The sequence below is a fragment of the Microcoleus sp. PH2017_05_CCC_O_A genome, from assembly GCF_020738785.1.
In the GTDB taxonomy this organism is placed as follows: Bacteria; Cyanobacteriota; Cyanobacteriia; order Cyanobacteriales; family Microcoleaceae; genus Microcoleus.
Map to the genome: position 1 here is coordinate 1 of NZ_JAEQCB010000007.1, position 53,706 is coordinate 53,706.

The following is a 53,706-nucleotide window of genomic DNA, read 5'->3' on the forward strand; positions in this document are numbered from 1 at the left end:
GTAAGGCTAACACTGCATAATTTCAGCCCAAAAGCGTTTGGCTTCCAAGTTTTCACAACTGATAAAAAAATCCGACCCACATCTGCGGAATGTGGGCTTATATGTCCACTTAAAAGGTTTGGCCATTGTTTGATTAAAGTAGTTAATAAAATTGAGGATACGATTTTTCAGATCGTACTGACTGGTGAAACTTGCTCTTTTTAGTAACTTCCGTACCAAAATGCTGAACCAAATCTCTATTTGATTAAGCCACGAAGAATGTTTTGGTGTGTAATGGAAAACAATTTGATGTGTTGGGTCACTTAAAAAAACTGTCCGAGATTTCATAGATTGAAGTATACCGCTTTTCCCCTTAATACCAAGGTCGATATCTAAGCCTTCTTTTTCGGCGACAAAACGCACCAGTGATTCAGATTGGTGAGTATTCAGACAATCCATAATTAGATGCCATTTTTTGGCATCATGGTCAGTTTCAATGATGTGACGAATATTCAGTAAAAAATCAGATTCTGTTCTCGAATATCCGCAAGTTGGCTCGATTATCTTACCATTTGCAATATTGAAATTAGCGCTCAATGTCTGCGTACCATGACGAATATATTCAAACTCTCTTCTTGCAACTTTCCCGGGTCGCATTGGTAAGTCTTTTTCGAGACGCTCAACAGCTTGAATCCCTGTCATTTCATCAACTGATATAGTGTGTTCTCCATTTTGACTGCGTTCAATCGCAGTCAGATATAAGTTTGTAATATCTTTAACTTTTGCATCAAATTCTTCATCCACAGGGGGGGGTTAACCAGTAGCGCGAGGCGTGTGGTTTAATTTCTGCTTCTTCTAATAATCTGCCAACATGACGAACTGATATACTTTCAATAATGCCTTGTTTCATGATTTCCTCCGCCAGCTCTCTAGCTGAGAGAGTGACTTATTGGTCGTCCATAATCGGACGGTGAGGAACAGGCGAGTGCAAATAACTCGGTTACTTGTTCCATGCTAAATTTTACTGGTGCGCCAACACGCTCTTGATCTTGTAATTTTTGCAAAATCGATAAGTCTTTTCCCTCGCTCTCCAACCATCGGTTTCGCCCCTTCACGAGCCATCTGCCGGTTAATCCCTAGGCTTCGGGCTATTTCACGATGGTTTTGACCATCAGATGCCATGAGAATGATTTTGGCTCGTAGCACGATCTGTTGCGGCGTGTTGTGTTTCTTGCTCAACTGGTGAAGTTGATGACGCTCGTCATCGCTTAATTTTAAGGTTTTAGGCATTAATAAGGCCATATATGACTCCTTTATCACCTACTGAAACTGGTCTAAACTAACTATGTTATTCTACCACAAATATAGTCTGTTTACTTACGCCGAGCTGTACTAGTGCTGCTACGAAGTTGTCACAACAGTAGGAGCAATGTTCGCGCAATCGGCACAGTTGGATATCGGGTAAAATTCAAATCCTTTGACACACTGGGCTAACATGGCATCGATGGCATTTATCAGAACAGTTGAATATCGGGTAAAATTCAAGCCTTTTGACACCCCCATCCCCCCTGTTTTTAGGTGTTTGTGGCGATAGCTAGTACAGCACTTCCTGGTGTTATGAGGTACAATTAAGAATAGATTTAAAAAAATACACCAATGAAAGCATATTCAGTAGATTTGCGAGCCAAAATAGTAGCAGCCCATCTAGATCAGAAGCTGTCGATCAGAAAAACAGCAGAAATATTTGCTTGCAGTAAAAGCTTAGTTCAAAAACTGGTCAAGCAACAAAAAATAGAGGGGAATTTACAGCCGAAACCTAGGGGGAAACCGAGATACAGTCATTTGAATAATTCCACAGCTTCTTTGAGAGAAATAGTGGCAGCACATTCAGATGCAACTTTACTAGAATTGTGTGAGTTATTTGCCGAGAAGACCGGAAATTGGGTGGGAAGAACAGCCATGTGTAATGCCTTACAAAAGTTAGGATTAAATCGTAAAAAAAAAACAGTGAGAAGTAGCCAAGCTGGCACTGAAAGAGTCATGAAATTAAGGTTAGAGTATTGGGAAAAAGTCAAGCATATCGACCCAAAAAATCTAGTATTTTTAGATGAGACTGGAGTATTATTGGGTTGAACCAGAACTCATGCACGTTCACAACGAGGAACGAGAGCCTATGCGGTCAAACCTTTTTATCGAGGTCAAAAAGTCACAGTAATTGGTGCAATTAGTCTCACGCAAGTAGTGGCATTAATGACCATAGACAACTCGATGGATAGCCAAGTATTTGAGGTATTCGCCCTTGAAATTTTTAGTGCCACAATTGTGGTCGGGAGCAGTAGTAGTCATGGATAACTTACGAGCGCATAAAGTAGATTTAATTAAGCCTATGGTTGAAGCTGTGGGTGCTTCTATCTTGTGTTTGTCCCCATACTCACCTGACTTTAATCCAATTGAATTATGGTGGTCGCAACTCAAATCTTTATTGCGACGGTTTTCACCAACCACCACTAAAATGGTTGACACGATAATTGCTGTCGCTCTTGACTTGATGAATCCGAAACATCTTAAAAACTGGTTTACTAATTGCTGCTACTGTACCTCATAACACCCGGAAGTGCTGTATTACTAGACCAGCCGACAGCATTGCGCTTTCAAAGAATTGTCTCGACCTTAAAAGGTGCAACTCGTGACTCGGCTACCGTTACTCGAATATCCGAATAAGCCTGCAATTCGCTATCACTGGCTCCCCATTAACTGTATCAATCCGAGTGCACCTTGACCAAACCAATGCAGGAAAATCGATATAACTGAGCAAAAAAAATTAGCTAAAAATTGGGAGGAAAAAAGAGGAAAAAACAGCACATTTTTTACTCATTACACCTCCTATTTCCTACTTTTAGCCTCATTTTAAGTATAAATGCTTATTAGTTTTTGTAAAGAATTGTTGCTTTTGGCGTGATTTTCTGTACTCCGACACCTCTTGAATCCTCCTCAATCCTCCTCATTAGCGCGCTAGTCGCGTAGCAAGCCATGTCAAAATGGCGTACAAGAGTCGAATTTGAGCACTTTTTGCCAATTTAGGGTTTTTGCAAGACTGCGATGAGAACAGTTGGAAGTTGAAGTTAGCTCACGCACACTCTGGGCAGCCAAGGCGAGAAAGTTTAATGGGCAGTTTGGACTTTGACGCTCGCTGTACACTCGCTCGCGTGAGTCGATATTGAAGCCAAGAGCGAGCCAGTTGGTGTACAGGACAGCCGCCTTTACGATGGAGCGTCGCCGGGTACGACGCATTCGAGTTGGTGCAGTTCGGCATTGGCGGCGGATGCCTGACGCGATCGCGCCGAGCTATTCTGTTTGCGATTTTGCAGCCAGTAAAGATGTCGATGCTCGCTGTGACGATCGTTCGTCCGACAGCGAGCATCGAGCTTGGACTTAACTCGCCATGAGAGCCGATCGCTTTTGCTTGTAGGTCGGGTTGATGCCAGCAAATCCAACATCGACCATAGCTTTATCAGTCACAAAGATAGCTAGGAGTCGAAAGTTGGATATTGGCAGTTTAGATTTCAACAGAGCACAAGCGTGAGCAAGTGACTCTAGGGTAAGAGCATCTCAATCAGGCTTGACACAAGCACTCTTTGAATCTGCATCATATAGTCATCATTCATCGCCGCTCGGTTCTTTTTTTGTCGCAAACTACGTCGGAGAGCCGTTTCTTGATTGATGGCATTAAGTGCCATTCGTCTTAGAAAAGCCAAATTTTGAGGACTGTTGAACGACCGAATGCGGCACTGGTCTTCATTAAAAGTAACATCTAACGTCCAATGCACTTGGTTTTCAATGCCCCAATGTTGACGAATAGCACGACCATTCCGCTTTAGCATCTACTGGTAAAGAACTTAGGTAAAACTGCACAGGAGTGAGTGGTTTTGTTCCACAGATGACGAACTCTTTCGACGAGCGCAATAGTGCACCTTACGCCACAGATAGTCTAAAAATTCCTCAGTTGCGTAAGTCGTATCAATTTTTAAAGCTGTAAAAGCTAATCCAGTTCGATGTCCTGGATGCGCTGTTTATACTGTTGGTTATTTTGTTTGTGAGTTTGCTGTTCTTGCTCAATTAATTGTATCCAGATATCATTCCAACTTGACTGTGGACTGACAAGTTCTGCATCCGGTAGCAGCGCGCTCGCATTTCGAGCAAGCTGAGAATTTTCGGCGATCGCTATAATAACGCTATCGAGTTCTTGTAAGAATTGTATAGGCAGTTGTGAAGCTCGTTCAAATCCTAGGTAAAGTGTCGCTGGTGCTGTTGTAGAGTTATCCTGTTCAATAAGCAAAATTGAAAGGGCTTCGATTGGGTTACATGCAATCACAGCTCGCTCGATTTCTCCAGTAGTAGCTACCCAGAAAGCAGCTTCAGATGACAGGGGATGGGTTGTAGTAAAGTTGCCCAATTCCTCTAGGACAAAAGCGAACCGGGCTTCCCCCTCAAGCGTCCGTCCTGTAAAGACAGCCTTTTCTGAGCCGGCATACAGCCAAGAATGAGAGTGCAATTTTTCAAGCAATTCTAAAGGTAAACTGTACTCGACAGCTAGATGCGAGCGCACTTTTTGCCACTGAGTTTCATTCCTTTCAGGCAGGATTGACAGTTGTAACTCTAACTCATTTGGTGTTGCACTCGTTGCAGGTGCGGTTGTTTCTAGCTCAGATTGTGACAGCTCTAACTCATTTGCTGTTGCACTCGTTGCAGGTGCGCCTGCTACTAACTCGAATTGTGACGACTCTAGCTCATTTTCCTCTGCCTCACTGGGGGCGATAGCTAAGTGTTGTGGCTGCATTAAAGCCTCAATTAGGGCGTTATCTCGCCCTTTGTCATAGCTAACGCCTCGATGCTTCTGCAATCCAAAAAAAGTGTAGGCTTTACCCAACTGAGTGCCACTTAAAGCGACTCCATCTAAATTGTAAGAAATGCCTTTACTGAAGCCAGTTCGAGTCAATCCGACTTGCACCTCTACGCCTTGTTGCTGCAATCGCTCAACAAATTCTGGCATACTTGGGTTGTTGTCTTGGGTAACTTCATCAATTAGGTCTTGCAATTGCGCCCTGACGCTCTTGTTTCCCTTGCTTTTTAATTGCCTGTGTTCTCCTGTAGTCTGAGCTCGCTTGTCTGTTTCCCAACTGGGTGTAACAGTTTCCAGGTTGTAGTTCCGTTCAAGCTGGCGAATAGTTTCTTGGCTTTTATAATAGTCCCAGCTATCGTCAACAACACCTCCATCTAGGCAAATGCGACTGGCGACGATGTGGATGTGGTCGTGTTCTGTATCGCTGTGCTTGACAACTGCGTACTGGTTGTTGTCAAATTCCATCGCTTTCATGTAGTTGGCTGCGATCGCCAGCCAGCGCTGGTCATTTTCTTCAAAATCTTCTAGTTTTTCGGTGCTTGCGACAGATAAAGTGGCGTGAAAAACTGCTACTTTCAGGTTAGGTCTTAGTTGTCGGGCGATGCCAAATTCAGCAGCGAGTTCTTCAGGAGTTTGTCCGCACATAGTACCGCCAATTAGAGCGGCATCTTTTTTGCCCAGCACGTAGTTCAGACAGCCCCGAAAGCCTGTACCTTTGATTTGTTTGCCAATCATAACCGAAAAACCGTCAGTTTCACAGAATCGATTGCTCAGGCGGTAAAGCCGAGCCTTGTTAATAATTAGCGTACTGTAGATTTGGCGAGGTTTGCAACTATTGATTTAATTGCATTTTGGTTTTCTCGAATGAGTTGCTGTACGCTTTCTAAGAGTCCTGTATTGACAACAACGGGTTCTCCCAATGCCACAGCACTATTGCAAGCTTTAGTAAGTTGATTGAGGTTGTTTCCTGCAATTCTCAATTGGGCATCAATCTTGCATAACACTTGATAGACTTTTAAGTCAAATGCAGCTAGAGGGCGCGGTATGGCTCTCCTCAAAGCTGCACGGCGCATGAAGTCGCTCATGCTCAAATTGACTAGCGAGGCTCTTGCTTTAATTTGATTGTAGTCAGAGTCAGTTAGGCGAATGTGAATATGGTTGGATAGCAGCTCTCTAGGTTTGACTTCCGATAAAGTTTTCATAGTTTTTAATCAGTAAAAACCTCTTGCCAAGATACAAGTTAACAACTGTAATTTAAAACCGCTAATCAGGTGATTTTATCCCCTCCAATTGGAGAGGGCTATTAGAGGGTTTATCAAAGTAGAGACTGACCCCTACCGAACTCTAACTTAATTTAATTTGTTGCTAGAAATTATAGCGAGTGAGACGATCGCATGGGAAGGACGATTAAACGTCTGACAGCGATGGCTGGTTAACAAGAGAGCGATGGCTGGTTAACAAGAGAGCGAGCAATGCGAGCGATCGCTACCCAAGTGCGATGGGAAAGTTGCGGCAATTGATGCTTGTGCTGCCACAAAAGCCGCTACAACAGCAGGAGCAATGTGAGCAATCGGCACAGTCCAAGAGCGGGTAAAAATCAAGCTACTTAACACCTATGATGCCCCATTCATAAGGGTGCATTATTTTTTGTCAGCACGCATTAGTCAGGGTTTGCGATCGCAAAACCATTGCTTGCTACCGAGAGAGAACAGCCATAACCAGCCTCAACAGGTCAAGACACGAACAGCACAAAAAAGCAGTAATTTGGCATAAAATTGCAGGCATTTGCAGGATATTTACAGGCATTTGCAGGTAAAGTGCAGCCCCTGCAAATACCTGTATCTCACTGATTTTATACTGCAAACGCCTGACTTTATACTGCAAATGCCTGATTTTAACGCTCCACAACAATTAGCTATTTTTTAGCGTTTTTAACAACAAGTGAATTGATTAAATAGTCAAGTTGTGGCTTGGTAAGTTGAATTAAAAATGGTTCTTCCTTACTTACTATGCTAAATAAATAGTCAAATTAGTAAATAAATATAAATAAATGTATAAAATAGTCAGTCAAGTCCCTACCAGACTTGACATCTAGGTTGGTTTAATTGTTAACTCTATCAGGGGTACCAATATTTTTTAGATAAAATCATAGTTATGGCTACAAAAAACAGAACTAAAGTTCTAACAGAAATCCTGAATATAGAAGGAATTAAAGTAATCTCGCAGAGTCAACAACCGGGAATTGGAATAATGTTACAGGTTGACTCAATATCCAAAGAAAGTCATTGCCATCGTTGCGGGACAAAAAGTCATAGATTACATCAAAACCATCGATATGTAGTGAAAGATTTATCATGGGGAGAAAAACCAGTATTTTTAGAAATCAACAGACGACAGTTTAAATGTAAAAAATGTGGAAAACCGTTTAGCGAAAAGTTAGATTTTGTCATAAATCGAAGAACTTATACAAAAAGACTGGCGGCTCAAACAATCCAAGAAGTTTTAAAAAGCGATATTCACAGTGTGGCAAAAAAAGGGGTAGTAACAACAGAAGAAATAGAAAGAATGTTAGAGGATGCATCATTACAATTATCCTCAAAACCATCGGCACTCAAAAAACTAGGAATTGATGAAATAGCCTTAATTAAAGGTCAAGGAAATTACTGTGCTGTATTAATAGATTTAGAGACATCTAAATTAATCACAATTATTCCCGGAAGAACGCAAGTAGACATCAAGAAAGTCCTTATTTCATGGGGTACAGAGGTCTTAGAACAGATAGAAGAAGTTAGTATAGATTTGTGGATTGGTTACAAAACCCTCGTCATGGATCTCATGCCAAATGTTCAGGTAGTAGCCGACAGATTTCATGTGAGAGTACAAGTAAACAAGGAGTTAGATACACAGAAAAAACGCGAAAAAAGACAGGCAAGAAATTTAGAAAAAACCACCAAGTTACGCTCAAAAAAAGCAGAATGTCAACAATTTCTAGAGGGATTAAACAAAAGCAAATATTGCTTATTGAAAAATGAACAAGACTTAACTGAACAGCAAAAAATTAAGCTAATGCAAGTGAAAAATGTATGCCCTACCCTCAAAATAATGCATGAATTAAAAGAAGATTTTAGACAAATTTTTGAGGAAACAACAAATTGGTTAAAGGCATTATTTGAACTTGGACAATGGCACCAAAGAGCCAAAAAATATTTTCCCTATAGCGGGAACACTATTATCCATTGGCTTGATGAAATTATTGCTTACTTTGATAATAGGACAACAAGTGGTGTTGTTGAGGGTATCAACAACAAGCTCAAGTTAATAAAACGTTCTGCGTATGGCTTTAGGAATTTCGATAATTACAAAAATAGATGCTTGCTTAGTTGGCATTTTAATTGTTAGTTTAGCATAATAAGTAAGGAAGAGCCTTAAAAATCAAATTTCAGAAGTGCGAAAAAATTGGCAGCGTAGCCGCCGTTATGTCAGCCTTGACAGTCGCATAAATTGCTGTTGCGGACTCGCGCTTTGCAATCGGCTAAACTGTTGTTGTCTGATAAAGCTTGACAGTCGGCTAAAGATTTATTCCCTGACTTGGTTTACAGCAGTCGGTCGGTTTACAGTAGTCGCTCGACTCCCACCTATTAATGGCGGTTATAATTCACCTCCTGATTAATACAAGCAGCAATCTCTAGGCGTAAAGAGCGATCGCTAATACATTCCCACAAAAAAATAGTTTGCCGTCCCTGTCCCATACCTTACCGCTCTTATTGAGGCATTTGGGCTTCAGTAGCCACTCGCGAGTCGTTCCTTATTCCATATCAATAAGGTTTGAACTGCGGGTAAGCAATATGCTCAATATTGATGGGGGGTGGATATTTTTTGTCTGCACGCATTAGTCACGGTTTGTGATCACAAAACCATTGCTTGCTACTAACAAAGAACAGCCATAATCGACCTCAACAAACCAATGCACGCTCGACCCAAAAAAGCAGCAATTTGACGGAAAAATTCAGGTGTTTGCCGGACATTTTCGGGTAAAAACAGGTAGAGTGCAGCCCCTGCAAATACCTGAATCTCACTGATTTTGTACAGCTTTCCGCCTGATTTTATACGGCACTTGCCTGACTTTAGGGCGCACAAAAATTAGCTAATTTTTTTGGTGGTGGCTTCGCTCGACGGTGCGAGTCGCGAACAGATAAGTCTGCTGGCGGGCGATCGAGCTTTCACATCAACCCGATCGCCTGGTTGATTCCGTGTCAGTACGAAGAAATCAAAAAACGGGGCAACGAGCGGCACTCCGCTTGAACCGGGCAAGTTCTGCCTCGCCGACAACTGCCACAACATCGGCTGTTGTGACTTTTCCGGCGTCGATCCCCTCCACAAAAACCGCCACAACAACAGGAGCAATGTGAGCAATCGGCACAGCCGAATATCGGGTAAAAATCAAGCGCCTTGATACCTAAGATTCCCCATTCATAAGGGTGCATCGTTTTTGTTTGTGTACGTAAAAGTCTGGTTTGTGATCACAAAAACATTGCTTGCTACTGAGAGAGAACAACTATAAGCAGTCCCAACAAGCAAACGCACGAACAGCACAAAAAAGCAGCAGTTTGACCGACAAATTCAGGCATTTGCAGGATATTTTCAGGTAAATACAGGTAGAGTGCAGTCCCTGCAAATACCTGCAAATACCTGATTTTGTACTGCTTTCCGCCTGACTTTATACTGCAAATGCCTGACTTTAGGACACACAAAAATTAGCTATTTTTTAGCCTTTTTAACAACAAGTGAATTGATTAAATAGTCAAGTTACAGTATCTAAATTGAATGAAAAATCAAGTTTACGAAGTCTGAGAAAAGTGGCAGGCAGCTAAAATTTTAGAAGCGATTTTGTAGCATAGCAGCCGTTATGCAAGCAATAAAGTTGAGGCTGGCATGTCTGGCTTTTGGGCTCCGTTGAGGCTGAAAACGAGTGTGAGGCTGACCTCGGTAATAAGGCAAAATGTTGTTGTCTGGCTAACCCGACAATCAATCGACTAAAATGTTGTTGTCTCGCAGAGCTTGACAAGCGATGATAAATAAACTTAGTTGGTACTTCCGATGTGCGGCCCAACCCCTCCTACCATAGCTTGACGAGCCTGACTGACAGCATTAGAAAGAATCTGAGCAGCTTGCTCAATCTCTAAAGATGTTGTAAATTTACCAACACCTATACGCAACGCTCCTTCTATCGCCGACTCTGGCAAACACATAGCTTGCAGGACATGAGAGGGAGCCTCGACGCCCGATGAGCAGGCTGCGCCAGTGGAGATAGCTAATTGAGAACGGACTCTGGCAATGATCGCAGTATTCGGAACGTCAGGGATAGAAATGTGGAGATTGCCAGCTAAACGACCAGAGATATTTCCATTAACAACTAAACCGGGAATTTTTTCCAGCAGCAAATTCTGCAATTTGTCCCTCAGAGCAGCGATTGCCCTCTCATCCTCGAACATTTCCAACTGACGTAGGCGGCAAGCTTCCCCTAATCCAACAATACCAGGAACATTAAGAGTTCCTGACCTCAACCCCTTTTTATGCCAGCCACCCAAAAAATTTGACTCTAGGTGATATCCTTTCCTGACTATTAATGCTCCAGAACCTTTAGGTCCATAGAGTTTATGCGCCGATATCGCCAAGTAAGTAATTCCCCACTCTTCAAAATTAATTGGTATTTTTCCCACAGCTTGGGAAGCATCGCACAGAAAAGGAATACCGTATTTTTGAGCAACTTTTCCCACTTCTCGGAGCGGATAAATATTACCAATTTCGTTGTTAGCTGCCATAACGCACAGCAGGGACACCCCCGACGCACAAACCTGTTCAAGATGCTCTAGGCAAAGCCTGCCTTTTGAGTCAACGCGGAGCACTAAAACTTCAGCTAATCCTTTTTTCTCTAAGGCATAACATGGATCTAAAACAGCTTTGTGTTCAACAGGCAATATAGCAACCCGAAATTGTGTTTGAGAACTGTTTTCAGCAGTTATGCTGCCTTGAATTGCCAGGTTGATGCTTTGAGTAGCTCCCGAAGTGAAAATTACTTCTTTAGGTGAAGCTCCAACTAATTTAGCAATATGCCTTGCAGCCTGGGACACAGCTCTTTCCGCGTCATCACCATAAGTATGGTCAATACTGCTGGGATTACCGAATGCTGTTGTCATGTAATGCAACATCAAATTGGCAACCCGATTATCCACGGGAGTTGTTGAATGATAATCGAGATATATGGAATAAGTTTGAGTTTGTATATCTTTCACGCTTCTAGTTTTCTAATATTTTCACGTTTGAGTAAGGGTTATAAGAAAATTAAAGGGTACAATGATGCTTCTTAAAAATCCTAATCTGTTCTCCTAAGTTTTAGGTGATAATAAAAATAAAATTTTCTGTGCCCCGCGCCGGGAAGCTTGCGTGAGCGAGACGCTCACACTACCGCTCCCACCACAAATCTAGGAGAGCCCCCTAATCTTAGACCCGTTTTTAGTGCAGAGTCTTTTTGGCACACCCGACTACTTGCTGCCCTCAGTTTTTAGGAGAGTAAGTTAGCAGAGTAAGGATGTTGCAAAGTTGGCATCTGATCGCTGGGCAGCTATTTGGGTGGCAAAGTTTGCTTGGGGCATCTTTCGTTAAGGCTACTAAGTACCCACTATCTTTTAAAATAAAGCATTAAGTGCGTGGATGTAACCCTTGGCCAAGACAATAGGTTTTTACCAAAACTTCAACCTCGATCTGAAACGTCTCAGCACGGCTTTACAGTGCGTGCAGGCTCAGTCTGAACAGGGCCATGATGCCTTAGCTCAGTGTATGGGTGTTAATCGCCCCGTTGCCGAGGGTTTTTCGGCATGGCTACGTCATACGGGTTTGGCAACCCTTCACTCTGGCGAACAGCGACAGCGGACACTAACCTACGAACTAACATCCTTTGGTCAATTGGCTAGTAAATACGATCCAACTCTGACCGACTTGGGGACGCAGTGGGTACTGCATTATTACCTGTCCACCAAACACACTGAGTGTTCTGAGGCATGGCGCATTCTCATTAATGAATTCCTCTCACCCGGTTTGACCTTCACTCCTGAGCAATTTAGTTCCTATTTTGCCAGCGTCATGGGTGAAGTTAATAATCGTTCCGCTCTCAGCAAAGATCCTTCTTGTGCTCTCAGTACCTACATTCGTCCCCAAGGATTGAGCAAATTGGGGATTTTAATCAAGCAAAAAACCACCCTGAGCGTAGGTTCTCCCAATTGGCCGCACATCCTAGTAGTGGGTTATCTCTTGTGTGACTGGTGGCATCGCCACTACAATCATACGAATACCCTGCGTTTCGTGCAGTTGTGCAAAGAGGAAGGTAGTCTTGGGCATCTGTGTCAAACGGATGACCGACAGATCCGGCAGTTCGTGGGTGAACTGGCGGGCCTTGGCTATTTAAGCTTTTCTGAAACGCAACACGAGCCAGTTAACCGACTCTATCTCGATTCACCGCAAACCTTGCTAGAACGTTACTACAAACAACAATGAACTTTGAAGAGCTCGTTCTGGCCCTTGAAGAGCGCATTCGCTTTGTCTGTCGAGAACAAGCTCGATATCGAGTTTTGTGGGTTGTCGGGAAGCCTCATTCTGGCAAGACGTTGCTCAGCCGTACCGTCTGTCAGCGCACTAGCTGGAGATACATAGATTTCACCCTCGAACCTGGTTTTTTAGACAGTTTGACTGGACGCGAAGAAAGTTATCACCCCGAAAATTTTTTGGAAACTATAAAAAAGTTGATAGATAACAAAGTAGCACCTGAAATAGTCGCCATTGACGAGATCGAATCCTTGTTAAGTTTGTGGAATTGGGAACAGCAAGAGGTATTTTTTAAGCAGGTAGGGCGTGCTACTCGTTTGCCGACAGGTGTCGTCTTAGTGACTCGAAAACGCACAGCTCAACAATTATTAAAAATCTTACCTGGAATGAATTACCACATATTTGAAATGCCTGAAGAGGTGCAGCTATGACACGAAAAATGCGGGAGTTAGTCGAGGTTCAAGGTGGATTTAAACCCTCTGTACAACTGCCTGCTGATTTTTTTGACGAGCAACTTAACCGGCACTTCGTTGAAAGCTACATTCCCACTCAAGAGATTCTTGATATCTTTATGAGTCTTCGAGATAGTCTGCAACCCAATTCGGAGAAACGCGCCCGCTCGTTCGTTGGTACTTACGGCACCGGGAAATCTGACCTGATGCTGATGATTGCTAATTATGTGACTCGTGGGCCGGAGGAACCACTTTTAGCTCCTTTTTTTGAACGGTTGCACCATCTCAATCACGCCAAAGCTGAAGCTATATACAACGCTCGTCTGGGAAAACCGCCGTTTTTGCTGGTGCTGCTGCAAGCTGACACTGCTGTTACTTTCAGCAGTTTTGTATTGACTGGCTTAGCTGATTCTCTTAAGGCTCAAAGTTTAGAAGATTTGTTGGCAAATACTTATTATCAAGCCGCTTTGAAGCAGATTGAAGAATGGGAAGTGGGTTATCCTGAAACAATTAAGCGGTTGTCAGAAGTTTTGGGAAAGGATTATGGTCGCACCTTAAATCAACTAAAGTCTGGCTTGAAAAGTTTGCGAGGTGACTCAGCTTTGGATGTGTTTCGTCCTGCTGCACAGATAGCTTCCGGTACGCCATTTCAGCCTACTGCTGTTATCCAAAGACCATCGGAAGCTTTTGCTGAGGTGGCAAAAAAGATTGTAGCAAACGGTAAGTATAGTGGCATTTTTGTGATTGCGGACGAGTTTACTCATTTGCTTCAGAAACTAGGAGAGTCATCAACGGCAGCCGATAGCAAGGGCATCGATAATTTAGCAGAAGCAGCCGTCCGTTCGAGAGAAAATCAACTTCATTTTTATGTGGTTAGCTTGCAAAGTTTTGCTAGCGCTCAGGGCAGTACCCAGGTGGCACAAGCGGCATTAGAACGCAGTGGAGGACGTTTTAGCCAACATGAACTGCGCTCTCTAAACACGGAAGAATTGATTAGTGCGTCTATTGCTAAACTCATATCTCCAGATCGTCTGTTCGACAATGCGGAAAAACAACGAGATGACTTACTCACACTAGCTATGAATTTATGGGGCAGTCGTGCTACTGGAAAAACCGACCGTGAATGGGTGCAAAAGACGATAGTTCAAGGGTGTTTTCCATTGCATCCTCTAGCCACTTATTGCTTGTCGCGATTGAATGCAGTCCTGGCACAAAACGAACGGACAATGTTTAGTTTTATCTGGGATGCAGAGGGCGGGTTAAAGCATTTCATCCAAGAAGCAAATGGTGATGCTTCCAATGGTTGGATATCGTTATTATCGCTCGATAAGTTATTTGGATATTTTGAGAGCAACTTGACAGAAAAGCGTCCTGATTTACTAAAAGCGTATCAAGATGCCAGCCAAACTCTTTCAGCGCAACAAATAGAAAGGGGTATAGAAGGGCGTTTACTGCGTGCATTGGTGATGTTGGATGTGGCTAGCGGCGATGCTAATTTGCGTGCCGATCGCGAATTACTACGCCACGCCCTCAGTTTATCTACTTCAAAAATGTCAGAAGTAGCTGCTGCACTTAGTCAACTAGAACAAGTTGGGATTGCTTATCCTTCGCAAAGCGGACATTACCAATTAGTTAAACCTGGGCGTGCAAATCCGCTACAATTGCGGAGTCAGATTGACCGTAAGGCTCAAGGAGATAATAGGCAATCGCCTATTATCTTACTCAATAGTCTTCACAAGCCTACTGATGTTGAGGCGCAAGATTACAACAAAGAGCGTAAAAGCGCTCGCCATCTCATTACCCGATTTGTTAGCCCTGCGGAACTCTCAAGTTCAGCAGGGCTAACCCAATCTCTAGAAGAAAATGATGGCTTATTGTGGTATGTGGTTGCTGCCTCGGAGTTAGAGTTAGAGCAGGCACGTTCCACAGCTTTGCAATTAACCCGTCAGTATGACCAGTTGGTTGTAGCTGTACCCCGCAATCCTACTGATTTAATTATACGATTCCAGCGCAAACGAGCTTTGGAAGAATTGCGAGAAAGTGAAAACTATAAAACTTCCGACTATCAGGAACTTCTCATCGATTCTGGGTTAATAGGAAAAGACTATCTTACAGCGTTTCAGCAGGCCTTGCAATTGTTTGAGCAACCTTCAAAGTTTGAGTGGTTTCGGGGCGCACGCACTGTAACAGTCAATACGCCCGGTCATCTCAACTTGCTGGCAACAGCAGTTATGAACGATGTCTTCTCGAAGACACCAATGCACAGACAGAGCCAGCACCTCAAATCCAATGGTAAGTCGAAATTTTTAGAAAATGCCCTTGATAAAATTTTACAAGCTCAATGCCAACTTCCTGATAAAAGAGGATCTAAAAGAACAGCAGAAGAGGTGATTCTTATAGATGGTGCTTGTGAATTAGGACTTCTTCATCATGTCAAGAAAGAAGGTGGATATGATACCTATGAAGTCTGCGTACCAACTCGTCTGAAAAAAAATAGCAATGAGATCTGGCTTTTGTTAGAGGAGCGATTGCGTCAAAATACTCCTTGGTCAGAGATAGTTGCTACGCTAGCCCGTCGCCCTTACGGGTTATATCCCTCAGTTTTACAACTGTTTATCGCAGCTTTCTATCGTTACAATCGAGACTATTTAGAAATTTACACTACAACAGCATCGGGCAGTAGCGGTAGTGCATTGGCACAACAACCTATTGATGCGATCGGTAAAACAATTGTAGAGATGGTCGAGTCACCCGCAAAGTTTGTGGTGCGTTACCAGCCTTTGACGGAGACTCAGCGTCTGTTTCTCCGGGGATTAGCGGAACGCGCTTTATATCCAGATCGGGGTCAGGTTCGTAACCAACCTGGGGAAACCGCTTCTTTCCGCAACCAAATTGCAGCACTACTCCGAAAATGGACAAACGACATTTGCCCTGTAGCCCGACAAGCTTCTGAGGTTGAACTAGCCAGCATCCTAAAAGATATTACCTCAGAGACTATTTCTGCATCCGTAGCACTAATGAAAGTAGCCTCTCTGCCTACCATTTCAGAAACGGCAGAGGCTTTACTCAATAGTCTGCCGATTGATTTAGGACTTCATTCTGATAGTTCGCAATGGACTGAGACAGAACTCGATGAAACTTTGACAATGCTAGAAAATACTTGCCAGCAATTGAGCAAAGTTGGGAAAAAATTTAAGGCTTACATGGCCTGGCAAATTAGTCAGGTTTTTGGGGTGACTGAGTGGCGAAATGATTGGAATGATACATTGACAGCAGCACAGAAATGGCGGGCTGAATTAGTGGGTGGATTAAGGCCTACCGATTTAGCAGGGAATCCAGCAGCCCGTGACCTTTTGTATGTCCTTGATGACCCCTATAGTTTTGAACAGGCTTTTTTAAATGCACTGGCATCTCGATGGGGACTGCTACCTTTTGACGGGTGGCCGGCAATTAGTACCAGAGATGAATATCTGCAACGTCTGTCTGAAGCAAAAGCTACTGCGGAAGCAAAAGCAGAAGAGTTGAGAGGGTCATTACCAATAACTCCTACACCCTCTACAATTGCTACAAACTCGCCAGTTCACCCAACAAAAAGCCCTGCGAATTTAAAAAGCTCAAAAACTGCTACAAGTAGCCCTGCTTCTACAAAATCGGGCAGCCTAGCCAAAAGCTCTGCAACTGGCCCAACCACCACAGCTAGGGGTACAACCAACTATTCCACTACCACCAAAAAAACTCTAACTAGAGCATCTGAGTCTTCATCTATAGGTGATGCAAGTGTTGTCAAAGAACTCAATAATGGTGCTGATACTAATGGTGCGGTAGATCGAGCATTTACCCAAATCCAGACAATTTTTGAAAGTATTTCTCCGCAAGAACAGGATGCTTTGTGGCAGCGATTGAAGGAGAAGTACGATCCGCAATGATTACTATTTACTGTGATTTTTACTGCACGCAGCCGATTGAAACAGATAACTACACTTGGGTTGTCAACAAAATTCAAGATTATATTCCTTTAAGACAGCGTTTGCGTCGCGCCCTAGACGCTCAAGATCGGGATTACACTGTTTATGTACAGTCTCGCATTCTAGCTCAGTGGCTAGAGGATATGCGTGACTATGATTTGCAGGTTGTGCGTTGGGAAGAGATCGATTTGCGAGATCGCTTTCGACAAAAGTTTGACTTTTCATTCCCTGCTGAACTAGACGAAGCTGCTATTCAAGATTTGCAGCTACTCAATCTACCAAAGCCTGATTTTGCAGCGGCAACTGACCCCTCTGGCTGGATTATAGATCAACTCATCGATCCGATTTGGAGAACCACGAATTTATATCAAGGTCATTTAGCCGATTTATCAGTATGGGCTGTACAGAAAGGGCAAATTCCAGTGTCATTAATGACACTGGCAAAAGCCAGATTAAATGAATGGATAGAGGCTGATAATCGCTATAATATTTTTATTGAATGTATGGGGCAAGATAGCTGGCAACAGGCTGGGGAGGCAGTTCTTCTGCGTTGGGCTTTAAAAGCTTATCCGAGCAGTTTTACTCTTCGTCAGAAATTTGAATGTGCCTCAATAGAAGACTGCGATCGCCATCTTAACTTATGCCGGGATTTGTTGAGGAAATATGAAGCAGATTTAAAGTGCTTCTGGAGTTCGTGGCTGGCCAAAAACCCAACTTCAGAAGAGATGATAGTAGCTGTTAAAGGGATGTCTGGACTAGCTGATGTTGAACTAAGTATTGTCGAGCAATGGGCACAACAAAATATAAGCCTGCTAACTCTTCCAATTATTGACCTCATTAGGCATCAATTTTCTCTCTTTTCAGAAGCTAGGAATGTGTTAAGACGACTGGAATCCCTTGTTTGTCCGTCTTTGCCTCAGATACCGGATGAGAGTTGGTCTACCGAGGAATGGCTTAATTGGGCGACGGTTGAATATATGCCATACTTTAGTTGGGTAATTCGCAACCGTCAACCCCGTGACCCTCAAATTGATTTAGCTAATCGTTTTGCGGATTGGCTGGTCGGGAAATATCCTGAATTACCATTTAATCCCAATGCTTCAATTGTCACGAATCAGCTAAGCAGAATTCAAGGATTAATTGACTCCAAGCAAGCAGATGTTGTATTGTGGTTTATTGTTGATGGTTTGACTTGGTGGCAAGGCAAGAGACTTTCGGCTATTTGTGCGGAGAATGGTATGGGAGTCACAGAAATACGTCCAACCTTGTCAGGATTGCCTTCAGTGACATCTATTTCTAAGCGAGCTATCGTGCAGGGATATTTTGACAAAACGAACACAAACAAGCCGATTTCACAGCTTTTGAAAACTAGGCTTGGTTGTGAAAAAGTGAGTGTTTTTGTGTACACCCAACCATCAGATATGGAAAGGGCATTCGTAGCAGATGCCAAACCAGGTATCTATGCTTTACTTTACAATGCCCTCGATGAGCAAAACCACCACAGCAGCAGTTTCACTGATGATGAGAGTGTTGACGGTCATCTAAACCTGATAGCACGTTTAGCTAATCAAAGTTTTCAGCAATGTCTCAAGCAAGGTTTCAAAGCAGTAGGTTTTGTGATTAGCGATCACGGTAGTACGCTTTTACCACCTCAATGCTCTGTCAAAAAAGTTCCTAAATTTGCTTTTGAATTTAATGATGATAACACCCATGAAAACACTACGCAAAGCATTTATCAAGGAACACGATGTTGTGCTATTGATAAAACCCTATCAGCCGATGATCTGCGCTATCTTGAGCAGGATTGGTATTATCTCTCAAAAGACGCATACAATCTGCCTTACGATTTTCTCATTCCAAAAAGTTACGTCGCAGTAGAACGCAGACCCGGCGGCTGGACGCACGGTGGCGCAACTCCTGAAGAGACAGTTGTTGCTTGCATTGAATTACAGCCGACACCCATTCAGGTCGTAAAACCTATTATCGAGGTGGAGGGATACTTGACAGCAACTCGGGCGAGTATCCTGCGGGTGACGCTGGTAAATCCTAACTCAGTTCCCTTGAAAACAGTTAGACTAACATTGGCAGGCACTCAAGCAACCTGGAATACAATACCAGCAGATTCAGATTCTTCTATTGCAGAACTCAAGATTTCCGCAGTAAATAGTAAAGGTCGTTCTGAACTCCTAGAGTGGTTACTTAATTGCGAGCTCGGGGGGCAAAGTTTGCAATTCAGCGGTCAAATGGAAGTGCCTATTAAGCGTTTCCAAGTTAGCCAAGTAGATGAGTTATTCGACAATATTTGATAATAGTTTATAAAATAAATTATTTGCTTATATTTATTAGTTTTTTTTTGGAGTAACAATGACACTGACATTTGAAGATATCGGACTCCACTACTACAGCGAAGTTTGTGTAAATAAAGGCTTGGTACGCAAGGCTGGGCTGGGCTTACGCAGTATTCCTGCCTATGTCAGTGAGTGGATTGTATCCCGCCATGTTTCAGACGGTAATCTAGATGACTCAGCGCGTCAGCAGATGCAGGATTTTATTAACAAACATCTGCCATCCAAAGACCAAAAGGAGCGCCTAAAAGCCAATTTACAGCAAGGCAATTCACTTTTAATTCTGGATGAGTACAGTGTCGAAGTTAACTTGCAAACTAACGATTTAATTTTAAAAATACCTTGCTTAGATGAAAAAAAAGCAGGGGTTAAATCTCACATTATTGAAACCTATCCGCTGTTGTTGGGAAGCGGTGTTTGGGGTGTAGGAAAACTAGAATATGAACCGCCTGATGAAGTTATGCGCCTGCCGGGGCGAATTCACATGGTTGATTTTCGTCCGATGCAAGCTGCTAGTATTGATTTAGAGCTTTTTTGCGAGCAGCGGAAGCATTTTACTTTGGCTGAGTGGCGGGATTTGTTAGTAAGCAGTATGGGTTACAATCCTAATTTTTATTCGCCTGAACAGCAAATGTTATTAATTACGCGCTTGATTCCTATTGTTCAAGAGCGTGTCAATTTAATTGAGTTAGCTCCGAAGGGGACTGGCAAATCTTTTGTCTACCTAAATCTATCGCGTTATGTGCGTTTAATATCAGGTGGAAAAGTTACGGCGGCGGTGTTATTCCACAATAATGCTACTAATCAATCAGGTCTGTTGACGCAATTTAATGTAGTTGTTTTTGACGAGGCGCAAACGCTTTCTTTTGATAATCCTGGTGAGATTATTGGTGTGCTTAAAGATTATTTAGAATCGGGACGTTTTTCACGGGGGGGTAAGCAGCAATCTTCTGCTACGGCGGGTATTGTTATGTTGGCTAATATTCCCTTAGATGCTGATGGACAGCCCAAGTTCAGCAATCTTTTTTTGAATTTGCCTGATTTTTTGCGGGAGACTGCTTTTATCGATCGCATTCACGGTATCCTACCGGGTTGGAAGTTGCCCAGAATTCAAGACACGGCCATTTCTAATCATGTTGGATTTAAGGCGGATTTTTTAGGGGAAGTTCTTCACGGTCTGCGCGACCGGGCCGGTTATACTGAATATGTGACGACTTATGGGCAAATTTTGGGAACGAAGGATGTGCGCGATCGTAATGCCATTGAGCGATTAGCTGCTGGTTATCTTAAGCTTTTATTCCCCGACTTGCAGTTAAGTCACGATGAGTTAGTGGAATTTTGTTTACGGCCAGCGGCTTCTCTGCGGCAAACTGTCCGCGATCAACTTGCTGAATTAGATCCTGAGTATAAGCGAATTATGATAGAAGTGGCGTAATTCAACTGACACTCCTCTTTGTCTGATATTTATTTACAATTAAGTCAGCCAAGCATTGAGACGCTCCCAAAGAATGTCACAGATACGCTCAGTTCTCTTGTCTACAAAAGACTTATCCCATCGCCCTGTTGCTCCTAGTTGAACAATAGGCAAAATGTGATGTTTGTGCGATGTATTCTTTAACAGCTCAATTGTGTTTTTTTTCAAATTCACCCCATTTTTTTCGGCTTCCTGCTTTAAAGCGATCAAATTATTAGGATCTGTTTCCGCTAAATGCCGATAGTAAATCCATTTTTCTATCAACCGTTTATTGCCGGCCGAACTATTAATTTCTCCAGGGAGTAGGGTTAAGTTGCCAATTTGCTCATAGTCATCATCGTTTCCATATAGAGCCGTGTCCCAATCATTTCCTGATGATAGTTCGGGTTTTTGAGGTGCTACGTGTTCAATACTCTTGAAATCGCTAGAGATCCATTGATTCGGTTCTAAATATGATGGAGATGAGCCAGATGTGCCAATTTTCATCAAACCTGGATGTGTTGGATCTGAAATTGTGTCGTGTGCTGTGACAAAGAGTGCAAATCTGCAAACTGTTTTTGCATTATCGTATTTTAGATACTGCGTTGCCTTATTCTTCCAGTCATTTTTACTCCCTATTCCTTTCTCGTTAAGGATATTCGTGAAGTAGGCCTTGAGATTAGTGACAGTCAGCGCCGTATTACCTTTTTCCCATGACATTTGCTCGCGAAGCAACTTTCTATATACGTCATCAAGACCTGTGTTCGGCAACGCTGACCGCCAAAGCGTGAAGAAAGCTGCAACAGCTTTACAAGCATAAACGAACTCGTTATCTGCATTAGGTTCTTCGCGTATAACAAGAGCGTAGAAGCGACTCACGATTGCGTTTGCCATTTTGTGTCCTGCATCTTTAAGGTACAAGATACAGAGGGCTGCCTGTTTTCTATGTGGCTCGGATACTTTCTCTGTTTTAGGTATAGCCGTAAGTTGATTCGGCTCGAAATTGACTGCTTTCACTAAATATGTAGCGAGGTCGCCCATCCTGCGGATGAACTCTTCTCGCTCTGCCATAGATTTACATCCGTTGTACCTTTCAGTTAACCATTTTCTCTGTGCGCTAAACTGGGTAGGTAGTTTTGTGCCATCGTGTGTCAAGGCAAATAGGGTGAGATAGTCGTTTGTAAGCTTATTTTTACTGGAAGCGCTGCGTGCAGAACTTAGCAGTTCGTCCACTTGCTCGAAATAATCTTCAGATTTTGAGCCTTTGAATCCTGCACTATTTGAGCTAACAAAATTGACCACTAATGGCTTAAAGGTTTCAAGTGCCGTTAGCGGTGTTCCTGTAGCATTGAGCGATTGAAACATATCAAACGCCCAATCCTCTGAAACTGGCTCATTCAATGTAAAACAGCAGCGTTGAAGCAGGTAATGACAAAAGGCAAAAAGCTGTACGAGAGAACATACTTGCTTTTCAAGAGGAGAGATAGGGTTACTACGATGCTCAACTATAGATATCAACTCTGGCCGTTCGTAGCTCCATAAGTCTACTTGAGACATTTTGGTTAGTATTTCCCAAGCGGGAGGAAATTCTTCATCATCTGAATCTGGTTCGTAGGCTTTTTCGACATCTTTCAGCCATGAGTTCATTTTCCTAATGTTTTTTCCGAATGAGGAACCTGTTGGCGGAAGCTGTGGGAATTCTGATTTCTCTGTAATAGCGCGGATAAAAGATGCTAGAAAATACGAAACTTGAGATTTGTAGTTGTTGTTGTCCTCTCCATCAAAAGTCCATCCATCGACTGCGCCACGAATGATTATTGGTTTTCGAGGGGGTGAACCTCGTCGCAGGTCAACCGAAAAGATTTCCCGAAGAGTTGCTAAATAGCTATCAATGGCTTCCTTTAAACCATCAGTATTGGTATCGTTAGGCAATTTTTTACGGATTTGTTCTAATCGTTGGTAAAGCAGACAAGCTAGCAAAGTAATTGTTGATATTCTCTGTTGTCCATCAATTACGTTGTAAATTGTAGGTGGTAATGCTTTCCGATCTTGGGGATTAATATTGACAAAAGGATTAGATTCTTTAACAAGAATAACTGTTCCGAGAAAATGTATATTCTTGTCATTGCTGAGAAGAGCATCAACTCCACGGCAGATATCAGACATTAACTGGTCGATATTTTCTGTATCCCAGCTATAGGGTCGCTGATACAAGGGAATATAGTATCCAACTCCAGGACGCTGAAAGAAATCAGATATCGTCTCGCTTGAAGTGATAAAAGCCTGGGATATATCGACGCTCATGTTTCCTCTTCCTAGAAATTTAATCCGTGTCCTTGATAATTTTTAAGAAAATTTATAAATTAGTTGTTAACGAATTGATAATTTATAAATGACAAGCCAAGCAAGGTAGAGCATCATCTTCCTCATCCAAAACTGAATCTAGCACCTCAGCAAGAGACTGCTTCTTCCCGGCTAATTTTTTTTGCTCCCTAGCCATTGCTCTCTTATGTTGAGCAATAATCTCATCTTTACGCTCAAGTAGTTCGAGCAACGTCTCACCCTCATTCCATGTGTATTGTCTGCCATCCTTGTGTTCCTGCTCATACTTAAGTGCCTCAGCAAATTTATCTGGATGTTCTTCTGCCAACATCACCCATTCATATTTACGCTGGAAGAAACAGAAAAAACAACCAGATCTGCTCCGCCAGCGGTAGTAGTCTGGCAGTCCAATTCCGGTATCTTCAAGTAAACCAATGATATCTGCTTTAACCAACCCTCGTTCCTTAAATGGAAAGACAGGTTTAATATTTTTCTTAGTGGAGATATACCCATCACGATTTTCGTCTGCCCGGATGCCAACATAGCTGATGGCTTCATCATCACCTACAAACTGCTCCAGAGGCTTAATCTTCATTTGCACCGTACACCAGCGCATCTTGGGTGAAGGAAGTGTCCCTCCATAGACATCAAGCCAATGATCGAACCCCCGCTCTGCTGCGAGGTAATGGATTTTGATGCCTAGACGCGCCTTGATCCGATCGAGATATTCGTAGGTTTCTGGCAGTTCCTTGTGCGTGTCGCAGAAGAAATATTCCATCTGTGGAATCTCCTTATGCAGCAAGACAGCCAAGGCTGTACTGTCCTTCCCCCCCGATAGGCCCAAAATATGTCTCACTGATTTTTCACTCATACTCTCGATTTTGACGCTTTGAGAGCATCAAAGCAATACCGTCCTGAATAAAATCAAGCGATCGCACCGCCAACCATCGGCTAAATAGGCGTTATTTTTCAGAACCTACTTCCGTTATTTTTAGAGTCATAACAGCTAAAAGCCTTGTAAATTCGTAACACACCCCTGGAATAATTGGCTCAATGCCCAAATTAACTTCCGCTATTTTCCGAAAGCGATTCCCTTATTTTGAAGCAAGCAGAGATCCACTCCTCCACCAGTGTGTAATTGCGGACTCTTGCCCCAGAACCCACCAAAACCGGATAGATCAAACCACCAGCAGTCCACTCTTGCAGCCATTCGCGGGCCGTCTTGTCCGAAACCCCAAACCAGGACGCAACATCTGAAACGCCGATAACAAAGGGGTTTTCGACTCCATCCAAAACTCTTGCCAAAAGTCGCGTGAGGAGTTGCTGAGAGCGACGTGGCAATTCTTCCCAGGGTAGGGCATCAGGAGAAGCGCCTTGATAAAGAGACTTAGCTTTAGCTTGCAGTTCATCGGCTGCACGGGCCATCGTCTCAACAAAATAAAGCAACCAGGGCGTGTGGTCAGGGTCGTGACGGCCTTCGTAGAAGTTCACCGGCAGCCCCATCTGCAAAGAACGGTAATAGCGATCGCGATCGGCATTAAAATACTCGTCAAAGGAGAAAAACCCCCGCATTCGGTAGCCGGAACGCCACAGTTCAGCAGTAGCCAACAGCCGCCCCGTGCGACCGTTCCCGTCATTAAATGGGTGGATGCTGAGGAAGCGGTGCGTGAGAATAGCCGCACGGATAGGGGCTGACAATTCGGCGGCGGCTGTTGAAGATAGCCAATCGACTAATTCCCCCATCAACACAGGTACGTCCCCCGGTTCAGGTGGCCCGTAATCGATCGCCCGCGTGACTGTATCCACCACAGGGCATTCTGTAATGCGATACTCGCTTTTGCTACCCCGCCGCCCGCGACCGCGCACGATGACTATTCGGTGCAGTTCTTTGATAAATGCTTCTGTAATCGGGGTTTGGGCTTCTGCGAATTCTTCAACGCGGTCAAGCGCCCGCCAATAATTGCGGACTTCTTGTTCGGCATCACTTCCCGTGCGATCGCTCCGAGCGATCGCCCGTCGCACCGCCACTTCATCCAAGGGATTACCCTCAATTTGAGTCGAGCTGCGCGTACTTCTTTGCAAAGCATCGTGGCGCAGGCGTAGAGTCGTATCAGGTGGCAGCGGTAACACCTCGATGACAGCCCGCGCACCCTCGATGACTCCCAAATGCCTCACCAGATCGTGACTATATGAGAAGCGGGGAACAAAACTCATGGACTAATAGTATATGACAAATTAGGCATGGCTTGTTTCTTGCCCAGACTCTCGATTTTTATGTTTTCCCCTAATCCGAGCAACATTCTCCTGAGATACCTCACCCAAAATTGCCTCCATCAACCTTACAAGTGCAGCTTGCCGTATTTGAGAGTTGTCGCCCAGTTTTGCAAGAAAATCGTTAACTAAATGGTCAACTTGGTCTTGGCAATCGCGGTCAATTCCAACCATCTGATGAATTTCTTGACCGTCTGGACGGGTGACAGTAATTCGGCGGGCATCAAAACCCGCACCTTTTGCAGCAACTTCTTTCTGTAGGGCTTCCAAATTCTTGAACCGTCTAGAGATGTCACTCAGATTAATCTCAAACTTAGTAACATCCTCATCTGTCCAAGACTCAGCGGGTTTATCAGCCACAATCATCACTAGGGCTTCTAACCACTCCTTATCCGCTACAGTCTCATCTGCTGCTGCCACTGTGAAACTATGAAGAGTTCTTTCAATAGACTGTCCCATTAGATGATTGGAACGAACCCGTAAATCTTCCCGCAGCTTTGTTTCGCTGCTGCGAACCCCAAACGCATCGTAAAGCAGGGATTGACACCTACTCAGCAGTTCATCATAAGCTGTCTGAATTTCGCGGAGCGCTTGAACCAACTTTTTGCGGAGGGTTTTAGCTGTTGTGCCATCGTCAGCTTTACCAGTACCAATAGGAGGCAACTTGCAAGCTTGGGGTAAGGCTGTAAATATGAGTTCATCAGGTTCGGGTGCCTGCTGTAAGGTTTGCAAAACAGCTAGTGCTTCCGAACTGAGGCGTTTAGTCTTCTTAGTGTAAGCGGGCTGCTTTTTAACAAACTGGAACAACGGTCTAACTACCGTCAGCAGTGTGGTATTTCTAATTCCCGGTGGCATTTGAGAGTTGGGCGATCGCAATATCGCTTCCAGTTCTTTGAAGACTTGCGAGCGCACTCCCACCACTTCAAAATATTTAACAGCGAACCGGGAAGGGTCTTTAACCAACAGCTCAAAATGTTCTGCTCCCAACACCGGGATAAACGTGCCGTCTTTGTATACGCCAACATCATCAATGTGGTACAACAAAACAGCCGCTAGCAGCACCGGAATTACACCCCGTTTTACTCCAATTGGCGGTGCTTCCAATTGCTTATAAAGATTGTCTAAAGTCTGCTGTTTGTGCTTGGCCAAAAGACAGAAATCCTCAATTCCCTGCCATCCAGTCAACACGCCGGAGTCTTCATGAGGTGGGAAAAATCCCCAGTCTCCATCTTCAGACCTGTGAATACCTGTGTTCTTCAGCACAGAAAAATACATACTGACTTCAGGGCCATATCCCTGCAAACCCAGTCGTTCTTGCTCTGGATCTTCAAGCATTGCTTCAATCAGTTCCCGTCTGGCTTTAGCACCTTGAGAAGTTAATTCACGGCGATTAATTAACTCATTCCAAAGGATAATACCTTGACCGTAAACCTCATCGCAGACATCTGAGAGCTTGCCGTTGAAATCTGTAACGTGACCGATTGTTTCTTGTTTTCCCTGTATCCAACAGCAGCTCTTTGGGTCTGCCACATCAAAAGCTTGTGAGAGTGTTTCATCTAACAATTGTTCTGCTTGAACCAACCGATATCGAACTTCCTTCCTTGCTACCCCATCATTTTGCAACTCAGGGGCACTGGTTTGAATTTTTTTCAGTGCTGCAAATTCCCTCGCTCTGCTTCGCAGTAAATCTAGTTTGGCAGCACGCAACACAATCAGCGGAGTCCCATCAGCCGCAGTAGATGGCACATCAGTTAGGCTAGCTTCATCCACCCAATACCCCACCAAACCATCACCGCCATTACTGGCACATCGCAGTTTTTTTAAGTCTTCTAAACCATCAAAATACCTGCGCTCAAAGTAACGCAGCGTACCTTTTTCGTAGCTGTGACGCTGAGCAACCAAGGGTGTGAGCGGACGGATGGCGGAAAGAAGATTGACTAAAGAAGATCGCTCTTGTTCGAGATATTTTGTCAGTTCAAGATCGACATTAAAGTCCGACCCTTCCCAAATCCGCAACTCGTCCAGTTGTCGCCGATGATTGACAATACCCTTCTCGATAAGACTTTCAATTACTTGTTGCCAGTGACTCAAGCTAGTGTCAGAAGGACTGTCGCACATTGCCAGCGACACCAGAGTTCTCGTTGCCATCACCGCACCCGTAGTAGTCACGAGGTTTAAAATTCCAATTGCCTTCAAAACTCGCAGAGTATCAGTATCTTTACGTTTAGCATCCTCAATTAAATTCTGAATTTCTACCCACCGCTGGAGATTTGGTCGTGAAGCTAAACCCATCCCCACCGCTTCGATGAAATAGTCGTAAACTCTATCCAACTTCAGCGTCGGCAGAGACTCTTTCCCCCTTTCGGGCAAGCAATCTACAACCGCAGTTTCCTCTAAAAAATTCCTAAAAGAATAGGGTTCAGCGCTAGTGAGAAATGTAAATAACGATCGGTCATTTTGGGCATAGCGAGTGCAGAGAATTGGCAACACCAACGCTACGATGGGATGCAACGGGTAGACCTCATCCAGCAAGTTGAGTGTAAAATCATCCTTGATGTCACTTGGCAAACCCTCCAACCATTCTGCTGCTTGGCTATTGATGGCACAGAGAATTGCTTCTGCATTAGAGCGATTGATTGCTTGACCAATCAATCGCATCATCTGTGCTGGAGAATCATTAAATGATATATGCTCAAATCTTCCCTCAATCTTCGCCCATTCGTTGCGCTGTACAGAGGCTAATCTTTCGCCATAATCGGTAAATGCTTGGTGCAACAGACCTACTATATAAACCTGAGAACCGTTATCTCTTGACAGTTCAGCAAGTTGCTGCAACAGATATAAGTCTTCAGCGCCTTGGTTTTGGACAGCAAATTCTAAATTTTTGCCCAGTTCGTCAATAATTAGCAGCATATCTGTTTTCGCAGATGCGGCTACTTCCTGCACTAAGTTGAGGACTTTCCGACTATCTACTGCCCCTCCTTTTGCAACAAGTCCTGCAATATCTACCAGTTTTTTAGCTGCGTCTAATTTATTTCTATCTTGAACTGACCAAAAAACGTTTGCTCCTTGTTCTAAAGCACGCACAATCGTATGCGAGAGCGGTTCTCGCTGTGCTGTAGCTACGGCTCGAAACAACCCCTGACTCGGTATATTCTCTTTTAAAGCGAGGTACTCAGAACTATCCGAGCCTAATGGTTCTGATGCAATTTCTAGCGCCTTTTGGCGCATCTGACTGCTTTGGGGAGCGCACAGAGATGCCAGAAAATGGGCAAAGGCAGATTTTCCCGTACCATAGACGCTAGTTAAAGTCCAAGCGCTTCTGGATTGCTTTTGGGTTAATCCAGCTAGGATGCGTCTGAGGGCATTGACTGACCTCTCAGTTGGGATATATCCCAGCAAGGCATCGATTTTTTCTAAATCCCGCTCAATGTTGATGGAACGAGAGTAGCGACGATTGAGGCTGAAGTATTGAGATAACGGTTTGTTCATCGTTTTACTCTCGCGTACCGTCTCCCTTTGTAATACTTATCTAGGATATCAAGAGCTAGCTTCTCTGGATCGTTCGTAAAGGAAAATTGAATTAAACCAGCCGATTCAGACAGTTGGATTGAGTCCGAATGTCTTGCCACCTGTTCAATTGCGTCGCAGATAGCACTCTGGGAAAGCTTAAATGCCATACCGGGGCTGCCAATATCGTAAAGGAGGCGAGAGATTGCTATAGTCCTTGACCCGCGACCAACCCAGCTAGCATATTCTAAGCAGGCTGAAACGACTATCTCTGCTGGTAAATTTCTCGCTTGACCAACTCGGAATGTGTAGTGCCTGGAGTCTCCGGCTGTGCGAATGATTCCCAGTTCAGTAAAGGGACAATCCAGGCTGTCCTCAGTTACACCGGTCTTGGGAGTTCCTTGTTCCACATACATTCGCAAAATACAGGTGACATCCTTTTTCAGGGAAGACTCGGCGATGCGAGGTGCCACACTATCTCTGTAATCGCATAAAGCATTGAATAATTCGTCTTGGGAAAATTCCACTGCCCGAAAAACGTTGAACGTAAAATGCCAAGCTGTTGCCAGACAGGGCGGTTTGAGTAGGTTCCAGTGCAGTAGCCATAGCGTTGCAGGGTCTTCACTGAAGGGGTCCCAACCATCATCTTTTAAGAGGCGATCGCCATTGTCTGAGGAGGCATTATCTGGTAGCACTTTGAAGGCATTGCACCAGTAGCGAATGGCATTCACCATGTTTTTTCCAACACCCAGCCGCACTGGGGCATCTTCCCGCAAGAATACTTCTGGATCTTGTGTGGCTGCATCAAAACCCTTTTTGAGCCAGCCAAACCGGGGATGAAAAGTCTCGTGTCTGGCAAAGACCGGATTCCCACTATACGCTGGATTTAGGGTACTAAATATGTCTTGGTCGGGCTGTTTCACTGTGACTTCTGCTTGGGTTGGTACTCGCGAGCGTTCTCAAGCACCAGTTTTGTTGTAGGTATAGGCTAAAACATATACCAAATTCAGACTGGAACAAAAACTATCCTAATCTAATTTCGACGTAAATTACTGACGGGGTGACAATCCCTCTTTTACCTTTATGGTAAGAGCGTTGAGGCTCCTGAACCAGGAAAAAGATAACGGATTATTGACACGTTTATTGACTCCTGGACTAAAGCCCCTGGCACATAGCGATGAGTGCGATATCCCTCACAAGAGAGCCCCTCCGTAACCCGTGGAGGGGAACCCACGCTTGGCTGACAATCGGCTAAAAACCTTGAAACGACTTTCGCCCCTCCGTGCGATCGTCGTACAATAAGAGTAAACATCGAATTCACTCGCGCACTCTTCACGCTCAAACAGAGCGTGGAGGCTGTAACTGTAAATTTTCGGTTGTGCATTTTCGGTCGTTCGGGAACTGTCACGCCTCGCGCGATCGCCCTTTCTGAAGAGACTTACCCAACATCGAATTCACTCGCGCGAGACTACACAACAAATTTTGATCCTATAAATTATCCAATCTTCTGACAAGTGTCGTAAAGCTATAATTCAAATATATCGTATTGCCTGCGCCTTACTTGTGTGGGGTTTGTGCTAAAAAGTTTAGCCTATAAAACTGGTCTAAGAATTTATCAAATTCAACACTCCAGTGCTGTCAAATTATTTAATTGGGTAACTAAAACGTCCAGATGTTCCGATGTTTATCGTCTAGTTGGTGAGCGCTGCTGTGCGGCGTAGCCACCCTAAAGCGCTTGTGACAATTGCGTAAGTCCTGGGATTAATTCATTATCTCGGTGCTACAACATTACCGGCTCCACTTCACCTTGCTGCTGGACTCGATGATTACCGACCGATTCAAGCTATTCGCGAACCCTAACCCTAGTTATAGGTTCAGAAATAGTTAGGATACAACTCGCAACCTCCTGTTCTATCCTAACTATTTTTGAGCCGAGCGAGCAGCTTTTTATCCAAAAAACTTTAGGCGTTTCAACCACTTCTGCCAGTATTCCAGCAATTGTTCGCGTTCCAACACAAATATTTCCGCATCTTCACCGGGAAGAGCCACAACAATCAAAGCATTAACAATTTTATCACCAAACAGACTCTCACCATAGCATCGATTAATTGCCCCACCATAAGCAACCAACTGTAAAGGCTTGTCGTAGAGTTTTTCTACTCGCAGTTTAGGTTCTTCAGCAGTTGTCCACTCAATAGTGCATGGAACACCTTCATAACCGGCAACTAAATCAACTTTCCCGGCGTATTCTTCCACGTAATTTGGCACAACTGTCTCGACCAACTGGACATCGCTAAGTTTCTCCAGTACAGACTGAACGCTATAACAATAGGGCTGAATTAGGCTGGAAGCAGTGGGAGATAATCCTTGCAAATAATCCTTAACCCACTGATGCAATAGTTCTCCCCGGCGACGGCTGGTTAGAGCAATGCGATTTGCTTCTGCATTCCCTACTTTATTGCGCCAATTAGAAAGAGCAGCTACAGACTCAATCGGCTGTGTAGCCTTAAGTATTGTGGTAACGGCTGGTAGCAGAATGCAATTTTCATCTTTGTAGTAAAACCGTCCATTAGCTCTCGTTTTTTTCATGATAAGAATCTCCCAAAAATTGCTAAATTCAATCTCGCAATTTAGCTTGGGAGATATCTCTCACGTTGAGGCTGACTTAGACTGACTTAGGCTGACATATCTACAATCTTCAGTTTCAGCCTGCTATTGAATAGCATTTTTGCTCCATAATAAGTAATATAAGAGCAGCCCTAACTGTGATTTAAGGCTAGATGGAAGATACTGAATTCGTTGTCAGGTAATAGAGAGGTTCGTCAATGTCGCTGCCGCGTGATTTTTTGATTGAGATGGCTCGTAAGTATGCGCTTTCGCCTGAGCAAGAGGATGCTTTTGTAATCTGGTTTAGCAGTAACAAGACAGAGTTGGAGATAGCAACAGAACTCCAGATCACTAACAGTGCGCTTACCACTCGCATGAGCCACGTTTACAAAAAGTTCAGTATCAACGGTAAAGGCCCTGGTAAATATGGTCGATTGCTCAATTTTACAACTACTGAGTATCGTAAATTTAAGGCTTCAGACTCTCCAACTGCTAATCTTTCAGACGATGAGTTGAATAACTTGGTGCAAGAGGTGCGCTCCTATTGCCGCGAGATGATTCAAGACCAGTGTGGTACAATGCGATCGCTCACCATGTCACAACCCATTGACGTAAGTGACCTCTACACCAACGTCAACATTCTGGAAAAAATTCCCAGTCGCCAGTGGCGCGAAGTTGATGAAATCGTACAAGATTGTAACCCGGAAAACTTCGATCGCTTTGGACTTGGCAAAGTAATTGATAGACGGATACCAGGACTAGAAACGGTTGAGAAACACTCAAAATTGATGGTGTTGGGTAAGCCAGGGTCAGGAAAAACCACATTTTTGAAGCATTTAGCAATCCAGTGCAATACAGGTAAATTTCAAGCTAATCGCGTCCCAATTTTTATCACGCTCAAGCAGTTTGCAGAAGCAGAAGAAAAACCTAGCTTACTCGAATACATCACCCAGATGTTTTATGATTGTGATGTCTCTGCTGACCAAATAGCTGTGCTTTTGAAGCAGGGTAAAGCACTGGTTTTACTTGATGGTTTGGATGAAGTGAAGGTTGAGGATAACAGCCGTGTCATCAAGCAAGTTCGTGATTTTTCTGAGAAGTTTCGCGCCAATCAGTTTGTAATGACTTGTCGGCTTGCAGCAAGTAACTATACTTTTGAGAAGTTTAAAGATGTTGAAGTCGCGGATTTTGATGACGAACAGATTAACACCTTTGCCCAGAAGTGGTTTAAAACTAATCACCCAGCCAAAGCAGAGGAATTTATTCAGCAACTTAATGAAAATGAGCCGATTCGAGAACTGGCAACAAATCCGTTACTGTTAACGCTGTTATGTTTAGTGTTTGAAGAATTACATAAATTCCCTGCTAATCGTTCAGAACTTTATGAAGAAGGAGTGGATATCCTACTGAAACAATGGGATGAAACGCGAAAGATTGAGCGAGAGCAGGTTTATAAAAATTTATCAGTGCAACGCAAGAAAGATTTACTAAGTCAAATTGCCTTAACGACATTTGAGCGGGGAGACTATTTCTTTAAACAGAAAGAACTAGAGCAGTATATTGCAGATTACATCCGCCATCTACCTAATGCTCAAAACGAGCCAGAAGTTTTGCAACTGGATAGTGAGGCAGTGCTGAAATCAATTGAAGCGCAGCATGGGCTATTAGTGGAAAGGGCGCAGAAAATTTATTCTTTCTCTCACCTGACGTTTCAAGAGTATTTTACTGCCTCGAACATTGTTGGCAATTCCGCTCCACAGGCTTTAGAAAGTTTGGTCATCCATATCACAGAGAAACGTTGGCGCGAAGTCTTTTTGCTAGCAGTTAGCATGATGAAGCCTGCCGATGAGCTACTCTTGTCAATGAAAAAGCAGGTTGATGAGCTTGTAGCTGATGAGAAGTTGCAACAGTTTCTCGCCTGGGTGAATGCAAAATCTTGCTCAGTCAAAGTTTCTTATAAACCAGCAGCTATCCGTTCTGTATACTTTGATCTTGAGCTTGACCATGCCTCTAATAGGATTCGTGCCCGTGTTTCTAGTCTTTTTACCTTAGCTCAGCTCATCGATCCCAATTTTGTATTTTCCCCTACCTTTGACCTCGATCAGGCTTTTTACTATCTTCTTGTATTTTCCCGTGCCCTTGATTCTCAACTCGCTTCTGCTCGTGCTTTTGAACTTGACCATACCAATGGTGTTGATTCTGAGCTAAAGCAATTGCTTCAACAGCTCAAAGAGCAAATGCCTGACCCTCATAGAGACAAAGAAGAATTTAATAAATGGCGGAAAGCTCACGGTAAAGCTTGGGCTGAACAATTAAGAAGCATAATAATAGAACGTCTTAATATTGGTCACAAATGGCAGTTTAACGAAGAACCGAATAAATTGCTTCAGCAGTATTATAAAGCCAATGAGTTGCTTGCGGATTGCGTCAATAGCACTTGTTGTCTGAGCAGTGAGGCGCGAACGCATATAGAAGAAACTTTATTGTTACCAATAGCTGAAATTGAGAAGAGAAAGCCTAGAGGTTGAATCCCAGCGTTCCATGCGTTTTTTGTTCAGCTACTGCACATTCTTTGCCACAATGCCCGTATAAAGCAAATCCTCCAAAAATTTATAACCCGCCTGCTCCAAATCACCCGCTATAGAAAAAGTCAAACTCCGAATTCTAATCCTACCAACCCTGATATCCAACGGCTCAACTAACGGTATCGGATACACCAAAATAGCCTCCTGACACCCCTTTGCCTCTGCATAAGCTACCACCTGAGCAATGTCACTCGACGCAGGTGCAGTAGGAGCTTTGTACTTAGTATCCAACACATATTTAGCTCCCCCCGTTGCCACATCTGGCAACACCAAATCAATATCAAAATAGATATCCTTCTCTTCACCAACATACAATCTTTCTTGAGATTTAATATCTAAACCCTGTGGCAATAGTGCAGCTTCCCGATGTGCTTTCAACCACTCCGCCACAAAGCGTTCGTAGAGTCGCGCCATGTCAACCAAAAAGGGTAACATCGAGCGATCGCCCATCTCAAAACTCGGTCCCATTTGCTCCAAAAAGAACCAACAAAGCGCGTGTAATAATCGATAATCTTCATTCAAACGGTTGTACTGTCGCCCCACACAAACTTGCGGACTCTTTGGCTGCAAAGTCACCAAACCCTGTAACAAATGATAAGCTCGGCGCACAGTCGGTAACACTCGTTCCGTACACAAACCACTCCGAGCAATACACCAAACAGTCCAAGCTAAAATCTGATTCTCTTCAATATCTGCCGTATGTTCATCATAATCACACCGCACTTTAATATTCCAAGGTTTACTAATAACCTCTCGCACATTAATGCGTCCTCGGACATAAGGTAAATACTCAGTGTTAGGCAGATAAGCACAATAAAATCCTTGACGACCTCGGTTAAGAATTCGACTAGCTAAAATATCAGCCAATCGCTCATAAAACTCTTCCAAACTTTGACAATCAAATAGCCCTTCTAAAAAGCGAAAACTCTTGAGGTCATAAGCATATTCCAACATCCCCAGGAGATTACCCAATTGCACTTTTGGGCGCAATGCCAAGTGGAAATCAGGCGTTAACGGGATGTGTCCCACCCATCCTCGTGCAGTCAATCGCCATCGGTTCCCAGTTTTAGGAGAAGGGAAATCTACAGCTACCTGTGTCTCATAATTGTGCCACAAAGCTTCCCCCACCGCGTCGGGAATTTCAGATCGCGCCAACAGCACCGGACTATACTCAACTAACTCAATTATCCGTGGAGATGCTGCACTCATAGACCAACCTGCTGCTTCACATTATCCCAGCGAAACTGATTTACCTTACTCGGTTGGTCAAAAAAATACTCCTCCAAATATGGCTCAATTTCAAATTGCCAAATGCTCTCAATTTGTTCGGTTATATCGGGACGCATAAAAAAGCTAATACCTACTTCATAGTGGGGATTTTCGATTTGTTTATTTAGCTGTTTTAATAATTGAATTAATCCCTCCGCAGGGAAGCCACTTGAAGAATGATAGCGACGTAAAATTTCGTAGTTCGGGTATATAGAAATAAAAGCAAAGCGACGGCGCAGTGCATGGTCTACTAATGCAATCGAGCGGTCTGCTGTATTCATCGTGCCGATAATCCGCACATGATATGGAATGCTGAAAACTTCACCAGATGCTAAATAAATTTGTTCGTTGCGGTACTCTAATAGATACATCAATTCGCCAAAAACACGGGCGACATTAGCGCGGTTAATTTCATCAATAATCAAAACACAAATATTCTCACAGTTGCGTGCTTTCTGGCAAAAATTCAGAAATCTTCCATTCACTAGCGGGTAGTCTAATTCTCCATTTTTTGTTTGCGGACGGATACCTTGCACAAAGTCTTCGTAAGCATAAGCGGGGTGGAACTGGACAATATCTACAAAACTATCTCCACCACCAATTAAATGTTTAGCTAACTTCTTAGCAATATAAGTCTTACCCGTGCCTGGTGGCCCGTAAAAAATTGCCTGCTTGGTGCGCTTAAGTGCCTGCAACCAAAATTTTAACGTTTCTTCCTCAATTCCAGTATCTTTTGCACATTGGGCTAAGGTATATTCCGGTTGCAAATTCATTTCTTCGATATCCAAAGAAGGGTCAATAACTTCATCTACTTGTAAAAAATCCTGACCTGCAAAGTCATATTTTTTAATGCCAACCAGCCAATGACAAAACATATCGAATAAGTCATCGTCTCGCAAAGCTGGTACGCCCGGTATGTGCAGATTTTGAGCTAATTCTTTAATCAGCTTACGTCCGGTAATGTCGATCGCTGGATAATCTGTCAGCTTTTGACTGTAAGATGTATTAGCGAAGTAATTAATAACTCGTTGCGATTTGCGATTAATTAATAAAAAATCATCAGGTCGGAGTGCGTTAAGGATAGGCGAGAGCATCCCTGTTGGGAAATCTTTGGAATAAGGCAATTCGGCAAAATCCTGACAAGCTGCTGACAATTGAATAGGATCTTTATGGCAGCGACCGATAAAATTTAAAATCGATACTGCTACTTTATGCCAATCTTCCGGCTTTGTCCACTTCGCCCCGTCAAACCATTCTTTTATGTCTTTTGTGATAGCTGGAGCCTGATGTATCCAGGCTCTTCTTTGAAGATTGTTAGCACTTTTTCCGTAAGGTAGTAGTTGTAGTAGGACTGCTTCTGTCACGTCTTCTCCAGACTCGAATGCAGAGGAAATTGCCTCAAAATTCCTCTTCCCCTGCTGACGCTGCTCATTGTAGGCGGCTGTGTGACGCAGCCCAGCGGGGGTGTAAGGATATGAGGTGACGAATTCTTGAAATAGTCTGACAAATTCAACTTTCTTTTCTACTACCATATTTTTATATTCTTGAATTAAATTTAATAATTTAACCAATTGTTCTGGTCATTCTTGGTCAGTCATTATCTCTGTTTTATCTTGTCCCAAACTATTAATAATTTCATATTCACTCTCCTTCAGATAACGATAACTCTGGGGAGGACGGAGGTAAGACAACTTTTTTGGCAATCGTTTTAATGGAACAGGTTTGTCAAAATGTCTGAGATTTTTGATCAGGATACCAACGATTAACGATGCCCCTTTATAATAGGTGTAAAATTTTTGTCTGCTAATGCCAACACTGTCTTGAAACTTATCCCAAAAAATTTTCAGTTCTTGAGGCGATGCTTTACTTTCAATCACACCCTCCACCTCAAATGAGCCTACAAAAACCTTTTCAGGAGATGAAACATAAACTAGAACAATGTCTCCAGGGGTTAAACGAGTGCGAACTCTACGCAGTTCAATTTTCTTCGTTTGGTCTTTGAAAATTTTCTTAGCGTACTCCGGTTTTATTGACAGTAAAAGGATAGTAGATCCCATAAAAATTCAACTTCTGCTTGAAGCCTAAACTCCTAAATTATACACTTTGACAAAGCATTCTACTAAAACTTTTTCAGGGCAAAGAAAGGAGAGTTTTTTCTCAGATATTTGCCGCAGTTGTTGTGACGGGATAGGGTTATCGAATAACTCAATATCACTAAAGCGAATTGCCATTATATTACCATGCTTGTCTCGATTTATCTGCTCAAGATCGCTCAACTTATATACCCCTAATTGTTGAAAACGTTGATAAAGCTCCTTGGGTTGGCCAATGACAACCTCATCCACATAAGAGCAGGCTCGCACAGATTCTACTTCGCAGTATCCTTTGCCTTTCCCTTCTTTCTGTGTCCCGCTTACATACCAGAGAATTCGACAGGGAGCTTGTAATCCTCTTGAGTTCTTCACAGAGCGATAATAGACAGCTTCACGGTTGAATGCCATTTCAGGTTTGGTTCCGAATAAGGTTTGGTTAGCTAATCCTTCATCGAATAAATCTGCTGCCCATTTAGGTTGAATTGGAATGATAAACGTAGGAATTTCAGAATCAATAATTTTAGCCGGAAACAAGCAGCGTTCAATGTCTACTGATCCTTGCACATCTGTAATAATGTTTTTTGTATTAAGACTCTCGGCAAATTGAAAACAAATCTGATATTCCTGTCCTAAAGTAGAGCCTAGAGTAATCAGACGCTGTGACAATTCAGATGCAGTTTCAGCTACAGCTAAGTTTATCTTTAACCACCCATTTGTAACTCGTCGGAAGGAAGAAGTCTCATGAATTGCTGTCATCACGGTTTCGGCTAGGTACGAATCAGTAATCCTTGTAAATTGCCGTTTTTCGCGAGCCGAACGCAATATGGATTTAAAAATTAAGTGGCGTACAAGTGTTCCTGATAAAGGATTATTTCCAACCCGCAGCATCGGGATTTCTAGTTCATGCTTTTTCTGATTGCCATACACAACCAAAGCTAGTGGTTTATTTTTTCCTTCTCTAACAACCAAACACTCAAATTTATCTAATTCTGCAAGAAACCGACGTAGCTGTTGCTGAAATTCAGCCTTTGTTTCTCCCTGTTCTTCGCACTGAAAATAGTTACTTAATAAATCTTCTTGCCCCTTGTGAACTGGGATTTGTTCTAGCTGTGTAGTTCCAGCTAAACGTACAGGCTGATAGTCAAGTTTTCTACGAAGTTCGTCTAGCTGAGTAATTAGGTCGTTAGGGCGAATGATTGACAATCTAAAATTTTCATAAATTTCACTACCTAACTCTAATAATTTATTATTTAGGGTGACAAAAAGCTGAGAATCTGAGGCAATAGTCCTAGCTAAGTGACGGACTTCTAGTTCATCAATCATTGCACCTTTATCGGACAATAAACTGCTTAATGAATGAACAACTGAATCAACAAATTGATGACTGCGTAAACAGGTAAATTTTTTTTGAGCAAAGTTGCGCTGCTTATTCCTTTCTTTACTATCCTTGAGCAAGATTATTTTATTAAATATTTCATCAGTTATGCAAAACTCTAATTCAGTCTGTAGCCAATCAGCAAATAGAGACTTTGATTCAGCAAAATCAGTTTTTTTATCTATATAAATTTCGCCAAATATTTGCGTATCAATAACTACACATAGTCGAGACTCAAGTTTCTGTTGAGAAGCAGTCGAAAATAGGTCTGTATGACCGTTATCGAACCACCAATATGTGAGTAGCTTTCCATCCTTACTCCTTCCTGTTTTCTCATGTTTGGCAACAAAACCTAGCCGATACCACATTTTTTCTAATTTGAAATCCTCACGACAATGTAACCCAATTCCATTAGAATTTTTGGTTATTTGTTTAAGGTAATCGAGCAGGAATTTGGCTACCCCTTTACCGCGATGTGCTGGAGCGGCGCACAGATGAACTAAGCTATGGCGATTGTATCTTTGGGCATACCGATATAACACATAGCCGATGCACCCCGCTTGAGAATCAAGTGCTACAAATATATTCCCGCGTCTGGCATGGTCAAAAAAAGCAGTATGATTAAGAAAGCCAAGAGTTTTTCTATTGGCATCCCCCAGTTTTATGACGGTTGGTAAATGTGGGGATTTTTCGTCAATCACTTCAATCTTTACTTCCACTGTCTTTCTGTTTTTACTTGGGTGTTTCTGCATCGTGCTTGAGAGCAAGTCGTTACCTCTCAAGTTCAGAATAGCCGATATCTATATTTTGCAGGCGGTTAATGAAAGACTAGCGACTAAATTTTGCGCCTACCTGATATCTGTACTAAACATTAAATCGCACCGCGAGCGTGCAACGCTGAGCTATCAGTCGGCCGCGAGCGTGCGGATACCGCCCCGTCGTCGCCGCGCTCGAACGCCCCAAAGTCGCCTGCACCAAATGAATCCGCGTATTCCGCCGATCATCGCAAGTGCGTCATTCGCGTGCGAATGTCGAGCGCCTGTGGGGGCTGACGTTTCCCTCAATCCCCGCCCGCTTGCCCGCCGCCACCACAATCCGATGCACTTGTGCCGGCTTGAGATGCCCGTTGTGCTTGCTTAAACAGAACACCGGCTCATCCGACCCCGCCGTCCCCCGCAGCAGCAGCACCAACTTCCAAGTCTCAGCACTAAAAATCACTTACCTAACATTGAAGCGTTGGCTTAGACATCAATTGAACTCTCATGCAGCTAAGGCTTTGCAATACTGACATTTTTTCATACTAGGGCTGACAGAGTGCTTGTGGCTCTCTAGCCAAAATCCGACGCCCTCGACGGATCTTTCAGAGCGTCCCTTGGTCTAAATTAGTATTTATAATATCACTTTGAAAGAGTAAATGCTCGACTTACTCCCAGAGCAACAGCCCTCAACCTTGAATTTGCGCTGTCCAGTCCCCCTGACTCAGCATCCAGCAGCAGTGTACCTCGACAGTTTGGGGAGCGAACGGTCAAAGGCAACCATGAGAGAAGGACTCAATATCATGGCCCGAATGCTGACGAGCTCTGAGTGTGACGCAATGACTTTGAATTGGGCGGCATTGCGCTACAAACATACTGCGGCTCTACGCTCGGCTATGGAGAAAAAGTACGCCCCCGCGACGGTGAACCAAATGCTGTGCGCCCTGCGGCGGGTGTTAAAGGAAGCTCTGCGGTTGGATTTAATCGACCCAATAGATTACAGTAAGGCGGTGGATGTCAGGAGTATCAAGCAATCGGGAAAAGTTAGGGGGCGGGCGCTAACGCTCTCTGAGATTGCTGCATTGATGCAAAGCTGCTCTGGTAAGACTCCTATTGATGTTAGGGATAAGGCGCTGATTGCTATCTTGCGTGGGGGTGGCATCCGTCGCGGTGAGGCGGTTAATCTGTTGAGGCGAGATTTTAACTTATCCACCAGAGCGCTGTTCATCCGAGAAGGTAAGGGCAAGAAAGACAGGACGGTTTACCTCCCGGAGTCTGCTTGCGTTTTAGTGTCCGAGTGGCTGGAGTTGAGGGGAGAGGCTCCAGGGCCTCTGTTGTACCCGATTCGGAAGGGGGGAGAAATTCAGCGGCGGCGGATGACGGAGGATGGTGTGTTGAAGATTGTGCAGCGGCGGGCGTTTCTCGCTGGGGTAGAGTCCTTTAGTCCCCACGATTTCCGGCGCACGTTTTGCTCGGACCTCCTTGATGCTGGGGTGGATATTGTGACGGTGCAAAAGTTGGCGGGTCATGCTTCTCCGGTAACTACGGCAAAGTATGACAGGCGTGGGGAGGAAACTAAGCGGCGGGCCGTGCAGCATTTGGAATTTTAGGGCGCTTGAGAGAACTACATAAGATTGATACAAAGTGGATAAGACAGACATCTAGGGATCTGATGAAACTTATACCAAAATTTATTGTGAAGCTGCATAGAACATAGACAAGCTGAAAACTCCGCGCCAGGTGAGGATTTTGTTCCATGCTATTACTTCCTGCTTCTTCCTAGGGAGTCGGCTCAAGAGAGCGTCGTCGGGCGTGAATTCAGGATTAGCCATCCGAACTCTCGATAATGGGACAAGAGCCAAATTAATCGCTGCGTTCTTGTCCCGATGAGCGCAAAAAACTGCAACACTCACCATCAAAAATTCGTTCTTTTAATGGCAGTAGCATCTCCCTATCAACGCCCGGATAGCATTGTAATCAGCCGCCTCAGCTTTCCAGCAAGTTTTCTTGAATCGTAGCGGCACTTAGCTTCTACCAAGATTTTTTCCATCAGCTCGGATGAAGCTACTGCTTGCAGCCATGCAGCTTCTAAAAATACTTCTACAGTCACTCCTTTTTCTTTGCAAAATCTCGTCAAATTAGCATCTATTTCGGCATCTAAAACAACAGCAGAATGGCGGCGAGTTGGCGGAATTTTCGCGAGTTCGGCTTTTAATTCCTCTAAGGTTGAATAGTCACCCGTGGTTTCTTTTGAAGGTTCGTTCGCCGGAGTTGACTGTTGGGTAATTTGTTCGCTCTCCTGTTTGGGGGCGATTAAAGTATCTTCTCGGCTTGGAACAACTGTTCGCTTGCGGTTGGAGCGAATCTGGTCGAGGATGCTGTCACTCATTGTACTTTTTGTTGTAAAAGAGACTCGATTTTGGCGAGCAGTATTTCAAAGGGATATTCTAAGTCGGGATGTCCTAATTCACTGAGAGTTTGGCGTTTGTTAATGGCTTTTTTGTACTGTTCGGATTCTCGGATTGAAGGGAGAATTAATTCGTTTTCAACTTCGTCTTTCATTCCTTCTACGGCTAGGCGGCTCTCTAGGGTTTGAGTGTTGCCAATCCAGCGGTCGCGGAAGGGCAGCACTCCTAGTACGGTAGCGTTGGTTGCTTTGACATCTCTCATGGAGTTGAGCAAGTCGAGTGTCCGCACTAGGGAACCGTAGCCTTTGACGGAGGCTTCGGCGGGTACGATTACGGTGTCGGCGGCACCGATTGCGGTTAGGCAAATCTGCGAGCGCTGGGGGGGTGCGTCAATGATACAAAATTTGAAGGCTTCGGCAACTGGTTCGAGGCGGCGCAGCAACAGGGTAGCGCCGACGCCGCTGCTGGATAGGTAGTCGGCGGCGGCGTCAAGCCCGTCGTCGGAGGGAATTAGAAACAAGTTGTCGCTACCTTCGACTGGATAGATGCCGTCTTCGATGGGCACGGATTTTTTGAGAACTTCCAGCAAGGTGGGCTGGTTGGGTTGCAGTTCTAGCCCCAGGTAGGTGGTCAGGTTGTGTTGGGGGTCGGCGTCGATAGCCAGTGTGGGATAACCCCGGCTGGCTAGGAGGCGGCTCAGGAATAGAGATGCGGTTGTCTTGCCCTGCCCCCCGGACAGGGACGCGATGGCGACTGCGATCATGGCTTTAGGGACATGGGATGGGGTTTTCTATATATATCCTCCTCTAAAAAACGAAAATAGTCAATATCTAAATTACTAAAAAGCTACTTTTACTATTTTAGTGTATAAAGTGTGAAATAAAGCTTTATAGCTATAAAATTTTATAGCTATAAAGCTAATTTTATAAAATGACTAAAAGCTAAATTACTAAAATTAGCAATTGAGCGGAACTCGCGCAGTCCTTACCATACCAGAGTTACCCTAAGTAGCGAAGATTCGGTACTTTGAATAATCGCAGTTTGCCGCAAAGTTTCCAGCACTTGTGGCGCTTGTTGCTTGTATAATTCCTGCTTGCCTTTGTACTCCCCAATTAAGCGAATCGTCTGGAGCAGTTTTTGGGTAATCGGTTGCTGGGTTAAAAAGGTCTGTTCAAAAGATTTCATTGATTAAAAGCACGACTGTAATAGCCATTGAGTCGCTTAGGTCTATTATATAAGTATTTTTAATATAGGTACTAGCCTGGTCACAGTACCTATATTAAAGGTATTGTACCCGATCGCTTCTGTACTGTTTTGTGCTTGACACTCCGGGCGCGTAAACGCGCGGGGCTTTCACGCAAAGCTTTGTAAGTTCTGACCAATAATTTCTTGATGGTACAAGCCCCTGGATTTATCCCTGGAATCAATCCAAAATCCAAAATCTAAAATCGAATGACCAGGCCGAGCGGGCTGGTGGAAGAAAGGGATCGTCAAAGGTCGCCAAGTTCCCACCGGGACTATAATACAAGTTAACACTGGGTAAAGATTTCACCGCGATAAAGAGATCTTTGTGCAGCTCTGTCTGCATAATTTCTCAGTCGAGGAGCATGAGTTTTCAGACTCTATAGATGCGTGTTTAAAAGGCGCGGTGCGTGTTTAAAAGGCGCATCGCGTGTTTTATAGCGAGAAAACAACATAATATGACGCGCGGCCTTGACCCTCTAATTTCAACTGGTTGGCATCAGTCAACTTCCGCAGCAGGCGACTAGCTTGGTCTTCGCTGATACGACAAAGTTCCACAGCTTCTTTTCTGGTAATTCTGCCGTGAGTCCTTACATATTGAAGCACCATTTGCTCTTGCTGAATGGGTTCAAAGCCAGCTTGCCGGACGTAATCGGCGGATTGTCCCAGTTCTCGGTAAACTAAGGGGCTAAGGGTGTAGGTGCGTCCTTTTTTGACGCCACGCGCTTCTACCAAACCAGCTTCAACTAATCGTTCTAACACGCTGCGGGCGATCGCTTCATCTCGCTGAATGGCACGGGCGAGAGTAGCCGTGTCTAACCGTCTTTCTTGTCGCAATTGTCCGATCGCGATTAAAGAGTCAACGGGGAGTGGGCTTTGACGGCGATTTTCCTCTTCAATCACTACGCGCAACAGTCCTAAGTCGGCTTCCCCCCCTGGCAGTCTGACGGCAACTGAATGAGAGTTTGTGCTTCGATAATCAGGGGCGGATCTTCCGTAGCGCAATAACCCCTGATAGATTAAATCTACACCGCGCCCAGTTCGTTCGGCGAGTCCGATGCGTTTAATGGCATCGGCTAGGAAGGGGTTTCTCGGCCGGGGTTCTACGACTAGCAAGTTATCTAAACTGACACCTTCAACAAAACCCCCTGGGTTGCTGATGGTAATTCCGTAATCTTCCCAGCGGATGTGAACGGCTCCCAATTTAGTGTAATCTCGGTGGATGAGGGAGTTGACTGAGGCTTCCCGAAAGGCGCGGCGATCGTAGTTGGGAACGGGGACGCGAAATAAACCGATTTGCACTTCATCTTCTTCGACACGCACCTCGAACTGTTCCATGACTCGCTCAAACAGTTTTAGTAGTGGGGTGCGGTAAAAGTCATTGACTCGCACTTGGGTGCCTTCGAGGACTTGAAAGGCGACTTCGTGGGTGGGTAAGTGTTCGCGGAGGGCGCTTTCTCGTCCTAAAATCAGCAGTCCGGTAACGGTGGGAAAGCGAATTCCATCGGTAGAACGCACGAACCCTAAAGCGCCGTCGAGTTCTTCATCGGTTAAGGATAGCAGAGTGCGATCGCCCCCATATCGCTCTATTAATTGTCGCAGGCGTTCGCGTTCCAGGGGGTCAAAGTCGGCGACAGATGACCCGGTGACGGGTAATGAGGAGTAATCGAGAACGCCTAAGTCTGACTGGCGAGTGGCAAATTCGTAGGGATAAAAGGGGACGCATTGGGGTGTTCCGTCTACTTGCAGGCGACGGCGTTGCAGGAGTCCGTCAGATGTGGCGACGATGCGGGGTAATTTGGGGACTTCTATGCAGGCAATGGTTTGACCTGCTTCTAGCAACGCTGTAACGCGCACGCTGACTGGGGGGTTGGTGCGGTTGCCAATCATGGCTGCTAAGGTGGACAGGTTTTGGTGTTGGGGGTGCAAACCTGTTATTTGACCGTCATCTTCAACGCCGAGGTAAATGGAGCCACCGTCTGTATTGGCAAGGCAGACGACGGTTTCAATCAGGTCTTTGTCTGGCAGGCGAGTGCGATCGCTCTTAAACTCGACGGTGAGGGATTCTTGTTCGGGAATCGTGCGATTCATTTAACAATATAAAATAGGGGCGACCAGACGGCATTTACAATCTTACGGGAAAATTGGGTCTAAAGCCCCGTCCTGAGAGTGTCAACCTGTCCCCCCTTCTGCAAGCTCTAAGCGGTGTGCGTAAGTGTTGACGAATTGCCCCGAAAACAGAGATTTCACCATTACCTGAACCCCAGAAACAGCTCTAACGACATATTTCTGAACCTCACCGCAGAACCTCACCACCGAACCCACTTTCAGCTCAGACGGTGCTATTGGGGGTACTTTGGTCTCATAAGTGGGAATGACGTGATTTTCGGGTTCTATCGCCTGATATGAAGCTGCAACTCCCATTCCTTCAGTTGTTAATACCTCCCCAGGTGCAGCTTCCACTCCGAACACTTGAGTAGTGTGAGCCCATTCCTCATCCAGAGGCGACACACCCTCTGATATCTTTATATTATTATCCGACCCTGTGCCAACAGTTCCCACCTCATTATTTTGTTGAGATAAACCAAGAGGCGGCACAACCTCTGACATCCCTATATTATTATCCGACCCTGTGCCAGCAGTTTCCACTTCATTATTTTGTTGAGGGAAATCCTGAGAAAACACATCCTTTGATATCTCTATATTATTATCCGACCCTGTGCCAGCAGTTCCCACCTCATTAATCTGTTGAGATAAACCAAGGGGAGGCACACCCCCTGACATCTCTATACTATTATCCAACCCTGTGCCACTAGAAACCCCTCTTAAACACTGAGTAGCAGCTTCCGCCAAAGAAACTGCCTCTTTATCCCGCTGCTGCCAAACCTCAAAAATCGCCTCCCTGCCATCCTGGGGAAACTCAAACTGGTAAACCCTAATACGCTTGGGCCGACCTTTAGCATCTCGTTCCTCCGACCTTTCTTGGCGAACCCGCCGCAAAGTAAAGCCCAGCTTACCCCTCAAAATATACTGCACCACCTCCATTGGCTTAGCCTTGGGATTGACGCTGATGCCCAAAAAGTCTTTCACATCAACAGAACATAGCTTAACCCGCTCAGCAAAAGCTATCACAAGCGCGTCAGTCCCTCGAAACTCTTTGTCTGGGTTTAAGAACTCCATCACTCCCAATTTCTTAAGTGCTTCCACCCTTGCTGTAAGTAAGCGCAAATCTTGGGGACAAACCTTACCTTTACCCCTTTCCTGATGTCCAGCCAAGTGATTTTTATCTCGCAATCTGACAAATTCAGGGTCATAAGTTAGATAATAATGCAGGCTAATTTTTGGCAACCAGCCATCATCATCTCTGAGTTTTAGTTCTGGCGTAACAGGCACTCCATAAGTATCCCACAGTTGATATTTACGCTGCTTCTCTAGTTCTAGCTTCGTCTTAGCCCGCTTGTCCTTCAATTTCAGGTATTCAGACAGAGTAATGTTTTGAGCATTGGCAACCCCTGAAGCCTCAGCAACCTTATTCTCTTCCCTGATTACTTTTGCCTCATCACTAAGACAATTAGCCACAGTTTCTAAGTTGTCTAATTCCTCTTCTAATTCTTGCGCTTGCTTAGTTAGCTGTTCCAATAAATCCCTGTCTTGGCAATTGTGAGCCGCCAATTGTTGCATTTGTATAACTTTAATCTCCCGATGTAATTGAGTCTCTCGACACAATGTTATCCGATGCCCTTCAGCCTTCAATCCCTCCCAAATAGCCTCTCTGTAGTTCCACATTCCAACGTTGATTCTAGCTGCCATTAAAGCCCAAGTCCGCAAGTGAATCGGGTCGTGGGCGAAATCTATGTCAAAATCAGCGTCATGCAACAGTTTGATATTGGTTTTAATGACTTTCTGCTGAGAATTGATTATTGCTCGATAACTAGCGCTGCCATTGCCAATTTTGCCGAAACCAAATTGTTGAGTCCAAACAAACCAAGGCACATTTTCATCCCTTACACGGGCTAGAGCTTGCAAAGCGTCATTGACGGCTACCGCCCCTTTAAAGATGCCAAAAACTGCTGTAAAGTAACCTCGGATATCGATGCTGACACCAGTGCCAATCGTGGGGCTGGCGATGATGATATCGTAGTTTTTGATCTGAGCATTGAGTTGCTCAATGCAGCCATAAGCGGGATGGTTTGGGTCGGCTACTGATTCGCTATCAATCCTAAGAATTCGCTGATGGGGAAAGCGGCGTTGCAGTTGCGTTTCCAGGTTGCGACAAGACCATTTTCCGGTGACTTTTTGAGAGTCTTCTACAACCATAATGCGCGGTCGATGTAGCTCTACAGGGGGATATTTACTAGGGTTTATCAAGCTACATTCAGTAGCGTTCATATGGCAATATCTTGCACTTTTAGAGTCACATTCAAACAGGGTTTTCAGACAATATTCAACACAGCTTTTAGAGTCACATTCAACACAGCTTTTAGAGTCACATTCAACACAGCTTTTAGAGTCACATTTAGCCAGGTTTCCAGGAGCACATTCACCAGGGTTTTTTGGACAATATTCAGTACAGCTTATAGGGCAACATTCAGCCAGGTTTTCAGGAGCACATTCACCAGGGTTTTTTGGACAATATTCAGTACAGCTTTTACAGCCATATTTAGCACAGCTTATAGGACAGCATTCGGCGCGGTTTTCAGGAGCACATTCAGAATGGCTTATAGAACCACATTCAGCACAGCTTATAGGACAACATTCAGCACGAGTTTCAATGTCGGAGCAGGTGATTTCTTTAGAGAGAATTTTCTCCATTTGAACATACATTGATGCCGGGTTAGAAGTAGCAAAGAAAGTCACATCTCGCCCTCGTTTTGGCTGCCATTCGTTAACAACAACCCAAGGCGAAATAGGGATACCTGCTATGGCTATTAAGTAGTCAATGCTGTAATCGGATAAATCGGCATCTTGGGCAACAACTAAGCCGCCACTTGTCAAGACGTTGTGGATGAGTTCTTGCAGAGTTTGCAAGATGGCGACTCGGTTTTCGCGGCAAGTTGAACTGTTTAAGGCGTGCCAAATGACTTGTTCGCACTCATCGATGATGACGATCGCGCCGAACCAATCTTCAGGATTGAATTTAGCTTGAGACAATGGGTGGAGGCTGTCTATGCACAAGCCATATCCGAATAGTTTACCCTCGGCTGAGTCTCTGGTTTCGTCGATGTAGTTGATTCCTAAGCTGGCACAGATAGCCCTGCCTAGTTGAATCCTATGGGTAATTATCAGCACGCGGCGATCGCCCGTGTTGAGGGCGTGGGAAACCAGGTGGGTGAGGGCTTGGGTTTTGCCGGTGCCTTTGGGGGCTTTGATGCAGGCTAACCCGGACTCTGGATAGGGGAGTTTTCCCAGATAGCGAGAATTTAGCTTTAAAGAGGCGGGATAGGTTAAAAGCCATGATTCCCTAGCGAGCCAGAATTGGAAGCCTTGCGCTTCATTTTTGAGGGCGCTGAAGGCATCGGAGCCCTTCGATACCACGAAATCGTCAACGCCTTTTTCTGGCCCTGGCAGGTTGATGACTTTGACGGGGCAATTAGCGGCTGTGAAAAGGCGGCCGAGTTTGCCAATTTCCCGGTTGACGTTTTGGATGGTTTGGCGTTTGCTGTCGCGGTCAAAGCAGATGTAGATTTCACGTTCCTCTGTGGCGAAGTGTTGCAGTTCGGGGATGAGGTAGGGGTCGCATTTCTCCCCTTGCGGGGTTTTGGTTCTGACACCGCCGGTGACACCGGGGAGGGCGATGGCGGCGTAGCCCAGTGTGAGTAGGCATCCGGCTTTTTTTACGCCTTCGACGATGATGACGGGGATGTTGTTGTCCCACACCCATTGCCAGAACTGAGGCTGGTTCGGGGATGAGGTAGGGGTCGCAGAGGGGCTGCACGGGCTAGGGGCAGAGGAGAGATTTTCGTCTTTCCTCTCCCCCTCTCCCCTGCTCCCCTGCTCCCCTGCTCCCCTGCTCCCCCGCTCCAAGTCCTCTGGGTTTTTAGGGTTGATGGGGACACCGTAGCGTTCTGCGACTTTTGCCCAGATGTGGTCTGGGACTTGCAGGAAGAAGGCTCTGGTGGGGGTTTTGGGGGGGTGTTCGTATTTGACGGGTTTGATTTTGCCTTTGGGGTCAAAGGTATTTCGGGGCTGATAGGGTTTGAAGCAGCCCCAATACATGGGCTGCCAGTTGTTGAGGGGGTCAAGGCCCGAGCACCACCAGCCACCGTGTTCGATGTGGCTGTAGTGCTTTCTGGCCCACCGCCATTGTGCGTCGGGGTGGACTCTGCCGGAGGCGGCGGTGATTTCGTACAGGAGGTATTGGTACGGGGTGTCGCCTGAGAGGGTTTGGATGTTAAGGGCGATGAGGTCGGGGTCTACGCCTGAAGCCAGCCATTCGGACAGGGGGGAGATGGGTGATGTCATTGGACACCCCCGGTGTTGGTCAAATGGAAGGGCAGCCAGAAGGGGTCAGGCGGGGTTGAGGGGGCTGTGAGTTGGGGTTGAGGCTGACTGAGCTTGGTAAATGCACCCAGTCTTTTTGTGCAGGGTTTCACGGGAGCTATTCCTTGGTAGGCGAATAACTCTTTGTCTCACCTTTCGCAAAAGGCTGTTGGTTGGCTGATCTAAACTTCTCTAGATCTTATAAGGCTTGTAATCAAAAGCTGAAACCAAGATAGGGCAAAGGTTTTGAAAAAACATTGTCCTGGGATGTGGATGATTTTGTCCTGGGATGTGGATGATTTTGTCCTGGGATGTGGATGATTTTGTAATCAAGCTAAAACGCATAGACAGCAAAGCTTTTAGGGCGATTTTTAAAACTTTTTTTTTGATTACACGACTTTCACCGACTTGATTACAAAAACGAACCCTTCAGGGGGGCTAGTTAGGGCAAACGCATCTATAGCAGAAGTCAGGAGTCAGGATTCAGGAGTCAGGATTCAGGAGTCAGAATTCAGGAGTCAGAATTCAGGAGTCAGAAATAAAATGCAATCACAGCGATGGTTTCAGCAATTAAGAATGCCCTGACCGCTTTGGCGGTTATAAATTTAGCCCCAGTTTCCTTCGAGGCTTGGGTAACTCCAAGATTGTCAGTAGTTCTCGCGTCGTGAACTTCAGTCTTGGATTTCCAACAGCTTGAGCAATTTAGCCTCTATTTCTGGGCTGATAGTCCGCTGTCCACGCTCTATCTGAGCAATCAGCGATTGTGAGACCCCCAACCAGCCAGCCAATTTTCTCTGGTTCCATCCCTTGTCTTCACGGGCTTTTCGCAGGTCAGCACTTGTTATTGGTATTGGCTTTGGCAAAGCAGGCTTTAATTGTTGAGGTTCAGCCTTGCTTGCTACCAAGACTGGGATGGGTTCTGGCTGAAGTATGAAGAGCTTGGCCGCCAGCCACTGATCCAGGTAGCCTTTTGGGTTCCTTTCTTTGTTTTCTGGCTGAAGTCTCTCTGGATAAGTTTCTGGGTCAAATTGAATTTGCCAGGCCAAAGTTATCAAGAGTTGTAAGGCATCATCCCAGTTCTGTTTTAAGTTGTAAGCTTTACGGCGATCGCTGCGGGCTGAGTCAATTTCTTGTTTGGGTAAAATCGCTTCTAGCAGGGTTAAGACTCGGTATTTACCACTGGTGTGAAATCGGCTTTCTATCGTGACATGAATTGCTAGTCTTAAGGCAAATTCGTTATGGTACGGATCAATTCTTAGCACCTGTTGGGAAAGATAGCCAAATTGATATAACGCTTCCCGCGACTTAGCTCCAGCTCGGTTCAAAAAATCTTGAGTCCACAATCCTGGTTGGACTGTTATGTATACTTCATAGGGGTTGTCTACCTTGCCTTCAAAATTTAACTGACCTTGGGGTTTGATGTAGACATTCCACATTCTCCCTACAGGAGCGCTAGCTATAATTTGCCCTTTCTTATTCATTCCTTCAATCCAAACAGCTTTGACCAATAGACAATCAAGAGCGAATGCTGTTTTCGCAATCTCTAGCAGCTTTTCTCTTTGAGTTTTTTTGTGATTTTTATCCCACCCCATTTCCTTGACAATATCGCTAGCTTTTAGTGTAAATTGGCTTTGCCAAGGAGTCTCCTGTTTCATAGTATGGGCTGCAAAAATCATGTGCAGTTTGGCACTGGTAAACCCAAATTTATCAATAATTTGCTGGGCTTCATCCCAAGGGAGCAAGGTAATGTCACCAGGGCTGCTAATGTAATGCTCAATATAATTGCTAGAGTTGCCCTTGGCTTGATGTTGGAAAACAGCAATACTGCTGGCAGCCTCTCCCCATAAATCTGTCCGGATCTGGGCACGGAGACTGGAAGCCATCAAAGCGGCTGTTGGCAGGGCAACAGTAGCTGTATTATTGAATAATCGGGGTTCAGTTACTGGAACTGGGAGAGGCGCAAGTTCTAATATTTTTGCTAATTCATCTGCTAATAAGTTTTGTACATTTATTTGCTGTAATAATTCATCGGCTACATGATATCCACACGCATTAATTATCTGGGATTCTGTCCAGGATTCTGATTTTGAGAAGGAGGGGTCAGGAGAAAAAGCCAGCATTCCAGGCTGGAGGTCTGAATGGGTCTCTCCCTGATTCCAGATATCTAAGTGATTCATAATCCACTCAGCATTCTTTTCCCAGAAATCCGCTGTGAACAAGTTTTCAAAAATTTTTTCTAGATGTGCTACTAATTTAGGGGTAATTTTTAAGTCCTCATAGGGAGACTTTTCTTGCCCTGTTTCCTGAAAAAGTTTTGTTTTCAAAGCCTGATGCAATTGGGTAGCTACATTCACTAATATTGCATATTGAAGTTTACCTTCCCTGGCTAGCTTGAGAGCGTATTCTTGGATGCGCTCTGGGTCTTTTATAGGGACGATATGTTGTCTGGTTCCCACCTCAGAACTCCCATGGTTGTATTTGATAAGCTGTACATATTTTGTCTAACACCCGCTTTAATGGCAACACATCACGGTTGTGGTAAAGCCGATAACCCGCTGATTGGGTTATCCCTGCCTGTTTCCAAAACTGGTAGACGGTTAATCCTCTGCTGTCTATAAATTCCTTAAGAGTATTGATAATCACACGACAAACTACTTACTAGAACTAATGCAAACAGTTCAATCAATGCAATCAGTGCAATCAGCGATCGCTAATAATCAACAGGGAACACCTGCATCAGAACAATCCGAAACTGCTCGCAGTGGCAAAAGTGGTTTTAACAATGCCCCTAAGTGAGCGCGGAAAATGGGCGACTTTTCCACAACTAGGAGACACAATTGCAGGATATCAAATCAGCAGTGCATTTTGGCCTGGCAAGTCACCAGATCCCGGTTGTTCCTCGATGCACTTTGGAACTGACGTGGCAACTCTAATGTACACGCCTTTGTATGCAATTGGGCCAATCGGAGGCACTGTCAATGTTCGGTGTTGGGACAATGGACGCTGGAGATGGGTTGCTAGCTACTCAGATTGGAATGGGGTGTCAGTTTCGACTACGTGCATTTACCCGCAGGCGAGTGCAAGAGTGGCTTGCACAAAGTCAAGGCAATATTTGAGGGAAATTGGGATTTGTTCTGATGCGAAATCTTTGGCAATAGCTTTGAATGAACGGCATCGGCAAGATTATTTGAAGTGAGTGCACCGGGTAATAAAGATTCGGTTTTTCTGGCTGGTTGGCGAGCGTCGAGCCGATATAGCAATCCTAAATCAATTGCAAACACATTGGGGTTCACCAATCCTGATTAAGTTGGTATTAATTAAGATAAATTTTTGTGACTCATTTAGGATTGCTATAGATAGGCGGGATAGGTATATTGATCAGTTTTAGTTACAGGTACAGGTTCGTTGGAGTTAGCTCAAGCTCTAGCTTGAGCAACTTAAATCTAAAGTTTAATTAAATGTTAGCAACTAAATTTTGCAAGTCAATTAGACTAACTCTGTCAGTAGCGTATCGGAGCAGGGCGAACGCATCTAAACTTTAGATTAGCAGAATATGGTATATTGGAGAATAATCGTTGAGTAACTAGAAATTATTTAATTAGGGTTTACCTGTATGAAACTCAAACCTAAAATTACCATCGCCGACCATTTTTCTGACCTAGAAGATCCAAGAGTCGAGCGGACGAGACATCATCAATTAATTGATATTATCACCCTCTCAATTTGTGCCGTGATTTGCGGTGCTGATACATGGGTGGATATCGAAAGTTACGGTCGAGCTAAATACGAATGGTTAAAGAAATTTTTAGAATTGCCGAATGGCATACCTTCACACGACACAATTGCGCGAGTATTTTCTCGCCTGAATCCGGAACAATTTCAGAAATGTTTTTTGAGTTGGATTCAATCTATTAGCTGCTTAAATCCAGGAGAAGTAATTGCACTTGATGGAAAAACTCTTCGCCATTCTTACGATCGAGGAGGAAATAAAAAAGCCATTCATATGGTCAGTGCTTGGGCGACCAGTCAAAGATTAGTTTTAGGACAAGTTAAAGTTGACAAAAAATCGAATGAGATCACGGCTATTCCGGCTTTA

38 protein-coding genes and 1 pseudogene are annotated in these 53,706 nt (G+C 44.4%); 13 read left to right on the forward strand and 26 right to left on the reverse strand.

The window, feature by feature from the left end; translation table 11 throughout:
• Window positions 1-6: 6 nt before the first annotated feature.
• Together JGK20_RS02505 and JGK20_RS02510 are read right to left on the reverse strand one after the other, a co-directional pair.
• Entirely contained in the window at window positions 7-783 is a 777-nt protein-coding gene (locus tag JGK20_RS02505; RefSeq protein ID WP_293229207.1) for a transposase, read from the reverse strand.
• 210 nt (window positions 784-993) lie between these two features.
• Window positions 994-1,281, reverse strand: a complete 288-nt coding sequence (locus tag JGK20_RS02510) for a helix-turn-helix domain-containing protein (RefSeq protein WP_293229210.1) — start codon at window positions 1,279-1,281, stop codon at window positions 994-996.
• 354 nt (window positions 1,282-1,635) lie between these two features.
• Between JGK20_RS02510 and JGK20_RS02515 the strand changes: the two genes are divergently transcribed.
• A complete protein-coding gene (locus JGK20_RS02515; protein ID WP_293229213.1) occupies window positions 1,636-2,112 on the forward strand; it encodes a helix-turn-helix domain-containing protein in 477 nt (158 codons plus the stop codon).
• Window positions 2,113-2,323: 211 nt separating this feature from the next.
• A complete protein-coding gene (locus JGK20_RS02520) occupies window positions 2,324-2,584 on the forward strand; it encodes a transposase (RefSeq protein ID WP_293229216.1) in 261 nt (86 codons plus the stop codon).
• Window positions 2,585-3,239: 655 nt separating this feature from the next.
• Here JGK20_RS02520 and JGK20_RS02525 read toward each other — a convergent pair.
• The 5 genes and pseudogenes from JGK20_RS02525 to JGK20_RS02545 all read right to left on the reverse strand — a co-directional run bounded on the left by JGK20_RS02525 (window position 3,240) and on the right by JGK20_RS02545 (window position 6,492).
• Window positions 3,240-3,467 (reverse strand): hypothetical protein, encoded by a 228-nt coding sequence (locus JGK20_RS02525; protein WP_293229218.1) that lies wholly within the window; start codon window positions 3,465-3,467, stop codon window positions 3,240-3,242.
• Window positions 3,468-3,572: 105 nt separating this feature from the next.
• Window positions 3,573-3,950 (reverse strand): annotated as a pseudogene (locus tag JGK20_RS02530) (ISAs1 family transposase); the annotation flags it as partial.
• A gap of 68 nt (window positions 3,951-4,018) precedes the next feature.
• Entirely contained in the window at window positions 4,019-5,614 is a 1,596-nt protein-coding gene (locus JGK20_RS02535; RefSeq protein WP_293229221.1) for a relaxase/mobilization nuclease domain-containing protein, read from the reverse strand.
• A gap of 65 nt (window positions 5,615-5,679) precedes the next feature.
• Window positions 5,680-6,081, reverse strand: a complete 402-nt coding sequence (gene mobC, locus JGK20_RS02540) for a plasmid mobilization relaxosome protein MobC (RefSeq protein WP_293229223.1) — start codon at window positions 6,079-6,081, stop codon at window positions 5,680-5,682.
• A 252-nt stretch (window positions 6,082-6,333) separates the two neighbouring features.
• Complete coding sequence (locus JGK20_RS02545) at window positions 6,334-6,492, reverse strand: hypothetical protein (RefSeq protein ID WP_293229225.1); 159 nt, start codon at window positions 6,490-6,492, stop codon at window positions 6,334-6,336.
• 541 nt (window positions 6,493-7,033) lie between these two features.
• On the opposite strand from JGK20_RS02545, the gene JGK20_RS02550 reads away from it, so the two are divergent.
• The gene (locus tag JGK20_RS02550; RefSeq protein WP_293229228.1) at window positions 7,034-8,278 is read left to right on the forward strand and encodes an ISL3 family transposase; all 1,245 of its coding nucleotides are present in this window, start codon (window positions 7,034-7,036) and stop codon (window positions 8,276-8,278) included.
• Between the two features lie 741 nt (window positions 8,279-9,019).
• On the opposite strand, the gene JGK20_RS02555 is transcribed toward JGK20_RS02550, so the two are convergent.
• Window positions 9,020-9,292 (reverse strand): hypothetical protein, encoded by a 273-nt coding sequence (locus JGK20_RS02555; protein WP_293229231.1) that lies wholly within the window; start codon window positions 9,290-9,292, stop codon window positions 9,020-9,022.
• Window positions 9,293-9,960: 668 nt separating this feature from the next.
• Complete coding sequence (locus JGK20_RS02560) at window positions 9,961-11,172, reverse strand: cysteine desulfurase family protein (RefSeq protein ID WP_293229233.1); 1,212 nt, start codon at window positions 11,170-11,172, stop codon at window positions 9,961-9,963.
• Between the two features lie 427 nt (window positions 11,173-11,599).
• On the opposite strand from JGK20_RS02560, the gene JGK20_RS02565 reads away from it, so the two are divergent.
• The 5 genes from JGK20_RS02565 to brxL are packed head-to-tail and all read left to right on the forward strand — an operon-like array spanning window position 11,600 to window position 20,675.
• A complete protein-coding gene (locus tag JGK20_RS02565) occupies window positions 11,600-12,430 on the forward strand; it encodes a DUF4007 family protein (RefSeq protein ID WP_293229235.1) in 831 nt (276 codons plus the stop codon).
• A complete protein-coding gene (locus JGK20_RS02570) occupies window positions 12,427-12,909 on the forward strand; it encodes an AAA family ATPase (RefSeq protein ID WP_293229237.1) in 483 nt (160 codons plus the stop codon). Before JGK20_RS02565 ends, JGK20_RS02570 begins: the two co-directional genes overlap by 4 nt.
• A complete protein-coding gene (locus tag JGK20_RS02575; protein WP_293229240.1) occupies window positions 12,906-16,856 on the forward strand; it encodes a hypothetical protein in 3,951 nt (1,316 codons plus the stop codon). The genes JGK20_RS02570 and JGK20_RS02575 overlap by 4 nt, the downstream gene beginning before the upstream one ends.
• Window positions 16,853-19,201, forward strand: coding sequence for a hypothetical protein (locus JGK20_RS02580; RefSeq protein ID WP_293229242.1), 2,349 nt, complete (start codon window positions 16,853-16,855; stop codon window positions 19,199-19,201). Before JGK20_RS02575 ends, JGK20_RS02580 begins: the two co-directional genes overlap by 4 nt.
• A gap of 58 nt (window positions 19,202-19,259) precedes the next feature.
• Window positions 19,260-20,675, forward strand: a complete 1,416-nt coding sequence (gene brxL / locus JGK20_RS02585) for a BREX system Lon protease-like protein BrxL (RefSeq protein WP_293229244.1) — start codon at window positions 19,260-19,262, stop codon at window positions 20,673-20,675.
• A gap of 39 nt (window positions 20,676-20,714) precedes the next feature.
• Here the strand turns inward: brxL and JGK20_RS02590 are convergent, their stop codons facing one another.
• The 6 genes from JGK20_RS02590 to JGK20_RS02615 all read right to left on the reverse strand — a co-directional run bounded on the left by JGK20_RS02590 (window position 20,715) and on the right by JGK20_RS02615 (window position 31,385).
• Window positions 20,715-22,997 (reverse strand): DUF262 domain-containing HNH endonuclease family protein, encoded by a 2,283-nt coding sequence (locus JGK20_RS02590; RefSeq protein WP_293229247.1) that lies wholly within the window; start codon window positions 22,995-22,997, stop codon window positions 20,715-20,717.
• Window positions 22,998-23,079: 82 nt separating this feature from the next.
• On the reverse strand, window positions 23,080-23,886 hold the full coding sequence (locus JGK20_RS02595) for a phosphoadenosine phosphosulfate reductase family protein (RefSeq protein WP_293229249.1): 807 nt from the start codon (window positions 23,884-23,886) through the stop codon (window positions 23,080-23,082).
• A 191-nt stretch (window positions 23,887-24,077) separates the two neighbouring features.
• Window positions 24,078-25,229, reverse strand: a complete 1,152-nt coding sequence (locus JGK20_RS02600; RefSeq protein WP_293229252.1) for a Fic family protein — start codon at window positions 25,227-25,229, stop codon at window positions 24,078-24,080.
• Window positions 25,230-25,250: 21 nt separating this feature from the next.
• Window positions 25,251-28,778 (reverse strand): hypothetical protein, encoded by a 3,528-nt coding sequence (locus JGK20_RS02605; protein WP_293229255.1) that lies wholly within the window; start codon window positions 28,776-28,778, stop codon window positions 25,251-25,253.
• A complete protein-coding gene (locus JGK20_RS02610; protein ID WP_293229257.1) occupies window positions 28,775-29,719 on the reverse strand; it encodes a DUF4007 family protein in 945 nt (314 codons plus the stop codon). Before JGK20_RS02610 ends, JGK20_RS02605 begins: the two co-directional genes overlap by 4 nt.
• 1,024 nt (window positions 29,720-30,743) lie before the next feature.
• On the reverse strand, window positions 30,744-31,385 hold the full coding sequence (locus JGK20_RS02615) for an exonuclease (RefSeq protein ID WP_293229260.1): 642 nt from the start codon (window positions 31,383-31,385) through the stop codon (window positions 30,744-30,746).
• A 236-nt stretch (window positions 31,386-31,621) separates the two neighbouring features.
• On the opposite strand from JGK20_RS02615, the gene JGK20_RS02620 reads away from it, so the two are divergent.
• Complete coding sequence (locus JGK20_RS02620; protein ID WP_293229263.1) at window positions 31,622-33,931, forward strand: NACHT domain-containing NTPase; 2,310 nt, start codon at window positions 31,622-31,624, stop codon at window positions 33,929-33,931.
• 30 nt (window positions 33,932-33,961) lie between these two features.
• On the opposite strand, the gene JGK20_RS02625 is transcribed toward JGK20_RS02620, so the two are convergent.
• Genes JGK20_RS02625 through JGK20_RS02640 form a run of 4 tightly spaced genes read right to left on the reverse strand, consistent with a single transcriptional unit; the run spans window position 33,962 to window position 39,477 of the window.
• Window positions 33,962-35,197, reverse strand: coding sequence for a restriction endonuclease (locus JGK20_RS02625; protein ID WP_293229266.1), 1,236 nt, complete (start codon window positions 35,195-35,197; stop codon window positions 33,962-33,964).
• Complete coding sequence (locus JGK20_RS02630; RefSeq protein WP_366038425.1) at window positions 35,194-36,828, reverse strand: AAA family ATPase; 1,635 nt, start codon at window positions 36,826-36,828, stop codon at window positions 35,194-35,196. Before JGK20_RS02630 ends, JGK20_RS02625 begins: the two co-directional genes overlap by 4 nt.
• A gap of 9 nt (window positions 36,829-36,837) precedes the next feature.
• A complete protein-coding gene (locus JGK20_RS02635) occupies window positions 36,838-37,314 on the reverse strand; it encodes a hypothetical protein (RefSeq protein ID WP_293229269.1) in 477 nt (158 codons plus the stop codon).
• 24 nt (window positions 37,315-37,338) lie between these two features.
• Window positions 37,339-39,477 (reverse strand): GNAT family N-acetyltransferase, encoded by a 2,139-nt coding sequence (locus JGK20_RS02640; RefSeq protein WP_293229271.1) that lies wholly within the window; start codon window positions 39,475-39,477, stop codon window positions 37,339-37,341.
• Between the two features lie 257 nt (window positions 39,478-39,734).
• Here JGK20_RS02640 and JGK20_RS02645 point away from each other — a divergent pair, with 257 nt between their 5' ends.
• Window positions 39,735-40,013, forward strand: a complete 279-nt coding sequence (locus JGK20_RS02645) for a hypothetical protein (protein ID WP_293229274.1) — start codon at window positions 39,735-39,737, stop codon at window positions 40,011-40,013.
• A gap of 126 nt (window positions 40,014-40,139) precedes the next feature.
• The gene (locus tag JGK20_RS02650; protein ID WP_293229277.1) at window positions 40,140-41,090 is read left to right on the forward strand and encodes a tyrosine-type recombinase/integrase; all 951 of its coding nucleotides are present in this window, start codon (window positions 40,140-40,142) and stop codon (window positions 41,088-41,090) included.
• A gap of 344 nt (window positions 41,091-41,434) precedes the next feature.
• Here JGK20_RS02650 and JGK20_RS02655 read toward each other — a convergent pair whose 3' ends face one another.
• The 7 genes from JGK20_RS02655 to JGK20_RS34420 all read right to left on the reverse strand — a co-directional run bounded on the left by JGK20_RS02655 (window position 41,435) and on the right by JGK20_RS34420 (window position 52,253).
• The gene (locus tag JGK20_RS02655) at window positions 41,435-41,869 is read right to left on the reverse strand and encodes a hypothetical protein (RefSeq protein ID WP_106331469.1); all 435 of its coding nucleotides are present in this window, start codon (window positions 41,867-41,869) and stop codon (window positions 41,435-41,437) included.
• A complete protein-coding gene (locus JGK20_RS02660) occupies window positions 41,866-42,651 on the reverse strand; it encodes a ParA family protein (RefSeq protein WP_106331468.1) in 786 nt (261 codons plus the stop codon). Before JGK20_RS02660 ends, JGK20_RS02655 begins: the two co-directional genes overlap by 4 nt.
• A 221-nt stretch (window positions 42,652-42,872) precedes the next feature.
• Entirely contained in the window at window positions 42,873-43,073 is a 201-nt protein-coding gene (locus tag JGK20_RS02665) for a hypothetical protein (protein ID WP_293229283.1), read from the reverse strand.
• Window positions 43,074-43,565: 492 nt separating this feature from the next.
• Window positions 43,566-45,221, reverse strand: a complete 1,656-nt coding sequence (locus JGK20_RS02670; RefSeq protein ID WP_293229285.1) for an RNA-binding domain-containing protein — start codon at window positions 45,219-45,221, stop codon at window positions 43,566-43,568.
• Between the two features lie 81 nt (window positions 45,222-45,302).
• A complete protein-coding gene (locus JGK20_RS02675; RefSeq protein ID WP_293229288.1) occupies window positions 45,303-49,592 on the reverse strand; it encodes a plasmid replication protein, CyRepA1 family in 4,290 nt (1,429 codons plus the stop codon).
• A 689-nt stretch (window positions 49,593-50,281) separates the two neighbouring features.
• Complete coding sequence (locus JGK20_RS02680) at window positions 50,282-52,066, reverse strand: helix-turn-helix transcriptional regulator (RefSeq protein WP_293229291.1); 1,785 nt, start codon at window positions 52,064-52,066, stop codon at window positions 50,282-50,284.
• 1 nt (window position 52,067) lies between these two features.
• Window positions 52,068-52,253 carry a helix-turn-helix transcriptional regulator gene (locus JGK20_RS34420; protein WP_190693239.1) on the reverse strand — a complete coding sequence of 62 codons (186 nt, stop codon included), beginning with the start codon at window positions 52,251-52,253 and terminating at the stop codon, window positions 52,068-52,070.
• Window positions 52,254-52,392: 139 nt separating this feature from the next.
• On the opposite strand from JGK20_RS34420, the gene JGK20_RS02685 reads away from it, so the two are divergent.
• Both JGK20_RS02685 and JGK20_RS02690 read left to right on the forward strand, forming a co-directional pair.
• Window positions 52,393-52,806 (forward strand): hypothetical protein, encoded by a 414-nt coding sequence (locus JGK20_RS02685; RefSeq protein WP_293229294.1) that lies wholly within the window; start codon window positions 52,393-52,395, stop codon window positions 52,804-52,806.
• A gap of 417 nt (window positions 52,807-53,223) precedes the next feature.
• A partial coding sequence (locus JGK20_RS02690) for an ISAs1 family transposase (RefSeq protein ID WP_293229297.1) occupies window positions 53,224-53,706 on the forward strand: 483 nt, incomplete at its 3' end.

Bases quoted from the DNA above. Each gene is read 5' to 3' on its own strand.
- JGK20_RS02595 (WP_293229249.1), bottom strand. From the start codon at position 23,886: ATGAGTGAAAAATCAGTGAGACATATTTTGGGCCTATCGGGGGGGAAG.
- brxL (WP_293229244.1), top strand. From the start codon at position 19,260: ATGACACTGACATTTGAAGATATCGGACTCCACTACTACAGCGAAGTT.
- JGK20_RS02580 (WP_293229242.1), top strand. From the start codon at position 16,853: ATGATTACTATTTACTGTGATTTTTACTGCACGCAGCCGATTGAAACA.
- JGK20_RS02670 (WP_293229285.1), bottom strand. From the start codon at position 45,221: ATGAATCGCACGATTCCCGAACAAGAATCCCTCACCGTCGAGTTTAAG.
- JGK20_RS02675 (WP_293229288.1), bottom strand. From the start codon at position 49,592: ATGACATCACCCATCTCCCCCCTGTCCGAATGGCTGGCTTCAGGCGTA.
- JGK20_RS02635 (WP_293229269.1), bottom strand. From the start codon at position 37,314: ATGGGATCTACTATCCTTTTACTGTCAATAAAACCGGAGTACGCTAAG.
- JGK20_RS02510 (WP_293229210.1), bottom strand. From the start codon at position 1,281: ATGGCCTTATTAATGCCTAAAACCTTAAAATTAAGCGATGACGAGCGT.
- JGK20_RS02535 (WP_293229221.1), bottom strand. From the start codon at position 5,614: ATGATTGGCAAACAAATCAAAGGTACAGGCTTTCGGGGCTGTCTGAAC.
- JGK20_RS02575 (WP_293229240.1), top strand. From the start codon at position 12,906: ATGACACGAAAAATGCGGGAGTTAGTCGAGGTTCAAGGTGGATTTAAA.
- JGK20_RS02640 (WP_293229271.1), bottom strand. From the start codon at position 39,477: ATGCAGAAACACCCAAGTAAAAACAGAAAGACAGTGGAAGTAAAGATT.
- JGK20_RS02620 (WP_293229263.1), top strand. From the start codon at position 31,622: ATGTCGCTGCCGCGTGATTTTTTGATTGAGATGGCTCGTAAGTATGCG.
- JGK20_RS02520 (WP_293229216.1), top strand. From the start codon at position 2,324: ATGGATAACTTACGAGCGCATAAAGTAGATTTAATTAAGCCTATGGTT.
- JGK20_RS02685 (WP_293229294.1), top strand. From the start codon at position 52,393: ATGCCCCTAAGTGAGCGCGGAAAATGGGCGACTTTTCCACAACTAGGA.
- JGK20_RS02600 (WP_293229252.1), bottom strand. From the start codon at position 25,229: ATGAGTTTTGTTCCCCGCTTCTCATATAGTCACGATCTGGTGAGGCAT.
- JGK20_RS02650 (WP_293229277.1), top strand. From the start codon at position 40,140: ATGCTCGACTTACTCCCAGAGCAACAGCCCTCAACCTTGAATTTGCGC.
- JGK20_RS02655 (WP_106331469.1), bottom strand. From the start codon at position 41,869: ATGAGTGACAGCATCCTCGACCAGATTCGCTCCAACCGCAAGCGAACA.
- JGK20_RS02625 (WP_293229266.1), bottom strand. From the start codon at position 35,197: ATGAGTGCAGCATCTCCACGGATAATTGAGTTAGTTGAGTATAGTCCG.
- mobC (WP_293229223.1), bottom strand. From the start codon at position 6,081: ATGAAAACTTTATCGGAAGTCAAACCTAGAGAGCTGCTATCCAACCAT.
- JGK20_RS02605 (WP_293229255.1), bottom strand. From the start codon at position 28,778: ATGAACAAACCGTTATCTCAATACTTCAGCCTCAATCGTCGCTACTCT.
- JGK20_RS02665 (WP_293229283.1), bottom strand. From the start codon at position 43,073: ATGAAATCTTTTGAACAGACCTTTTTAACCCAGCAACCGATTACCCAA.
- JGK20_RS02590 (WP_293229247.1), bottom strand. From the start codon at position 22,997: ATGAGCGTCGATATATCCCAGGCTTTTATCACTTCAAGCGAGACGATA.
- JGK20_RS02570 (WP_293229237.1), top strand. From the start codon at position 12,427: ATGAACTTTGAAGAGCTCGTTCTGGCCCTTGAAGAGCGCATTCGCTTT.
- JGK20_RS02550 (WP_293229228.1), top strand. From the start codon at position 7,034: ATGGCTACAAAAAACAGAACTAAAGTTCTAACAGAAATCCTGAATATA.
- JGK20_RS02515 (WP_293229213.1), top strand. From the start codon at position 1,636: ATGAAAGCATATTCAGTAGATTTGCGAGCCAAAATAGTAGCAGCCCAT.
- JGK20_RS02660 (WP_106331468.1), bottom strand. From the start codon at position 42,651: ATGATCGCAGTCGCCATCGCGTCCCTGTCCGGGGGGCAGGGCAAGACA.
- JGK20_RS02615 (WP_293229260.1), bottom strand. From the start codon at position 31,385: ATGAAAAAAACGAGAGCTAATGGACGGTTTTACTACAAAGATGAAAAT.